50 protein-coding genes and 1 pseudogene (1 of these 51 only partly in view) are annotated in these 56,040 nt (G+C 65.3%); 25 read left to right on the top strand and 26 right to left on the bottom strand.

The annotated features are described in order from the left end of the window. Window positions 1–46, top strand: partial view of a MarR family winged helix-turn-helix transcriptional regulator gene (locus JHD59_RS10810; RefSeq protein ID WP_304491476.1) — the 3' end only. It extends 374 nt beyond the left edge of the window; 46 of the gene's 420 nt are visible here — the last part of the coding sequence; its start codon lies off the left edge, out of view; it ends in the stop codon at window positions 44–46. Between the two features lie 86 nt (window positions 47–132). Then, window positions 133–561 carry an organic hydroperoxide resistance protein gene (locus JHD59_RS10805; protein ID WP_304491475.1) on the top strand — a complete coding sequence of 143 codons (429 nt, stop codon included), beginning with the start codon at window positions 133–135 and terminating at the stop codon, window positions 559–561. Between the two features lie 67 nt (window positions 562–628). Here the strand turns inward: JHD59_RS10805 and JHD59_RS10800 are convergent, their stop codons facing one another. From JHD59_RS10800 to JHD59_RS10780, 5 genes are all read right to left on the bottom strand, one after another. Beyond that, window positions 629–2,101: a sensor domain-containing diguanylate cyclase gene (locus tag JHD59_RS10800; RefSeq protein ID WP_199154235.1), complete on the bottom strand. Its 1,473-nt coding sequence runs from the start codon at window positions 2,099–2,101 to the stop codon at window positions 629–631. 132 nt (window positions 2,102–2,233) lie between these two features. After that, window positions 2,234–2,971: a LytTR family DNA-binding domain-containing protein gene (locus JHD59_RS10795; protein ID WP_103320983.1), complete on the bottom strand. Its 738-nt coding sequence runs from the start codon at window positions 2,969–2,971 to the stop codon at window positions 2,234–2,236. Next, a complete protein-coding gene (locus JHD59_RS10790) occupies window positions 2,959–4,668 on the bottom strand; it encodes a response regulator (protein ID WP_103320984.1) in 1,710 nt (569 codons plus the stop codon). The genes JHD59_RS10795 and JHD59_RS10790 overlap by 13 nt, the downstream gene beginning before the upstream one ends. 139 nt (window positions 4,669–4,807) lie before the next feature. Further along, entirely contained in the window at window positions 4,808–6,937 is a 2,130-nt protein-coding gene (locus tag JHD59_RS10785; RefSeq protein ID WP_199154234.1) for a UvrD-helicase domain-containing protein, read from the bottom strand. Window positions 6,938–7,001: 64 nt separating this feature from the next. Continuing rightward, complete coding sequence (locus tag JHD59_RS10780) at window positions 7,002–7,757, bottom strand: ABC transporter substrate-binding protein (RefSeq protein WP_199154233.1); 756 nt, start codon at window positions 7,755–7,757, stop codon at window positions 7,002–7,004. 174 nt (window positions 7,758–7,931) lie between these two features. On the opposite strand from JHD59_RS10780, the gene metH reads away from it, so the two are divergent. Together metH and JHD59_RS10770 are read left to right on the top strand one after the other, a co-directional pair. Continuing rightward, entirely contained in the window at window positions 7,932–11,645 is a 3,714-nt protein-coding gene (metH, locus tag JHD59_RS10775) for a methionine synthase (protein WP_199154232.1), read from the top strand. Next, window positions 11,635–12,147, top strand: a complete 513-nt coding sequence (locus JHD59_RS10770; protein ID WP_199154231.1) for a DUF2878 family protein — start codon at window positions 11,635–11,637, stop codon at window positions 12,145–12,147. Before metH ends, JHD59_RS10770 begins: the two co-directional genes overlap by 11 nt. Before the next feature lie 52 nt (window positions 12,148–12,199). On the opposite strand, the gene JHD59_RS10765 is transcribed toward JHD59_RS10770, so the two are convergent. The 3 genes from JHD59_RS10765 to JHD59_RS10755 form a co-directional block, all read right to left on the bottom strand. Next, the gene (locus tag JHD59_RS10765) at window positions 12,200–13,462 is read right to left on the bottom strand and encodes a DUF4010 domain-containing protein (RefSeq protein WP_199154230.1); all 1,263 of its coding nucleotides are present in this window, start codon (window positions 13,460–13,462) and stop codon (window positions 12,200–12,202) included. Between the two features lie 220 nt (window positions 13,463–13,682). Beyond that, entirely contained in the window at window positions 13,683–15,071 is a 1,389-nt protein-coding gene (locus tag JHD59_RS10760; RefSeq protein ID WP_199154229.1) for an aminopeptidase P family protein, read from the bottom strand. A 98-nt stretch (window positions 15,072–15,169) separates the two neighbouring features. Continuing rightward, on the bottom strand, window positions 15,170–16,387 hold the full coding sequence (locus JHD59_RS10755) for a benzoate/H(+) symporter BenE family transporter (RefSeq protein WP_199154228.1): 1,218 nt from the start codon (window positions 16,385–16,387) through the stop codon (window positions 15,170–15,172). Window positions 16,388–16,506: 119 nt separating this feature from the next. Here JHD59_RS10755 and JHD59_RS10750 point away from each other — a divergent pair, with 119 nt between their 5' ends. The 5 genes from JHD59_RS10750 (at window position 16,507) to JHD59_RS10730 (ending at window position 21,188) form a co-directional block, all read left to right on the top strand. After that, window positions 16,507–17,934, top strand: a complete 1,428-nt coding sequence (locus tag JHD59_RS10750; RefSeq protein WP_199154227.1) for a PLP-dependent aminotransferase family protein — start codon at window positions 16,507–16,509, stop codon at window positions 17,932–17,934. Next, window positions 17,928–18,440, top strand: coding sequence for a GNAT family N-acetyltransferase (locus JHD59_RS10745; protein ID WP_199154226.1), 513 nt, complete (start codon window positions 17,928–17,930; stop codon window positions 18,438–18,440). Before JHD59_RS10750 ends, JHD59_RS10745 begins: the two co-directional genes overlap by 7 nt. A 9-nt stretch (window positions 18,441–18,449) precedes the next feature. Beyond that, window positions 18,450–19,541 carry an NAD(P)/FAD-dependent oxidoreductase gene (locus JHD59_RS10740; RefSeq protein WP_199154225.1) on the top strand — a complete coding sequence of 364 codons (1,092 nt, stop codon included), beginning with the start codon at window positions 18,450–18,452 and terminating at the stop codon, window positions 19,539–19,541. A gap of 47 nt (window positions 19,542–19,588) precedes the next feature. After that, window positions 19,589–20,350, top strand: coding sequence for a DeoR family transcriptional regulator (locus JHD59_RS10735; RefSeq protein WP_199154245.1), 762 nt, complete (start codon window positions 19,589–19,591; stop codon window positions 20,348–20,350). Between the two features lie 61 nt (window positions 20,351–20,411). Further along, entirely contained in the window at window positions 20,412–21,188 is a 777-nt protein-coding gene (locus tag JHD59_RS10730; RefSeq protein WP_199154224.1) for an EAL domain-containing protein, read from the top strand. A 165-nt stretch (window positions 21,189–21,353) separates the two neighbouring features. Here JHD59_RS10730 and JHD59_RS10725 read toward each other — a convergent pair whose 3' ends face one another. Beyond that, the gene (locus JHD59_RS10725; protein ID WP_199154223.1) at window positions 21,354–22,526 is read right to left on the bottom strand and encodes an MFS transporter; all 1,173 of its coding nucleotides are present in this window, start codon (window positions 22,524–22,526) and stop codon (window positions 21,354–21,356) included. Next, the gene (locus JHD59_RS10720; RefSeq protein WP_199154222.1) at window positions 22,526–23,701 is read right to left on the bottom strand and encodes a serine hydrolase; all 1,176 of its coding nucleotides are present in this window, start codon (window positions 23,699–23,701) and stop codon (window positions 22,526–22,528) included. The genes JHD59_RS10725 and JHD59_RS10720 overlap by 1 nt, the downstream gene beginning before the upstream one ends. A gap of 110 nt (window positions 23,702–23,811) precedes the next feature. Between JHD59_RS10720 and JHD59_RS10715 the strand changes: the two genes are divergently transcribed. Next, complete coding sequence (locus JHD59_RS10715) at window positions 23,812–24,696, top strand: LysR family transcriptional regulator (RefSeq protein ID WP_199154221.1); 885 nt, start codon at window positions 23,812–23,814, stop codon at window positions 24,694–24,696. A gap of 71 nt (window positions 24,697–24,767) precedes the next feature. Here the strand turns inward: JHD59_RS10715 and JHD59_RS10710 are convergent, their stop codons facing one another. Further along, entirely contained in the window at window positions 24,768–25,535 is a 768-nt protein-coding gene (locus JHD59_RS10710; RefSeq protein WP_043613317.1) for a DeoR/GlpR family DNA-binding transcription regulator, read from the bottom strand. Between the two features lie 197 nt (window positions 25,536–25,732). Further along, window positions 25,733–26,743: an NAD(P)-dependent alcohol dehydrogenase gene (locus tag JHD59_RS10705; protein ID WP_199154220.1), complete on the bottom strand. Its 1,011-nt coding sequence runs from the start codon at window positions 26,741–26,743 to the stop codon at window positions 25,733–25,735. 103 nt (window positions 26,744–26,846) lie between these two features. On the opposite strand from JHD59_RS10705, the gene JHD59_RS10700 reads away from it, so the two are divergent. Continuing rightward, complete coding sequence (locus tag JHD59_RS10700; RefSeq protein WP_199154219.1) at window positions 26,847–27,755, top strand: AraC family transcriptional regulator; 909 nt, start codon at window positions 26,847–26,849, stop codon at window positions 27,753–27,755. On the opposite strand, the gene JHD59_RS10695 is transcribed toward JHD59_RS10700, so the two are convergent. The 4 genes from JHD59_RS10695 to JHD59_RS10680 form a co-directional block, all read right to left on the bottom strand. Next, window positions 27,752–28,447 carry an aspartate/glutamate racemase family protein gene (locus JHD59_RS10695; RefSeq protein WP_199154218.1) on the bottom strand — a complete coding sequence of 232 codons (696 nt, stop codon included), beginning with the start codon at window positions 28,445–28,447 and terminating at the stop codon, window positions 27,752–27,754. The two genes, JHD59_RS10700 and JHD59_RS10695, sit on opposite strands and share 4 nt — an antisense overlap. 62 nt (window positions 28,448–28,509) lie before the next feature. After that, window positions 28,510–30,072, bottom strand: a complete 1,563-nt coding sequence (locus JHD59_RS10690) for a cyclic diguanylate phosphodiesterase (protein ID WP_103317159.1) — start codon at window positions 30,070–30,072, stop codon at window positions 28,510–28,512. A gap of 133 nt (window positions 30,073–30,205) precedes the next feature. After that, window positions 30,206–31,585 (bottom strand): argininosuccinate lyase, encoded by a 1,380-nt coding sequence (gene argH, locus JHD59_RS10685; RefSeq protein WP_199154217.1) that lies wholly within the window; start codon window positions 31,583–31,585, stop codon window positions 30,206–30,208. 79 nt (window positions 31,586–31,664) lie between these two features. After that, window positions 31,665–32,423 (bottom strand): transporter substrate-binding domain-containing protein, encoded by a 759-nt coding sequence (locus JHD59_RS10680; protein WP_199154216.1) that lies wholly within the window; start codon window positions 32,421–32,423, stop codon window positions 31,665–31,667. A gap of 230 nt (window positions 32,424–32,653) precedes the next feature. Here JHD59_RS10680 and JHD59_RS10675 point away from each other — a divergent pair, with 230 nt between their 5' ends. Further along, a complete protein-coding gene (locus JHD59_RS10675; RefSeq protein WP_199154215.1) occupies window positions 32,654–33,598 on the top strand; it encodes a hypothetical protein in 945 nt (314 codons plus the stop codon). 69 nt (window positions 33,599–33,667) lie between these two features. On the opposite strand, the gene JHD59_RS10670 is transcribed toward JHD59_RS10675, so the two are convergent. The 6 genes from JHD59_RS10670 to JHD59_RS10645 form a co-directional block, all read right to left on the bottom strand. Next, window positions 33,668–34,402, bottom strand: a complete 735-nt coding sequence (locus tag JHD59_RS10670; protein ID WP_199154244.1) for an amino acid ABC transporter ATP-binding protein — start codon at window positions 34,400–34,402, stop codon at window positions 33,668–33,670. A 5-nt stretch (window positions 34,403–34,407) separates the two neighbouring features. Continuing rightward, window positions 34,408–35,076 carry an amino acid ABC transporter permease gene (locus JHD59_RS10665; RefSeq protein WP_199154214.1) on the bottom strand — a complete coding sequence of 223 codons (669 nt, stop codon included), beginning with the start codon at window positions 35,074–35,076 and terminating at the stop codon, window positions 34,408–34,410. After that, on the bottom strand, window positions 35,073–35,813 hold the full coding sequence (locus JHD59_RS10660; RefSeq protein ID WP_103317166.1) for an amino acid ABC transporter permease: 741 nt from the start codon (window positions 35,811–35,813) through the stop codon (window positions 35,073–35,075). The genes JHD59_RS10665 and JHD59_RS10660 overlap by 4 nt, the downstream gene beginning before the upstream one ends. A gap of 156 nt (window positions 35,814–35,969) precedes the next feature. Then, entirely contained in the window at window positions 35,970–36,869 is a 900-nt protein-coding gene (locus JHD59_RS10655) for a glutamate/aspartate ABC transporter substrate-binding protein (protein ID WP_199154213.1), read from the bottom strand. A gap of 110 nt (window positions 36,870–36,979) precedes the next feature. Continuing rightward, a complete protein-coding gene (rsmA, locus tag JHD59_RS10650) occupies window positions 36,980–37,768 on the bottom strand; it encodes a 16S rRNA (adenine(1518)-N(6)/adenine(1519)-N(6))-dimethyltransferase RsmA (RefSeq protein WP_103317169.1) in 789 nt (262 codons plus the stop codon). A 117-nt stretch (window positions 37,769–37,885) separates the two neighbouring features. Further along, window positions 37,886–39,064 carry a multidrug effflux MFS transporter gene (locus JHD59_RS10645; RefSeq protein ID WP_199154212.1) on the bottom strand — a complete coding sequence of 393 codons (1,179 nt, stop codon included), beginning with the start codon at window positions 39,062–39,064 and terminating at the stop codon, window positions 37,886–37,888. A gap of 545 nt (window positions 39,065–39,609) precedes the next feature. Between JHD59_RS10645 and JHD59_RS10640 the strand changes: the two genes are divergently transcribed. After that, a complete protein-coding gene (locus JHD59_RS10640; RefSeq protein ID WP_199154211.1) occupies window positions 39,610–40,206 on the top strand; it encodes a nucleoside triphosphate pyrophosphatase in 597 nt (198 codons plus the stop codon). Between the two features lie 16 nt (window positions 40,207–40,222). Beyond that, window positions 40,223–41,719 carry a ribonuclease G gene (gene rng, locus JHD59_RS10635; protein ID WP_043627741.1) on the top strand — a complete coding sequence of 499 codons (1,497 nt, stop codon included), beginning with the start codon at window positions 40,223–40,225 and terminating at the stop codon, window positions 41,717–41,719. Between the two features lie 214 nt (window positions 41,720–41,933). Here the strand turns inward: rng and JHD59_RS10630 are convergent, their stop codons facing one another. After that, window positions 41,934–43,166 carry a M23 family metallopeptidase gene (locus JHD59_RS10630; RefSeq protein ID WP_199154210.1) on the bottom strand — a complete coding sequence of 411 codons (1,233 nt, stop codon included), beginning with the start codon at window positions 43,164–43,166 and terminating at the stop codon, window positions 41,934–41,936. A 233-nt stretch (window positions 43,167–43,399) separates the two neighbouring features. Here JHD59_RS10630 and JHD59_RS10625 point away from each other — a divergent pair, with 233 nt between their 5' ends. The 3 genes from JHD59_RS10625 to JHD59_RS10615 all read left to right on the top strand — a co-directional run bounded on the left by JHD59_RS10625 (window position 43,400) and on the right by JHD59_RS10615 (window position 45,231). Next, window positions 43,400–43,669, top strand: a complete 270-nt coding sequence (locus JHD59_RS10625) for a hypothetical protein (protein ID WP_103317176.1) — start codon at window positions 43,400–43,402, stop codon at window positions 43,667–43,669. 211 nt (window positions 43,670–43,880) lie between these two features. Further along, entirely contained in the window at window positions 43,881–44,498 is a 618-nt protein-coding gene (locus tag JHD59_RS10620; RefSeq protein ID WP_199154209.1) for a glutathione S-transferase family protein, read from the top strand. Between the two features lie 64 nt (window positions 44,499–44,562). Next, window positions 44,563–45,231 carry an O-methyltransferase gene (locus tag JHD59_RS10615; protein ID WP_103317179.1) on the top strand — a complete coding sequence of 223 codons (669 nt, stop codon included), beginning with the start codon at window positions 44,563–44,565 and terminating at the stop codon, window positions 45,229–45,231. Between the two features lie 61 nt (window positions 45,232–45,292). On the opposite strand, the gene JHD59_RS10610 is transcribed toward JHD59_RS10615, so the two are convergent. Continuing rightward, window positions 45,293–46,045: a BPSS1780 family membrane protein gene (locus JHD59_RS10610; RefSeq protein ID WP_199154208.1), complete on the bottom strand. Its 753-nt coding sequence runs from the start codon at window positions 46,043–46,045 to the stop codon at window positions 45,293–45,295. 241 nt (window positions 46,046–46,286) lie between these two features. On the opposite strand from JHD59_RS10610, the gene tkt reads away from it, so the two are divergent. From tkt to moaE, 8 genes are all read left to right on the top strand, one after another. Continuing rightward, window positions 46,287–48,275, top strand: a complete 1,989-nt coding sequence (gene tkt, locus JHD59_RS10605) for a transketolase (RefSeq protein ID WP_199154207.1) — start codon at window positions 46,287–46,289, stop codon at window positions 48,273–48,275. A gap of 94 nt (window positions 48,276–48,369) precedes the next feature. Next, the gene (gene gap / locus JHD59_RS10600; RefSeq protein WP_199154206.1) at window positions 48,370–49,380 is read left to right on the top strand and encodes a type I glyceraldehyde-3-phosphate dehydrogenase; all 1,011 of its coding nucleotides are present in this window, start codon (window positions 48,370–48,372) and stop codon (window positions 49,378–49,380) included. A gap of 395 nt (window positions 49,381–49,775) precedes the next feature. After that, the gene (locus JHD59_RS10595) at window positions 49,776–50,951 is read left to right on the top strand and encodes a phosphoglycerate kinase (RefSeq protein WP_199154205.1); all 1,176 of its coding nucleotides are present in this window, start codon (window positions 49,776–49,778) and stop codon (window positions 50,949–50,951) included. Window positions 50,952–50,997: 46 nt separating this feature from the next. After that, window positions 50,998–51,396 (top strand): GFA family protein, encoded by a 399-nt coding sequence (locus tag JHD59_RS10590; RefSeq protein WP_199154204.1) that lies wholly within the window; start codon window positions 50,998–51,000, stop codon window positions 51,394–51,396. A gap of 61 nt (window positions 51,397–51,457) precedes the next feature. After that, the gene (locus tag JHD59_RS10585; protein WP_199154203.1) at window positions 51,458–52,087 is read left to right on the top strand and encodes a LysE family translocator; all 630 of its coding nucleotides are present in this window, start codon (window positions 51,458–51,460) and stop codon (window positions 52,085–52,087) included. A gap of 82 nt (window positions 52,088–52,169) precedes the next feature. Then, window positions 52,170–53,234 (top strand): class II fructose-bisphosphate aldolase, encoded by a 1,065-nt coding sequence (gene fba / locus JHD59_RS10580; protein WP_043627725.1) that lies wholly within the window; start codon window positions 52,170–52,172, stop codon window positions 53,232–53,234. A 410-nt stretch (window positions 53,235–53,644) separates the two neighbouring features. After that, window positions 53,645–53,896: a molybdopterin converting factor subunit 1 gene (gene moaD, locus JHD59_RS10575; protein WP_199154202.1), complete on the top strand. Its 252-nt coding sequence runs from the start codon at window positions 53,645–53,647 to the stop codon at window positions 53,894–53,896. A 1-nt stretch (window position 53,897) separates the two neighbouring features. Continuing rightward, complete coding sequence (gene moaE / locus JHD59_RS10570; protein ID WP_199154201.1) at window positions 53,898–54,395, top strand: molybdopterin synthase catalytic subunit MoaE; 498 nt, start codon at window positions 53,898–53,900, stop codon at window positions 54,393–54,395. Between the two features lie 428 nt (window positions 54,396–54,823). On the opposite strand, the gene JHD59_RS10565 is transcribed toward moaE, so the two are convergent. Beyond that, window positions 54,824–55,177: a 2'-5' RNA ligase family protein gene (locus JHD59_RS10565; RefSeq protein ID WP_199154200.1), complete on the bottom strand. Its 354-nt coding sequence runs from the start codon at window positions 55,175–55,177 to the stop codon at window positions 54,824–54,826. After that, a pseudogene (locus JHD59_RS10560) lies at window positions 55,174–56,040 on the bottom strand (response regulator); the annotation flags it as partial. The pseudogene JHD59_RS10560 and the gene JHD59_RS10565, both read right to left, overlap by 4 nt.

Genomic DNA, 56,040 nt, shown 5'->3' with positions numbered 1-56,040 from the left:
TTTGCGGCAGGCCTTGTGCGGTTTGCGCGATCAGTTGCTGCAGTAAACCCGTCAGGGTTTTGATAATTAAATAGTGCACTATCTAATAGTGAACATTCTCGCCGGAACGGCGATAGCCATAGGAGCAGTCTCATGAATCTTCTGCAAAAAGTGCTGTACACCGCTGAAGCCACCGCCACGGGCGGCCGCGATGGCCGGGCCGAATCGAACGACGGCGCGCTGCAAGTGAAGCTGAGCACGCCGCGCGAACTGGGCGGGGCTGGCGGCGACGGCACCAATCCCGAGCAATTGTTTGCGGCCGGTTATTCCGCCTGCTTCATCGGCGCGCTGAAGGTAGCGGCGCAACAGGCAGGCGTGCGCCTGCCGGCGGAGGTGTCGGTGACCGGCAAGGTATCGATCGGACCCATTGCCCATGGCTTCGGCATCGCCGCCAAGCTGGCGGTGTCGCTGTCCGGCATCGAGCGCGAGGCTGGGGAGAAACTGATCGAGGCTGCGCATGGCATCTGCCCGTATTCCAACGCCACGCGCGGCAATATCGAAGTCGAGCTGACCCTGGTGTAAGGTCGTTTGCGCCCATCCAAACCAAGACGCCGCCCGGCATGCCGGGCGGCGTCTTATTGTGCGGCGATCACTCTATGGTTTCGGATTCGCGGCTCAAGGATTGTTTGTTGCCGTACATCTTGCGGTCGGCCACCGCCAGCAATTCGTCAATCAGCAGGCCGTCTTCCGGGTAGTACGCGGTGCCGATGCTGACGCCGACCAGGACGCGATGCTGCTCAACCTGATAGGGAAGCTGGATGGATTGTTTCAGCCGAGTGGTCACCTTGTCGGCCTCGCGGTTGGATTCGACGTCTTCCATGAGGATCACGAACTCGTCGCCGCCGATGCGGGCGACAGTATCCTCGTCGCGCACCACATCCTGGATGCGGGCCGCGATCAATTGCAAAACCCGGTCGCCTACCACATGGCCGAAGGTGTCGTTGACCGGCTTGAAACGGTCCAAGTCGAGAAACAGCAGCGCCAGCCGCTTGCCGTTGCGGTCGACGCGGCTGATGGCGTGCTGCAGCCGGTCGTAGAACAAATTGCGGTTGGCCAGGCCCGTCAGCCGGTCGTGATTGGCCAGATGGAACAGCTGGCTTTCCCGCTGGCGCCGCAAATTGCTGCTGCGGACAAAGCTGTAACTGGCCAAGGCTAGCCCTGCGGCGAGCAGCAGGCTCAATAGCAGCCAGACCGACCATTCAAACAGGCCGATTTGCGCCCAACCCTGCTGCCAGCGCAAGGTGAGGCGCAGCGGCTGATTGCCGCCGCCCAGCATCTGAGTGGCCTCCAGGCGCGGAAACAGCAGTTGCTCCAACTGGCTGGACCCGGCGCTGCCCAGCCGCAGCGCGTGGCCATCTGGCGGTTGCGGCGGATCATCGCGATGGCGGATGCTGAGCTCCATGCCGGTGGGCAGGGACAAGTCGGCGGGCAGCAGAGAATCGGCGCGGATGAACAGCATGGCGAAATGCTTGGGTTGCAGATCGAGCATCCTGGGGGACTGTTGAGTGTCGATGTCCCGCAGCAGCGCGTAGCCGGTTTCGCCTTGCGGGAGAGTCAATTGGCGCGACAACGTGGTGCGGCCGCTGTTCAGGCTCTCTTGCAGGGCGTCGCGCAATTGCGGCTGTTGCCAGGCGTCGCGGCCTACCAGCTGTAGATTCGTTTGCGACTGCGGTTCGGCAAACATCAGCGGAAAGTATTCATCTTGTCCGGCGGGCGGTGTTGCGTCGCTGGAGAAGCCGCGCAGGCGATAGCCTTTGCCATACTCGTGTTGCAGTTTCTGTTTGAAATCAGCCAGTTGAACGGATGGGATGCGCTCAATGTGAGCCAGCGCGGAGATCTGCGGGTAGCGCCGCAGCAGCTGCAGGACAAATGGATGTTTTTGCCGAGTTTCGCTGCGATGGTCCAGCGCGCTGAAGGTGGCATAGCTGTCGAGCACGGTCTCGTTGGTCAGCAGGCGCTGTTTCAATTGCTCGGTCAACTGCTGCATCTGGTTGTTGAATTGCTGCTCCGCGCCCAACAGCGAGCGGCTGGCGATGGACAGCGCGGCCAGTGCGCTGAGCATCAGCCAAAGAGCTATGCATACAACATAAACCAGTCTTGCTTGCATGTTAAAACCATCGACATAAATTCGGCAATGACTGATTCTATAAGAATGGGGGGTTATTTTTTAGCAATAAATCGGAGAAACAGCGAATTAAGTAATAGTACGTAACGCATGGCGAGAGGCCAGCGCGGACTTGATTGCGGGGATTTGGCGGCGGCTGACCGACAGCGGCTGAGCGATGTCGCGCAGCTTGATTTGCCATTGATCGACGGCGGTTTGATTCAGCTCCTGAACCGTGTCCCGCATGACCAGGCAGCTGCGGTGGATGCGCAGCACGGCGTCGCCCAGGCGCTGCTCCAGCGCCACCAGCGCCTCGTCCAACAGGTATTCCGCGCTGCGGGTGACCAAGGTGACGTATTTCAACTCGGCCTTCAGATAGCGAACCTCGCTGAACGGCACGTTCAGCAGCCGGCCGCGCTGACGCACCACGAAGCAGGGCGGCGCGTCAGGATTGCCGCAGCGCGCCTCGGCGCGGCGCAGACCTTCGGCCAGCCGCTCGCGGCGCACCGGCTTCAGCAGGTAATCGGCGGCGTTAAGTTCAAACGCCTCCACCGCGTAATGGTCATGAGCGGTGCTGAAGATCAACTGCGGCGGCAACGGTTGCTGCCGCAGATGGCGCGCCAGGGCCATGCCGTCGCGGCCGGGCATGCCGATATCGAGCAGCACGACGTCGACCGGGTGGCGCGCCAGCCAGTCCTGGGCGGACTGGCTGTCTGCCTGACAGTGCACCTGCGTCACGCCCAGATCGCCGAGCAGCTGGCGCAGCCGCTCGCGCGCCAGCATTTCGTCGTCCACCACCAGGACGCGCAGACGGCTCAAATCACCCATTGCGGCTTGTCCATCTTGCTGACCAGCAGCCGCCACGACTGCAGGATCTTCTGGAATTTGTTGTTGGTCGGCGCCAGATCGCGCACCTTGCCCAGCAGCTCGTAGGCGCGGCGCATATGGCTTTCGTGCCAGCCGCTCTGGCTGACATAAGCCATCACGGAGTTGATCAGGTTCAGCATGATCTGCACATTCTGCGGCAACTCTTCCAAGGCCTTGATGAAGTGTTCGATCGCCGCTTCGTATTGGCCCGATTGGGCCAGCAACACCGCCTGGTTGTTCAGCTCGGACACCGATTTGACGTTGCTGGAGATCAATTGGCGGCCAACGGCGCCCAGGCCGATTTCTTCGAACATCTCGCCGAAACGAGTCAGGGCATCCTCTTCGTCGTGATGATTGCGGATCAGGTATTCCATCACCTCATTGCCGCGGCCTTCCCGGCCTTGCTGGTAGCAGGCGCGTGCGTATTCCATCTGCGCGTCCTGGTCCAGTTTGGGCAAGAGCTGGCGGAAGCGCTCGTCGGCCGTGTCCAGCAGCTCGCCCGCCTTGCCGTCTTCGCCGTTCTTGGCCTGCAGCCGGCTGTCTACCACGCCGGCCAGCCATTCCGCCTCCTCGTTGTAACGGTAGTCGTGGCGCAGATTGCCCAGGGTGCGGCTGGCGTTGGCGGTGTCGCCGCGCGCCAGCTGGATGCGGGCCAAGGTGGCGTAGTGGGTGGGGCTGCGGTGCCAGGTGTATTTGGCGATGTCCAGCGCTTGCTGATAAGCGGTCTCGGCGGTGGCGAGATCGTTGTTCATCACCGCCGCTTCCGCCAGACGCTGCTGGCGGCTGAACACCACCGGCGAAAGTTCGGCGGCCTGTTGCAAGACATGCTGCGCGCGTTTCAGATCGCCGTTGCCGCGATACAGCTTGGCCAGCCAGTCATAGGCTTCCATCACCTGGTTGTTGTCGGCCAGCACGGCCTCGAACAGCAGCCTGGCCTCATCCAGCGACTTGAGGCCGACCAGCGCCTTGGCCAGACCCATCTTGGCCCAGGTGGTGGGTTTGATGCGCAGCACCTGCATATAGGCGTCGCGCGCGGTGTCGAAGTCCTGAATCTTCAGCGCCAGCGAGCCTTTCAGGCGCATGAAGTCGAAGGCGAATTCACCGTTCTCTTCTATCTTGCGGTTGCAGGTGTCGATGGCGCTCAGGTATTCATGGTGCAGGATGCTTTCGTCCACCAGCCGGAACGCCTCGCGCTTGCGCATCGCCCTCTCCAGCCGCGCCCGCAGTACTTCGCCGGTGAACGGCTTGAGCAGGTAGTCGTCCGGCACCAGCTCGGCGGCGGAAACCACGCGTTGCGAACGGCGTTCGCCGGTGACGATCATGAAGACGCAGGATTGTTTCAGCAGATTGCGCGCGCGGATTTCCTCGAACAGATACAGGCCGTCGTAGCCGTTGCCCAGATCGTAGTCGCACAGCACCACGTCGAACTCGTACTTGGCCATCTTGGCCAGCGCGTCGCTGGGCTTGGTGGCGTATTCGACGCTGTTGGCGCCGAAGGACGACAGGGTCATCGCCATCGCCCGCTGCATCTGCGGCAGGCTGTCTATGATCAGAAACAGCCGTTTGGCGTAGGGATTGTCATAGCTGCGCTGCGCGGCGGGCCGCGCGCGTTGCGCCGGTTCCGTCGCGACGGCCGGGCTGGAGGGAGAGTCGCTCATCGCACCTGGGTCTGGCATGGTTATGGCTCAGTCGGATTGTTTTTGCGGCGGGCATGCTCCACTTCGGCCCGGTTTGTCGATCCGCCGCCCCCTGCTGTTGTCTTGCCGCGGCGCGCCGCGGCTCAGGGGGCAGCGTTTCTTAGGCTGGCGTCAGTTTGGCGTAGCGCAAGTCCAGCCACTTTACTCCATGTTCGGCGAAGTTGATCTGCAAGCGCACATCCTCCCCGTTGCCTTCGGCGTCTATCACCACGCCGATTCCGAACTTGGCGTGGCTGACCGCCTGGCCGATGGACAGGCCGTAGGCGTTGTCGGCCTGGCGGCGCGGCATAGCGGCGCGCCGCGGCGCAACGGGTGTTTTCACTGTAGCAGACAGCGAGTGAATCAGTTCGCCTGGAATCTCGTCGATGAAGCGCGACGGGATCGGATACCGGCTCTGGCCATGCAGCATGCGGCTTTGCGCGCTGGACAGATACAGCCGCTTGCGGGCGCGGGTGATGGCCACATACATCAACCGGCGCTCTTCCTGCAGGCCCTTGCCGTCCATGATGCTGTTTTCGTGCGGGAACAGGCCTTCTTCCAGACCGCTGACGAACACCGCGTCGAACTCCAGGCCCTTGGCGGCATGCACCGTCATCAGCTGCAAGGCGTCGCTGCCGGCGTCGGCCTGGTGTTCGCCGGCCTCCAGGCTGGCGGCGGACAGGAATTCGGTCAGCGCCTGCTCGGGCTGGTCGGGCAGGAAGCTGGCGGCGGCGTTGACCAGTTCGTCCAGGTTGGCCAGCCGTTCCTCGCCGTCTTTCTTGTCCTGCTCGTACATGTCGCGCAGGCCGCTGCGGTCTATGGCCAGGCTGATGGTTTCGGCCAGGCTGAAGTCGCGGCTCTGCTCGCGCAGCCGTTCGATCAGCAGCACGAATTCGCCGATCTTGGCGGCGGTGCGGCCGCTGCCGGCGCCGCAGGCGGCTTGCCACAGCGAGACGCCCTGCTCGCGGCCTATGGCCTGCAGGTTTTCCACGCTGCGCGCGCCGATGCCGCGCGCCGGCACATTGATCACGCGCAGCAGCGCGTTGTCGTCGTCCGGGTTGGCGATCAGCCGCAGATAGGCCAGCGCGTGCTTGATTTCCTGGCGCTCGAAGAAGCGCAGGCCGCCGTAGATGCGGTAGGGAATCTGGGCGTTGACCAGCACATGCTCCAGCAAACGCGATTGGGCGTTGGAGCGATACAGCACGGCCATGTCGGACAGGGCCAGGCCTTCGCGGTGCAGGCTTTTCACCTCGTCGATGATGAATTCGGCCTCGTCGCCGTCGCTGCCGGCCTGGTAGAAGCGGATTTTTTCGCCTTCGCCGGCGTCGGTCCACAGATTCTTGCCCAATCTGCCGTCGTTCTGTTCGATCAGCGCGTTGGCGGCGTTCAGGATATTGCCCATGGAGCGGTAGTTCTGCTCCAGCCGCACCGGCTCGGCGACGTGGAAATCGGACAGCAGGGCGCGCATATTGCCCACCTCGGCGCCGCGGAAGCCGTAGATGCTCTGGTCGTCGTCGCCGACGGCGAACAGCGCGCCGCGCTCGCCGGCCAACAGCTTCAGCCAAGCGTACTGCAGGCGGTTGGTATCCTGGAACTCGTCCACCAGGATGTGGCTGAAGCGGCTGCTGTAGTGCGAGCGCAGCGCTTCGTTGCGCGACAGCAGCTCGTAGCTTCTGAGCAGCAGCTCGGCGAAATCCACCACGCCTTCGCGGCGGCATTGCGCGTCGTAGGCGGCGTACAGCTCCACCAGCTTGGCTTCGTACGGGTTCAGCGCCGGCGGCAGGGCCTCGGCGCGCAGGCCGGCTTCCTTGTTGCCGTTGATATAGCTCTGCACCGCGCGCGGCGGATATTTCTCGTCCGACAGCTCCAGGCTTTTCAACAGGCGCTTGATCGCGGCTTGCTGGTCGGCGGAGTCGAGGATCTGGAAGGTTTGCGGCAGGCCGGCGTCGCGGTAGTGGATGCGCAGGAAGCGATTGCACAGGCCGTGGAAGGTGCCTATCCACATATTGCGGACATTGACCGGCACCAGCGCCGACAGCCGGGTCTGCATCTCGCGCGCGGCCTTGTTGGTGAAGGTGACCGCCAGCACGCCGGCCGGCGAGGTCTGCCCGGTGGACAACAGCCAGGCGATGCGGGTGGTCAGTACCCGCGTCTTGCCGCTGCCGGCGCCGGCCAGCACCAGCGCGCTCTTGGCGGGCCAGGTGACGGCGCGCAGTTGTTCGGGATTCAGGCCGGCTAACAGATCGCTCATGACGGGACGTTTTCGCTGCAAAAACGCCATTTTAGCATGCGTCCCCGTCAGCTCATGGCCGGCGTCACTCCTGGGCCTGATAGCGGGTCAGCATCGCCTTCAGCTTGCCGTTCTTGTGCAGCCGCTCGATGGCGCGGTTCAACTGCTCCAGCTTCAGCGGCGATTGCGGCGACAGGGCGCACATCGTCGGATGCGAGGACACCACCAGCGGGTGCAGTCTGAACGCGGCGGCTTCCTGGGCGTGGCCGCGCGCCCACCACGCATAGATGAACTCAGTGACGATGGCGACATCGCTCAACTGTTTTTCCAGCGATTTGAACAGCAATTCAAAACGCACCTCGGTTTCACGGCTGCTGCGATTGCTGGTCCACAGGTATTCCAGCTCCGGGTAGTGGTAGCCGTGCTGGGTGCCGATGCGCTTGCCGGCCAGATCGTCGAACTGGCGGATGGTCGGCAGGCCTTTCAGCGACAGCACCCGTTCGGTCAACGGGTAGATTTCCCGGCTCCAGTTCAAGCGGGCGGAATTGCCGTACCAATCAGGATTGGCGTTGCAGATGATGTCCACCTTGCCGGTTTCTATCGCCGGCTCCACCCGGCGCCGCGCCAGGATGACGAATTGCGGCTGCATGTTGAGCTCTTCGGCCAATAGTTGGCCGATATCGAGCGACAGTCCGCCTGTCAGTTTGGCGCCATCGGGCGACAGTACCGCCATGGGCGGCGCGTCGGTATCGGCGACGCCAATGCGCAAGGGTGCGGCCGAGGCGGCGGACGCGATCAGCAGCAGGCAGGAAAACCACCATTTCTTATTCGTGCTGGCCATATCGATGCGTTCTCTTAATTCTAATGAGGGCTGTCAGAAGCGGTGAAAGCCGATGTTATGATGACCGTAGCAGGCCCGGTGGCCACCAGGGGCTGTTGACGCTTGCTGAGCGATCCACGCAGCAAGCATCAACAGCCCCTAGATACCGTTTTAGACAAACACGCTGCAATTGATATGACAAAACCATTACCTCATCCAGTTTTTCAGCACCTGTCGCAACGCATTCTGATCCTGGATGGGGGCATGGGCACCATGATCCAGCGCCACCAGTTGTCCGAGGCCGACTACCGAGGCGAGCGTTTCGCCGACTGGCCCTGCGACGTCAAGGGCAATAACGACCTGCTGGTCTTGACCCGGGCCGACGTGATCGCCGGCATCCACCAAGCCTATCTGGACGCCGGCGCCGACATCGTCGAGACCAATACCTTCAACGCCACCTCCATCGCCATGGCCGACTACCGGATGGAGAGCCTGGTGTGGGAGATCAACCGCGAGGCGGCAAGGCTGGTCAAGGAACTGTGCGTGGCGGCAACCGCCCGCAACCCAGCCAAGCCCCGATTCTGCGCCGGTGTGCTCGGCCCCACCAACCGCACCTGTTCTATCAGCCCGGACGTCAACGATCCCGGCTATCGAAATGTCACTTTTGACCAACTGGTGGCAAGCTATACCGAGGCGATAGACGGCTTGGTGGCCGGCGGCGCGGATCTGCTGCTGGTGGAAACCATCTTCGACACGCTGAACGCCAAGGCGGCCGTGTTCGCCATTCATCAATACTTCGACGAGCGTCCGGATACGCCGCGCTTGCCGATCATGATTTCCGGCACCATTACCGACCAGTCCGGCCGCACGCTGACCGGCCAGACCACCGAGGCCTTCTATAACTCGCTGTCGCACGCCAATGCCGCGAGCTTCGGCCTTAACTGCGCCTTGGGCCCGGACCTGCTGCGGCCCTATGTCGAGGAATTGGCTCGGGTGTCGGCCACCTATGTGTCCGTGCACGCCAACGCCGGCCTGCCCAACGCCTTCGGCGGCTACGACCTGGAGCCGCAGGCGATGGGCGAGTATGTGCGGGAATGGGCCGAGAGCGGCTTGATCAATATCGTCGGCGGCTGTTGCGGCACCACGCCGGAACACATCGCCGCCATCGCCCAGGCGGTGGACGGCCTCGCGCCGCGGCCCTTGCCGCAGATCGAGCCCAAGTGCCGCCTGTCCGGCTTGGAGCCGTTCAACATCGGCGACGAGGATTTGTTCGTCAACGTCGGCGAGCGCACCAACGTCACCGGCAGCCGCGCTTTCGCCAAGCTGATTCTGAACGGCGACTACGCCACCGCGTTGGACGTGGCGCGGCAGCAGGTGGAGAACGGCGCCCAGGTCATCGACATCAATATGGATGAGGGCATGCTGGACGCCCACGCCGCCATGGTGCGCTTTTTGAACCTGATCGCCAGCGAGCCGGACATCGCCCGCGTGCCCATCATGATCGACTCCTCCAAGTGGGAGGTGATCGAGGCCGGCCTGAAGTGCATCCAGGGCAAGGGCATCGTCAATTCCATCTCCATGAAGGAAGGCCGCGACAAGTTCGTCGAACAGGCGCGCTTGCTGCGCCGCTACGGCGCGGCGGTGATCGTGATGGCGTTTGATGAGCAGGGCCAGGCCGATACCTACGCGCGCAAGATCGAGATCTGCGACAAGAGCTACCGCATCCTGGTGGACGAGGTGGGTTTCCCGCCGGAAGACATCATCTTCGATCCGAACATCTTCGCCGTCGCCACCGGCATCGACGAGCATGCCCGCTACGGCCTGGACTTCATCGAGGCCACCGGCTGGATCAAGCAGCACCTGCCGCACGCCAAGATATCCGGCGGCGTGTCCAATGTGTCGTTCAGTTTCCGCGGCAACAACAAGGTGCGCGAGGCCATCCACGCAGTGTTCCTGTATCACGCCATCCAGCGCGGCATGACCATGGGCATCGTCAACGCCGGCGCGCTGGAGGTGTATGACGAGGTCGATCCGGAACTGCGCGCGCGCATCGAGGACGTGGTGCTGATGCGGCAGCCCAAGGACGGCGGCGACGCGACCGAACGCCTGATCGAGCTGGCCGAGAAATTCAAGGGCGAGGCAGCCGGCGAGAAAAAGGGCGAAGACCTGGCCTGGCGTTCCTGGCCGGTGGAAAAGCGGCTGGAGCACGCGCTGGTCAAGGGCATCACCACCTTCATCGTCGAGGATACCGAGGAAGTGCGGCTGAAGTGCGCGCGGCCGATCCACGTGATCGAAGGCCCGTTGATGGACGGCATGAACGTGGTCGGCGATCTGTTCGGCGCCGGCAAGATGTTTTTGCCGCAGGTGGTGAAATCGGCCCGCGTGATGAAGGCGGCCGTCGCGCATCTGGAGCCGTTCATCGAGGAGGAAAAGATCGCGCTGGGCTTGTCCGACGCGCCGGCCAAGGGCGTGATCATCATGGCCACGGTCAAGGGCGACGTGCACGATATCGGCAAAAATATCGTCGGCGTGGTGTTGCGCTGCAATAACTACAAGGTGATAGACCTGGGCGTGATGGTGCCGTGCCAGGCCATACTCGACGCCGCGCGCGAGCATAAAGCCGACATCATCGGCCTGTCCGGCCTGATCACCCCCAGCCTGGAAGAAATGAGCCACGTGGCCAAGGAGATGCAGCGCCAGGGCTTCAGCATTCCGCTGTTGATAGGCGGGGCGACCACGTCCAAGGTGCACACGGCGGTCAAGATCGCGCCGCATTACCAACATCCGGTGGTCTACGTGCCGGACGCCAGCCGCGCGGTGGGCGTCTGCTCCAATCTGCTGTCCGACACCTTGAAGGACGCCTTCGTGCTGGAAAACGCCGCCGAGCAGCAGCGCGCTCGCGACGGCCACGCCAACAAGGCCAACCGCAGGGTGGTTTCCTTGGAGCAGGCGCGCGCCAACAAAGAGAAAATCGACTGGGCCGGCTATACGCCGCCCAAGCCGCAATGGCTGGGCGTGCGCCGTTTCGAGCACTACCCGCTCTCTGAGATTGCCGCCTATATCGACTGGACGCCGTTCTTCCAGAGCTGGGAGCTGGCCGGCCGCTTCCCGCGCATTCTCGACGACGAGATCGTCGGCGAATCGGCCCGAGCCTTGTACGCCGATGCGCAGGCCATGCTGAAGCAGATCATCGACGAGAACTGGCTCGCCGCCAACGCGGTGATCGGCCTGTTTCCGGCCAATAGCGTCAATCACGACGACATCGAAATCCGCAACCCGGACAACAGCGCCAGCCTGATGACCTGGGTGGGCCTGCGCCAGCAACTGCCCAAGATGGACGGCAAGGCCAACTGGGCGCTGGCCGATTACATCGCGCCCAAGGACAGCGGCGTGCAGGACTATATCGGCGCCTTCGCCGTGACCGCCGGCATCGGCATTGAGCCGCATGTGAAGCGCTTTGAAGACGCCAATGACGACTACTCCGCCATTCTGCTGAAGGCCCTGGCCGACCGCCTGGCCGAGGCTTTCGCCGAGCTGATGCACGCCCGCGTGCGGCGCGAGTTCTGGGGCTACGCCGCCGACGAGCATATCGACAACGAAGGCTTGATCGACGAACTCTATCGCGGCATCCGCCCGGCCCCCGGCTATCCGGCCTGCCCGGACCATACGGTGAAGACCGGCTTGTTTGAGCTGTTGGACGCGCCGGCCATCGGCATGACCTTGACCGAAGGCTACGCCATGTTGCCGACGGCGGCGGTGTCCGGCTTCTACTTCAGCCACCCGCAATCGCGCTACTTTGGCGTCGGCAAGGTGGAGAGGGACCAGGTGCAAAGCTACGCCGAACGCCGCGGCGTCAGCATCGAACAGGCCGAGCGCGATCTGGCGCCGAATCTGGGCTATGACGCCTGAACCTGCCGCGCCGCCCTGGCGCCGGCTGATCGCGGCCGGCCTGGCCTTCAACGGCTGGTGGCTGCTGCTGGTGTATTTCCGCGACCATCTGGCCGTGCTGACCCTGGCCGGCGCCCTGCTGGCCTGGGAGGCGTTGCCGTCCGGGCTGAGAAAGCCCGCCCTGCTGCTGGCGGCTGCCGGCAGCGCGCTGGATTTTGCCTTGGCCGCCAGCGGACTGCTGCGTTTCGTCGGCGTCGGCACCCTGCCCTTGTGGATGATGACGTTGTGGCTCAGCTTCGCCTGCTGGTGGGTCTGGCTGCTGCGGGCCTGGCGGCCGTCGCCGCGGCTCCTGGCCGCCCTGGGCGCGCTGGCGGGCCCGGCCGCCTATTACGCCGGCTTCCAGCTGCAGGCGCTGCAGCCGGGCCTGCCCTGGTGGGGATTGATGCCGATCTTGGCCTTGCTATGGGGCGTCGGTTTGCCGCAGACCTTGCGCCTGACGCTGCAAGGCCGCGCGGCGCAATGAACGAAACGGTGGATAAGTTTCAGCGTGTTGCATGGTTGTGGGTAAGCGGACTTCACGCCCATAAAACAGACGCGAGCCCCAGCCCCAGCGCCGCCAGCGCCAGCAACATCAACAGGGCCTGCCGCCCGGCTTCGCGCGACCCCAGCGACAGCGCGTAACACCCCTTGGCCACGTTATTGGCCGAGGCGGCGATCAAAATGGCCGCGGCCGCCACCGGCAGCGGCGTCAGCTGCGGCGTGGACTGGGTGATGCCCATGATGAACGGGTCCACGTCGCTGACGCCCATCACCGCCGCCAGCGTGTAGACGCCGGCCGCGCCCAGGTATTGCGCCGCCAGCCGGGTGGCTACCAGCATGGCGATGAACAGCACCGCAAACAGCAGGGCAGTGCTGATTTCCAGCGGGTTTTTCGGCTGATAGGCTTCGTTGGCCACGGCGGCGTCCGATCCGCTCTTGGACCACAGCCAGCCGCCCAGCAGCGCCAGCGCCGCCAATAGCGAAAACAGCGGCCACAGCCGCAATAGCAGCGCGAAATTGAACAGCGCCAGGAAGGCCATCAGCCGCAGATACATCATGCCGGAAGCCATCACGATGGCCCCGGCGTACACGCGCGGCGCGGCGGCGCCGGCGGAACGCCGCGCCAGCACCACCGTGGTGACGGTGGACGAATAGGCGCCGCCGGCCAGCGCCGCCAGCAACAGACCGCCGCGCCCCTGGCGCAGCCGCTGCAGCAAATAACTGCCATAAGAAATGGCGCTGACCGCCACCACCACCAGCCAGGTGTTGAACGGATTGATCTGGAAGCGGCTCATGGCCTGGTTGGGCAGCAGTGGCAGAATCACCGCGGCCAGCAGCAGAAACTGGGTGAAGATGAGGATGTCCGTCGGGTCGATGCGTTGGGCCAGGGTTTCCAGCCGCGTCTTGAATTCCAGCAGCAGCAGGCTGGCCACAGTCAGCGTGGCGGCCAGCCAGTACAGCTCGCGGCAGACCAGCACGCCGATCAGATAGGTGGCCAGGCCGGTCATCTCGGTGGTGACGCTGGAATAGCCGGAGCCGCTGAGCTTGTGCCAGTACGACATCAGCAGGAAAGCCGCCACCACCGCGAAGCCCAGCGCCACCGGCATCCATTCGCCGTGCGCCAGCGTGGCGATGACATAGCCGATCAGCCCGATCAGCGGATAGGTGCGCACGCCGCCGAAGGCGTATTTATCGCCGCCGGCCTTGCGCTCTTCCCGCTCCAAGCCAATCAGGAAGGCCAGGAACAGCACCAGGGTGATTTGCGTCGCTTCGGGCGGCAGCCAGTCCAGATAGCGCATGGGGAGGGGTTTCCGTTTGAAACGGTACTGTCTTCAAGATATCCCGTATGGATGGCGGTGTACACCCGCGATGTCGTCGCGCGCAGGATAGTTGATTCGGGTCAGGCGCGCGGGCTGTGGATCAATCGGCTATTGGGCTGGAGTTGTGGATAAGTCGGCGCCGGGCCAACAAAAAACCCGCGTCTGGCGACGCGGGTTGCGGGATGGCTACGGCAGGCGCTTATACCGCCATCACCGCTTCGATCTCGTCCACCGTTTTCGGAATCGGCTCGCCCAGCACGCGGCTGCCCTCTGCCGTCACCAGCACGTTGTCTTCGATGCGGATGCCGCCGAAGTCGGCGTATTCGCGGAACTTGGCGTAGTTGATGAAGGCGCTGTGGCGTTCTTCCTTCTCCCAGGCTTCGATCAGCGCCGGAATGAAGTAAACGCCCGGCTCCACCGTCACCACCATGCCAGCCTTCAGCGGCTTGCCCAGCCGCAGATAACCCAGGCCGAACAGCGGGCTGCGCTCGGCGCCGTCGCCGTAACCGACCAGGTCTTCGCCCAATGCTTCCATATCATGCACGTCCATGCCGATCTGGTGGCCCAGGCCATGCGGGAAGGCGATGGCATAAGCGCCGGATTCGACGATGGCGTCGACGTCGCCGCGGAAGAAGCCCAGCTCGGCCATGCGCTCCACCATCACGGCGGCGGACAGCTTGTGGATGTCCTGGTATTTGACGCCGGGTTTGATGGCGGCGATGGCGGCCTCCTGCATCTCCAGCACGATGTCGTACAGCTCGCGCTGGCGGGTGGAGAACTTGCCGCCCACCGGGAAGGTGCGGGTGATGTCGCTGGCGTAGCCGCCGCCGCTGGCGCAGCCGGTGTCGTTCAGCACCAGGTCGCCTTGCTGCAGTACATTGCCGTGGCCATGGTTGTGCAGCACTTCGCCGCGCTTGGAGAAGATGGACGGGTAGGCCAGGTGCCAGTCATGGCGGCGCATGATGCCTTCCATGATGCCCACCACTTGGTATTCCAGCACGCCCGGCTTGGCGTTTTGCATGGCCGCGATATGCATGGCGTGAGTCACGCCCAGCGCGTTTTCCATCTCGGCGATCTCTTCCTCGCCCTTGATTTCGCGCAGCGCCACCACGGCGCGGGTCAGCGCCGGACAGAAGCCGGCCTTCACCTCGGCCGGATGCACGTCCAGCAGACGGCCCATTTCGATCAGCGTCTCGCCGCGGTACGGTGCCAGGTAGCGCACGGGGCGGCCGGCGGCGCGGGCCTCGGCCAGCAGTTGCGCCAGCTCGGCGTACGGGCGGCTGCGGCCCACGGCAGCCTTGGCGGCGCGTTCGGACAAGCTGGGCAGCGGGCCGGTCCAGACGATGTCGGACACGTCCGGATCATTGCCGAACAGGGTGGCTTCGCCGCTGTCGGCGTCGATCACGCCGGCCAGGCCCGGCTCGTTCAGGCCGAAGAAGTAGCGGAAGCTGGAGTCCTGCACAAAAGGCAGGGTGTTGTCGTGGTAGTTCATCGGCGAGTCGACATTGCCGACGAACAGCAGCAGGCCGGACAGGCCAGCCTGTTGCAGGCGGGCGCGGCGCGCGGCGAAGACGGAAGGGGCGAACATGCTTTTCTCCTTTTGCCGCAGGGCGGCTAAGCATGCCGCTGCGGATAGATTTAGCCGTCTAACTTATCACGCGCCGGCCCGGGCGGCCAGCCGCCGGCTCAAGGGGCGGCCGCGGTTTCGGCCTGGGAAGGCGCAGGCTTGGCGGGTTGCAACAGCCGGCGCAGCAGGCCGCCGGCCAGCATGGCCCACAAGGGCGCGCCCAGGCCGGCGATGCTGATGCCGGAGGCCGCCACCACGAAGGTCAGCAGCGCCGCTTCGCGGTGTTCGCCATCGGCCAGCGCCGCGCCCAAGGACGAAGCCAGGGTGCCGAACAGCGCCAGCCCGGCGGCGGTCACCACCAGCGCCTTGGGCAGCAACAGCACCAGGGCGGCCAGCGCGCCGCCGGCCAGGCCCAAGACGATGTAGAACAGGCCGCAGAACAGTCCGGCCACGTAGCGGCGGCTGCGGTCCGCATGCGCTTCCGGGCCGGTGCAGATGGCGGCGATGATGGCGGCCAGCGTCACGCCGTGGCCGCCGAACGGCGCGGTCAATATGGACGCGATGCCCAGCGCGGTGACTGGGGAGCGAGCGGGAACGCTATAGCCAAAGGTGCGCAGCACCGCCATGCCGGGCAGAAACTGGCTGGTCAAGGCCAGCAGGGCCAGCGGCAAGGCCAGATTGATGAAAGCGGACCACGACCAGGCCGGCATGGTGAAGGCCGGGCCGGCGATGCCGGAGAGCGCGCCGGCCGGCGGCGTGTGGAGCTGTCCTTGGCCCGCGCACAGCGCCACGCCCAGCGCGATGGCCGCCAGCAGCGCCCAGCGCGGAAACCAGCGGCGGCCCGCAAAAAACAGCGCCGCCATCGGCAGCACCAACGCCAGCTGTTGCGCGGCCTCGGTCACCACCTCGCCGACAAAATGGAACAGGATGCCGGCCAGCAGCGCCGCCGCCAGCGCCGGCGGAAACAGCGCCATCAACCTATCGAACAGGCCGCTGATGCCCACCAGCGTCACGATGGCCGCCGCGGCCAGGAAGGCGCCGATAGCCTCCGGGTAAGGCACGCCGGGCAAGGCCGTCAGCAGCAGCGCCGCGCCGGGCGTGCTCCAGGCGGTGATCACCGGGGCCTTCCAGCGCCAGCTCAGCCACAGGCCGGCCACGCCGGAGCCGATGGACACCGCCCACACCCAGGAGCCGAGCTGGCCGGCGCTGAGGCCGGCCGATTGCGCGGCATGGACGATGATCAGAAACGGGCCGGAATAACCGACCAGCAAGGCCAGCGCGGCGGCCAGGGCCGAGGACGGCGCGGCGTCGCGCCGCAGGGTGTGCCAAAACTTCATGAGCGGGCTTTCTTGAATCAAGACGAATAGCGGCAGCGTGCCATGCCGGCCGCCTGCTTCCTCCCACAAGCCGGGTAAACAGTTTGTATGCGGCGCAATCTGTTTGATATAACAGTTGGATGGAAGCGATCTACCAAGACATAGCCCGCCAATTGGCGGCCAGAATGGACGCCGGCGAATTTCCGCCCGGCAGCCGCTTGCCGTCGGTGCGACAGCTGGCGGCAAGCCACGGCGTCAACAGCCTGACCGCGCTGGCCGCCTACCGCTGGCTGGAACAGAAGCAGCGGGTGGTGGCGCGGCCGCGCGCCGGTTTCTTCGCCGCCTTGCCGGCTGCGTCGGCAGCAGCAGCCCTCCACCGCGCGCTGCCCTCGCCCGCCACGCTGGTGGAAGTGGACAGCCGCATGTCGCAGCTGGTGGCGCTGTCGGCCTCGGACGTGGCGGTGCAGCTGCACATGGCCGAGGCCCACCACAGTCTGTACCCGTCGGCCGAGCTGGCGCGGCGGCTGCAGACCGCTTTGCTGCAGCGGCCGGAGCTGATCGGCGCCTATCTGCCGGCAGCCCAGCATGAGCGGCTGTGCGGCTTGCTCAAGCAGATGGCGGCCGGCTGGCAGATGGAGGTCAAGGCGGACGAGATCCTGTTCTGCAACGGCATCACCGAGGGCATCAGCCTGGCCTTGCGCCATTTGACCCGTCCCGGCGACACGGTGGCGGTGGAAACGCCGGTCTATTTCGGCCTGCTGCAAACGCTGGCGGCGCTGGGGCTGAAGGCGCTGGAGATTCCCTGCACGCCGGACGCCGGCCTATCGCTGGAGGCCTTGGAATTTGCGCTGCAATACGGCCCGCCGGTGCGCTGCCTGGTGACGGTGACCAACTACCAGAACCCCACCGGCGCGCGCATGCCGGATGACAACAAGAAACGGCTGCTGGCGCTGTCGCGCCGCCATGGCGTCACCCTCATCGAGGACGACGTGTTCGGCGAGCTGTATTTCGGCGAGGCGCGGCCGACGCCGCTGAAAGCCTGGGACCGCGACGGCGACGTGATCTACTGCGCCTCGTTCACCAAGAGCCTGGCGCCGTCGTTCCGCCTGGGTTGGCTGTCCGGCGGCCGTCACCACGCGGCCTTGGAGCGGCTGCGCGCCAGCAGCAGCCTGGTCAGCCCGGCCTTGCTGCTGGGCACGCTGACCGATCTCTTGGCCAGCGGCGACTATGCCCGCATCAGCCAGCGGCTGCGCCGACAGCTGGCGCGGCAGATGGAGCAGGTAGCCGACGCGGTGCTGGCGGCCTTCCCGCGCGGCACCACGCTCAGGCGGCCGCAGGGCGGGCTGTTGCTGTGGGTGGAAGGACCGGAAGGATTGGACAGCGGACGGCTGCTGGAAGCGGCGCTGCGCGAGTCGATCAGCTTCGCGCCGGGCATGCTGTTCTCGGCGGAACCGCGTTTCCGCCATTGCCTGCGCTTGAACTTCGGCCAGCCTTGGGATGAGGCGCAGCGGCAAGCCATCGTCCGGCTGGGAGAGCTGGCCGCCGAGCAACTGAGGACGACATGCTAGACACCCGCATCGCCATCCGGCCGGCCCGTTTGGCCGACCTGCCCTTGCTGGCCGACATCGAGCGCCGCGCCGCCGCGCTGTTTCCGGAATCCGATCTGCCGCCGGCTTTGCGCGGCGCGGTGCTGCCGGTCGAAGCGCTGGCCGGCGCGCAGCTTGAAGGCCTGTTGTGGGTGGCGGAGGACGAAGGACGCGTGGCCGGCTTCGCCCTGGCGGAGATCGTCGACGGCCATCTGCATCTGGCCGAGATGGACGTGGACCCGGACCACGCGCGGCGCGGATTGGGCGCGGCGCTGCTGCGGCGGCTCGTCGTCGAGGCCGCGATGCGCGGCCACGTCGCCCTGACGCTGACCACCTTCGCCCATTTGCCGTGGAATGCGCCATTCTATCGCCGCCATGGCTTTCAGGATTTCGCGCCCGCCGCCGACAGCCAACTCGCGGCGCGGTTGCGCGCCGAGGCGGCGGCCGGTTTCCGCAATCGCGTCGCCTTGCGGCGCGTCATCGACTGAGGCAGCACGATGGACAGAATCGATAGCGTGGTCATCGGTGCCGGGGTGGTCGGGCTGGCGGCGGCGCGCGCGCTGGCCGAGGCCGGGCGCGAGGTGGTGATCGTGGAGGCGGAGCGGGCCATCGGCCAGCACGCCTCCAGCCGCAACAGCGAGGTGATCCACGCCGGCCTGTATTATCCGGCCGGCAGCCTGAAGGCCAGGCTGTGCGTGGCCGGACGCGACCTGCTCTACCGTTACTGCGCCGAACGCGCCATTCCGCATGCGCGACTGGGCAAGCTGATCGTCGCCAGCCGCGACGGGCAGCTGGCCAAGCTGGCGGCGCTGGAACAACAGGCGCGCGCCAATGGCGTCGCCGATATCCAGCGGCTGTCCGCCAGAGAGGCCCGCGCGCTGGAGCCGGCGCTGGATTGCGCCGCCGCCCTGCTGTCGCCGTCCACCGGCATCATAGACAGCCACGCCCTGATGCTGTCGCTGCTGGGCGATGCCGAAGCGGCCGGCGCGCAACTGGCGCTGGAATCGCCGGTCACCGGCGGCGAGGCGACAAGGGGCGGCATCGTGCTGCGCGTGGCCGGCATGGAGCTGTTGGCCGAGCGCGTGGTCAATGCCGCCGGGCTGTTCGCGCCCAGCGTCGCACTCTCCCTCGCCGGCCTGCCCGCCGCGGCGATTCCGCAGGCCCATTACGCGCGCGGCGTGTATTTCTCGCTTCAGGGCCGCGCGCCGTTTTCGCGGCTGATCTACCCGCTGCCGGAAGCCGGCGGCCTGGGCAGCCACCTGACCTTGGACCTCGCCGGCCAGGCGCGTTTCGGCCCGGACGTGGAATGGGTGGACCAGGTGGACTACCGGGTGGACCCGGCGCGCGCCGACGCCTTCTACCGCGCGGTGCGCGCCTGGTGGCCGCGGCTGCCGGACGGCGCGCTGTCGCCCGCCTACGCCGGCATCCGCGCCAAGATCGCCGGGCCGGGACAGCCGGACGCGGACTTTGTCATTCAGGGGCCTGCGGTCCACGGCGTGAAGGGCCTGGTCAACCTGTTCGGCATCGAGTCGCCGGGCCTCACCAGCTGCCTGGCCATCGCCGATGCCGTGGCCGCGCTGCTGGATTAGAGCAAATCGCTTACAATCGCCGGCAAAGGGGAGAAACCACAAGCATGCTGATCCTGAATCAACGACAACAAGAGCTGCTGGACATGGTCAGGCGCGAAAGCTATGTCAGCGTGGAGAAGCTGGCCGAACATTTTGAAGTCACCCGGCAGACCATACGCCGCGACATCACCCTGCTGGCCGAACATCAGCAGCTGCAGCGCTACCACGGCGGCGCCAGCGTATTGTCCAGCGTAGAGAATGTGGCCTACCAGGCGCGGCAGGTACTGTGCATAGAGGAAAAGCGCCGCATCGCGCGTTGTCTGGCGCGGCACATCCCGGACAACGCCTCGCTGTTCATCAATCTGGGCACCACGACGGAGGAAGTGGCCAAGGCGCTGCACCGCCATCGCGGGCTGAGGGTCATCACCAACAATCTGCACGTGGCGGAGCAGATGTGCGACTACCCGGACTGCGAGGTCATCGTGCTGGGCGGCTCGCTGAGGAAGCGCGACCGCGGCCTGACCGGCGAGGCGACGGTGCAGATGATCCGCCAGTTCCGCGTCGACTACGGCATCATCGGCGTGTCCAGCATCGAATCCGACGGCACGCTGCGCGATTACGACTACCGCGAAGTGCGCACCACCGAAGCCATCATCCAGCAGTCGCGCCAGGTGTTTCTGGCCGCGGACCACAGCAAGTTCGACCGCCCGGCGCTGGTGGAGCTGGGGCGGCTCTCCCAGATCGCCGCGTTGTTCACCGACAAGCCGGTGCCGCCGGGCATCGCCCGCCTGATGCAGGAAGGCGGCACCCAATTGCACATCGCCGAATAGCACTGATAAGTATTTTCGGCATTGCTATGCTGAAGCATCGTGTCCAAGTGGAGGGTACGGCATGGAACCCTCTTTTTCCGCCCAAAGCGGCACGCTGTTCCGCGATGCCTCGGGCCGCTATTGCGCCAGCCTGGATGGCTGTCGATTTCTCAGCGTGTTTCAGCCGATTTTCTACAAGGGCGGCAGCCTGTTCGGCTATGAGGCGCTGCTGCGGGTGGTGGACGAAGGCGGCGAATGGCAGGCGCCGGACCGTTTCCTGGCCAGCCTGTCCCCGGAGCGGGCGCAACTGGCCGACACCCTGGCCCGGCTGATCCATGTGCGCAATTTTGCCCAGAGCCGGCAGGAAAGCTGCCTGACCTTGAACCTGCTGACCGCCACCGTGCAGGAAGACCACCGCGGCCTCACCCATCTGCCCCTGCTGAAAAATCTGCTGCAAAGCGTGGAGCTGGATTGCGGCGGGGTGATTTTCGAAGTGCCGGCGCGCGAGGTGGAGCACCACGGCCAAGCCCTGCTGGACGGCTTGCGCCATGCCGCGGAAATGGGTTTCGGCACGGCGGTTGATGACTTCGGCGCGGCGGAGGCCCCGCACAGCAAGGTGACCGAGTTATCGCCTGACATCATCAAGCTCCATCCCAGCCTGCTGCACGAGTACATGGCGGGCGAAACCAAAAAGCTGCCGGCGCTGCTGGAATCGGGTTGGCAGATCGGCAGCCGCATGCTGGTAGAAGGCGTGGAAACCGCCGAGCAGCTGGAAGCGATGCGCGCGCTCGGCGTCGAACTGTACCAGGGCTATTATCTTGGCAGGCCGGGCGAGCTGGCGGTGGCCTGCCAGCTGTAGCTGCGGCTAACCACCTCGTACCCGGATATTGTCAAGATGGGCGTGGCTTGGCGGAACTCCCGGCTTTGCCGGGATTCCGCCCTACGGTTGATGGTTTCGCGTAGGGCGGATGCCCCGTTCACGGGGTGATCCGCCGCTCACGGCGTACCCATTAACCAACTCCAATCAAACCGACACGTCCGCCGGTCGGGCCTTGGCTTGCCAGCTGTCGCCGCGTCTATCCAGGCTCAAACTGAGCCAAGCCAGCAAGGCCAGCGCCGCGCCCAGCCACACGGGCGCGCGCAAGCCCCAGCCTGCGTCCAGGCACAGGCCGCCGGCCCAGGCGCCGAACATCAGGCCCAGATTGATCACCGCCATGTGCAGGCTGTTCACCATCGCCCCGCTTCCCCCCGCCCGCACTACCCGCGCCACCATGGCCGGGTTCATCGGCAGGCCAGCCAGGCCCAGCAGGAACAATGCCGTCACCGTCAGCGCCTGCCATTGCGCGCCCAGCGCCAAGGCAGTCATCGCCACTAGCAGCGTCAGGATGCCGCCCTGCAGCACGCGGCGGGTGTGGCGGTCGGCCAGCCGGCTGGTAAGCAGATTGCCCAGCACCGTGGCTGCGCCGTATGCGCCAAACAATATGGGCACCATGGCGGCGGAAAAACCGCTGACCTGTAGGAAGATAGGGGCGAGATAGGTGAAGACGGCGAACACTGAGCCTATGATCAGGCCGCTGGACGCATAAGCCGCCCACAAGGCCGGTCTGGCCAGCGCGCGCATTTCCTCACCCGCCTCCTGGCGCGCCGGCGCGGAGCCGGCGGGCGTCAAGGCTGCGATGCCCAGCATGGCCAAACCTACCAGACCCGCTACCAGCCAGAAAGACACGCGCCAGCCCCAGCGCTGGTCCAGCAGCGCGGCCATGGGCAAGCCCGCCACCGAGGCCAGCATCAGGCCGTTCAGCACCAGGCCGGCGGCGCGGGCGATGCGGCCCGGACCCACCAGCTCCCCGGCCAGGGCCAAGGCCACGCCGAAGAAGGCGGACTGCGCCACGCCGCAGACGATGCGCGAGGCCAGCATCAGTGGATAGCCGTCTGCGCTCGCGCCCAGCAGCTGGCCCAGCAGGAATAGCGCCAGCAGGCTCAGCAAGGCCGGTTTGCGCCGGACCGAACGCAGCCACAGCGTCAATGCTGGGCCGCCCACCACCACGCTGGCGGCGTAGGCGGACACCAGATTGCCCACCTCGGGCAGCGAAACCTGGAAGGCCGCAGCCAGCGACGGCATCATGCCGGCCACCATGAATTCCGAGGTGGCCATGGCGAAAATGCACAGGCTCAGCAGATAGATGGCGGCGGGCATCAGGCGGCACTCCCATCTAGCGCGGCGTAGACAGCTTGCAGCCATTCGCCGCTGAACGCGCCCACCGAGCCTTCCAGGGCTGTGTTGGTGCAGACGACGAAACTGACGCCGCGCGCCGGGTCCACCAGCCAGCTATGGCCGTAAGCGCCCAGCCAGCGCCAGCTGCCGCGGCTTGCCGGCAGGCCCGCGGTTTCCGGATCGCGCAGCACGGCGCCGGCCAGGCAGTGGCCCCAGCCGGGCCAGCCTTCCATCTCGATGCCGATTATCTGGTCGCGCATCATTTCATCGCGCCACTCGCGCGGCAGCCAGTCTTCGCGTCCGACGCGCAGCGCCTCCAGCAGCGCGAGGAAATCCGCTGCCGTGCCCACCATGCCGGCGCCGCCGGACGGAAAGGCTTGTTGGTCCAGCGCTCGCGCAGGGGCGTAAGCGATGCCGACGAATTCCGGCTGCAGGATCAGCCGATGCGCCTGCTCCATGCGTTGCGGCCCGCCCTCGGTTTCGGCATAAGCCGCGCCCAGCCGGGCCGGATCGACGGCGTGGAAGGCGGTATCGGCCAAACCCAACGGAGCCGTCACCTCGCGTCGCATCACCTCAGGCAGCGGCAAACCGGTGGCGGCTTCCAGCACCCCGCCGATGACGTCCGTTGCCAGCGAATAGATCCAGCCTTGGCCCGGCGCTTGCCACAGCGTCTGCGCCGCGAGCCGGCGCAGATTCTCCTCCAGGCTGATGGCGGCATGGTCCAGCCCGTCGGACACGCCGGCGGCATGATAGGCGCCGCCGCCGGCCGGCTCCAGAAAGCCGTAGCCCAGCCCCGCGGTGTGGGTCAGCAACTGGCGCAGGGTGATGACGGGTTGGCTACCATCGGCCAGGCGCGGCGCGAAATACGGCAGGTAGTCGCTGACCGCGGCGTCCAGCCGCAACACGCCGCGTGCGGCCAGCCGGATCGCCGCGCAGCTGGTGTACAGCTTGCTGAGCGAGGCCAGGCGGAACAAGCCGTTTGGGCGCATGGCGACGCCAGCCTCGCGGTCGGCCCAGCCGGCGGCGCGGTGGTAGACGGGCTGGCCGTTGACGGCGAGCCAGGCCTCGGCGCCGATCAGCCGTCCTTCGCTCAGCGCGGCGTCCAGCAAGCGATCCAGGGCGGCAGTGTCCAAAGAGTGTGTCGCTTCGATATGCATGATCCAGGTCCGAAACAAGAAGGTGGACCGATGCTAAAAGCCCTTGCATGACGAATAAATGGGTTAGCATTCCGTTCAAAACGGAATTTCATTCTGTAATGGGTATCACCATGGAAAAAATGAGCGGAATCGAGCTGTTCGCGCAGGTGGCTCGCCAGGGTAGCCTGGTGGCGGCGGGACGGCAGCTGGGCCTGTCGGCGTCGGCGGTGGGCAAGGGCTTGCAGCGGCTGGAGCAAAGATTGGGCGTGCGGCTGGTTCACCGCAGCACCCGCCGGCTGGCGCTGACGGCCGAGGGGCAGCAGTATCTGGCGCGCTGTCAGACCATTCTGGACGAGGTGGACGCCGCCGAGCGCGAGTTGCAGCAAGGCCTGGCTGCGCCCAGAGGCCGGCTGAAAGTGGGCCTGCCGCATGAAAGCGGCTTGCTGACGCCGCATCTGGCCGGCTTCATGCGCGCCTACCCGCAAGTGGCGCTGGATTTGGATTACAACGATCGGCTGGTGGACGTGATAGGAGAAGGTTTCGACGTGGTGGTGCGCGGCGGCGAACCGGGCGATTCTCGGCTGGCCGGACGGCGCTTGGGCGGCTACCGCATGCTGCTGGTCGCCTCGCCGGGTTATCTGGCGGCATCCGGCGCGCCGCAGTCGGCGCACGATCTGGCGCGGCACCGCTGCCTGCATTACCGCTTTCCCAGCAGCGGCAAGCTGCTGCCGTGGCCGTTGGCGCCGGATGATGAGGCGGAAGCGCGGCTGCCGATCAGCGCCAGCTGCAATACCGGCGAGGCGCTGATCGAGCTGGCGGTACGGGACTTGGGCATCGCCTGCCTGCCCGATTTTACCGTGAAGGGCGAGCTGGCTTGCGGCGCCTTGGTGGCGTTGGACACGCCCAGGGTGGCGCGCAGCGGCAATATGTATCTGCTATGGCCGGCCACGCCGGCGATGCCGCCGCGGCTGCGCGTGTTCATCGACTATATGGCCGCGCATGTGTTCGCGGAATGAGCCGGCCGACAGTCAAAACGAGCAGACCCGGTTGCAATGCCGGGTCTGGCGGGGACGGGTGCAGCGTGTGATCAGGCTTCGGACAGCACCAGCCTGACGTTGTGTTCTTCCAGCAGCTTGGTGACCGGCTCCGGCGGCGCGGCATCGGTGAACACGGTGTGGAATTCGCTGATGTGGCCCATGCGCACCAGCGCGTTGCGGCCGAACTTGCTGTGGTCGGCGGCCAGGTAGCGGTGGCGGGCGTTGTTCATCATCGCCTGCGCCACGCGCACCTCGCGGTAGTCGAAGTCCAGCAGCGAGCCGTCCGGCTCGATGCCGGAGACGCCGATGATGGCGTAGTCCACCTTGAACTGGTTGATGAAGTCCAGCGTCGCCACGCCGGTGATGCCGCCGTCGGACGCGCGCACGGTGCCGGAGGTGATCATCGCGGTGAAGTCCGGGTTGGTGGACATGATGGAGGCGACGTGGATGTTGTTGGTGATGACGCGCAGCCCCTTGTGCGTGGCCGTCAGCGCCTGCGCCACCGCTTCAATGGTGGTGCCTATGCTCATGAACAGCGAGGCGTGGTCCGGGATGCTGCGGGCGATCATGTCCGCGATATGGGCTTTTTCGCTCTGGAACTTTCCTTTGCGAGCAAAGTAGTCCTCATTCTCCACGCTGTTGCCCAGCGCGGCGCCGCCGTGATAGCGGCGCAGCAGATTGGCCTCGCACAGCTGGTTGATGTCGCGGCGTATCGTTTGCGGCGTGACATCGAGCAGACGGGCCAGCTCTTCGATCGGCATGAAGCCGTTTTCGCGGACCAGTTGCAGAATCTTGTCGTGACGTGGAGAGCGGCTCATAACTATTCGGAATCGAAAATCACGTTACTTTAGTAACATATTTGTCCCCGCAATAGCAAATGCAGGATGCAAAAAAGCCGCATGTGCGCCTTGGCGCAAGACTGGCTACTCGCGCTTGGGCAAGGGGCTTGGCGTGATTCCCGGCGCAGATTCCGGCTGGCGCACAGGCGGCAGGCCCTACGCGCCAGTGTGCGCGGCTAGTGCGTGATCACCACCTTGCCGAAGTGGCGGCGCGCGTCGAAATGCTCAAACGCCGCGCGCGCCTGGTCGAAGGCGAAGGCCCGGTCTATCACCGGGCGCAGCCGATGCTGGCCGATGGCGCGCAGCATCGCCTCCAAGCCGTCGCGGTGGCCGACCGCGATGCGCCTGAGCGTGGCGCCGCTCATGAAGTAGCGCATGAAGTCCAGCGCCGCGCCGCCCTGGTCCAGAAAGCCGATCACCGCGATTTCGCCGCCCGCCGCGATGGCGGCCAGCGATTGTTCCAGCGTGCCCTGGCCGCCCACTTCGATGACCCAGTCCACGCCTTGTCCGCCGGTCAGCGCCCGCGCCCGCGCGCCCCAGTCCGGCGTGGCCTGGTAGTCGATGACTTCGTCGGCGCCCAGCGCCCGCAGCCGCTGCGCCTTGTCCGCGCTGGAGGTGGTGGCGATCACGCGCGCGCCCATCAGCTTGGCCAATTGCAGCGCGAACAGCGACACGCCGCCGGTGCCTTGCACCAGCACCGTGTCGCCGGCCTGCAGCGGCTTGGGTCCTGTCAGGGCGGTCCAGGCAGTCAGCGCGGCGCAGGGCAGCGCGGCGGCCTCGGCGTAGCTCAGATGATCCGGCACCCGGACCAGCGCCTCCTCGCGCACCGTCTTGTACTGGCACAGCCAGCCGTCCAGATTGCTGCCGTACTGGCGCGCGGCCTGCGGCAGCGGGAACGGCCCGCCAAACCATTCCGGGAAGAAGGCGTTGCAGACGCGGTCGCCGACGGCGAAGCGGCGGCAGTCCTCGCCCAGCGCGACGATGTCGCCGGCGCCGTCGGACAGCGGAATCAACCCATCTTGCCAGCTCATCGGATAGTGGCCGTGCAGCAGCGCCAGGTCGCGGTAGTTCAACGAACTGGTGCGCACCCTGACCAGCACTTCGCCGCGGCCCGGTTGCGGCATGGCTTCGTCGTGTCTTTGCAAATGGTCGAGGGCGCCGAAGCGCGAAAAACGGTAACTTTGCATCGTAATGGTCCTGTTGAGAAACAACGCTGCCATCTTGCCGCGGGCAAGCGGTATGATGAATGACTTGCCGTGCCGGCTTATTCACCATTCGTCTCAAACTGCCATGGACCTGCTGGAAAACCTGTTCACCGCCATGCGGGTGGAAAGCGCGCTGTACGCGCGACTGGAGGCGCGCGCGCCTTGGGGCATCGATTTTGCGCATCAAGTGTCCGCCCGTTTCGGCATCGTCGGCCATGGCCGTTGCTGGCTCAGCGGCGCCGGGCTGGACCAGCCGCTGGCGTTGGCGGCCGGCGATCTGTTCATCGTCAGCGGCGGCCAGCGCTTCAGCCTGCTGGACGCGCCGCAGCGCCCGGCCATTCCCTGCGAAGCGGTCTTCGCCGGTCGCACCGAGGGCCTGATCCGCTTTGGCGGCGAGGGCGATAAAACCGATGTCGTGTCCGGCCGTTTCGTATTCGATGCTGCCGCCGGCGCGCCGCTGATGGCGCTGTTGCCGCCGGTGCTGCATGTGCCGCTGGACGCCGAGCGGGCGCGCTTGCTGCAGGCCGCGCTGGAGATGATTGCGCGCGAGAATGCCGAGCCGGGGCTGGGCTCGCGGCTGGTGGTGCAGAAGCTAGTGGATGTGCTGCTGATCGAGGCGTTGCGGATTTATTGCCTGTCAGGCCGCGGCCAAGGCTGGCTGGGCGCGCTGTCGGACCCGCGCTTGTCGCCGCTGTTGCGCGCCCTGCATGCCGATCTGGCCGCGCCGTGGACGCTGCAGGCGATGGCCGCGCGCGCCGGCATGTCGCGTTCCGCCTTCGCCCGCTATTTCCGCCAGCGGGTGGGCGACACGCCGCTGAATCATCTGACGGCCTGGCGCATCGACCGCGCGCGCGGCTTGCTGCGCGAGAGCCGGCTGCCGCTGGCTGAAGTGGCGGCGCGCGTCGGCTACGACAGCGACGCCGCCTTCCAGCGCGCGTTCAAGCGGCTGACGGGGATGCCGCCGGGCGAATACCGGCGGGCGGCGGCAGATTAGCCGCAGGCGGCGGCCAGCGCCGCCGCGGCCAGCGTCAGCGTGGTGTCGATGGCCGGCATGCCGCAATTGGCGTCGTTCAGCACCAAGGGCAGTTCGGTGCAGGCCAGCGCCACGCCATCGCACCCTTGGGCCTGCATGGACTGCACCACTTGCAGCAGCGCGGCCAGCGTTTCGTCGCTGGCGCGGCCGGTGGGCACCAGTTCGGAGAAAATCGCGCGCTGGATGATGGCCTGCTGCGCTTCGTCGGGGATCACTTCCGCTATGCCGCGGGCGGCGAGCGGCGCCTGGTACAGCCGGCGCGCCATGGTCCAGCGCGTGCCGAGTATCGCCACTCGTTTCAGGCCGCGCGCCGCGCAGGCGTCGGCCACCACGTCTAGCATGCTGATCAGCGGGATGGGCGAGCGGGCGCGGATATCGTCCACCACCAAGTGCACGGTGTTGGCCGGGATCACCGCCAGTTCGGCGCCGGCGCCGGCCAGGCGTTGCAGCGAGCCGACGATGGAGTCGGCTACCTTGTCCCAGCGGTCGTCGTCCTGGGCCTGGTGCACGATGCCGAAGTCCGGCTGGTCCAGCACAAAGCGCGGGTGGTGATGGGTGGGGAAGCGGTCTGCGCACAGACGATGGATCTTGGAGAGGCAATCGACGGCGCCGGGCACGGTCACGCCGGCGATGCCTATGGTTTTTGCTGTCATGATTTGGTCAGTTAAGCGGCGCCGCATGCCGGCGCCGATCGGCGCAGTCTACGCATCAGTCATTAAAATGACAATGTCTCATACCCGTCCCAGGTGTCGCCAGCGCGCAGCCGGCGGATGAAGGCATTCAGCGGCATCGGTTTGGCGATGTAGTAGCCCTGCAGCCAGCCGACGCCGAGTTGGCACAGGTAGTCGAACTGCTCGGCGGTTTCCACTCCTTCCGCCACCGTATCCAGGCCCAGTTTGGCCGCCAGTTCGGCCACGCTGTCCACGATGTGGGCCGACAGCCCGTCGCTGCCGATGCCGGCGACGAAGCTTTGATCTATCTTCAGTCCGTCCACCGCCAACTGGTGCAGATAAACCAGGCTGGAGTGGCCGGTGCCGAAATCGTCCAGCGCGATGGTGATGCCCAGCGCATGCAGCTGGCGGAACAAGGCCTCCACTTCCGGCGTGATGGCGATGATTTCGCGTTCGGTCAGCTCCAGCGTCAGCGTCGCGCCGCAGCCGGCCAGCGCGCGCTGCCAGCTCTCGCAGTCGCTATAGAAACGCGGATCGTCCAGATGGGCGCGGCTGATGTTCAGCCCCAGATGGAAACCGTCCGGCAGCCGCAGCGCGGCCAGTTGCCGCAGCAGCCGGTTCATCATGCTGCGCGTCATCGGCACGATCATCCCGCTCTCCTCCGCGCGCGGGATGAACAGATCGGGACGGATCAAGCCCTCGCGCGGATGGCGCCAGCGCATCAATACCTCCGCCCCCTGCCAGCCGGCCTGCCTGGGCCTGACGATGGGCTGCAGGAAGCCTTCGAATTCTTCGTTGTCCAGCGCGCGCAGCAGCTCCTCGGTTGGCGAGGCCGGCCGCCCCAGCAGGGCGTACAGCGTGGCGCCGGCCAACAGGCTCAGTGCGGCCACGACCAGCAGCAGCGCGGCATGGTGCTGCCACAGCACCCAGTGGCCGGCGGGCAGCGCGTAGCCGGTGGAAACCGAATACGGATAGCGCGCGGACTGCCGCTGCGCCTGAATCTGGGTGGGATGCGGCGGCTTGCCCTCGCCGGTTTTATGCGGGCCTAGCCAGCGCGTGCCCACGATCAGGTAGACCGGGCCTTCGTCGCTGGCGTCCTGCAACGCCAGCTGCAGGTAGCGGCCATCCACTGCCGACAGCGCATCGCCATGTTCGCCGCGCAGCCGGAAATGCAGCACCGGCACATCCGGCGTGGTGCGGTTGCCGGGCAGCAGCCGCAAGACGCCGGCGACGAATGGCGTGCTATAGGGCTTGGGGTCGGGAATAGGACCCGATAGCGAGGTGCAATAGATCGCGTCGTCGCGCAGCAGCGCGGTGCTGCGCACGAAGGGCACGATGGTGGCCTGGCGGCGCAGCTCCTGTTCGGCGTCTTCGCAGCGGCTGCCGGCCAGCGGCAGGATGGCGCGGCTCGCCAGCTGGGCCTGATCGAGGATCTCGTCCAGCTGGATCTGGGCCTGTGTCACCTGTTGTTCGGCTTGGCGCCGCAGGTCCTGCTTTTCTTGCCATATCAGGGTGGGAATGATGGCCAGCAAGGGCAGCGCGCCGACCAGCAGGCTGGCCAGCAGATGCGACACGCGGTGTTGGCGGCGTGGATGCAAGGGATTCATCGCGTCTCCGCGACAGGACCTCCCGCGTCCTCAAGGCTGATCCGCCGCAATTTGGTTTTAAATAAACGTTTTATATTAAACCAGAAATGCAAAAACCCTCCGGGCGGAGGGTTGTGGCGGACGCGGGGCGGGCTTATGCCAGCCGTGCGCGGTGGCGTTCGATCTGCGCCCTTACCTGGGTCGGCGCGGTCCCGCCGACGTGGTCGCGCTGCGCCAGGCTGCCTTCCGGTGTCAGTACGGTATAGACATCCTCGGCGATCAGCGCACTGAAGCCCTGCAGCACCGGCAGCGCCAGCTCGGACAGATCGACGCCCTGCTGTTCGGCATGGCGCACCGCCAGCGCCACCACTTCGTGGCTGTCGCGGAAGGGAAGGCCCTTTTTCACCAGGTAGTCGGCCAGATCGGTGGCGGTGGCGTAACCCTGCAGCACGGCGGCGCGCATCGCCTCCGGCTTCACCGTCACGCCGCGCATCATGTCGGCGTAGATGCGCAAGGTGGTCTGCAGCGTGTCCACGGTGTCGAACAAGGGTTCCTTGTCTTCCTGATTGTCCTTGTTGTAAGCCAAGGGCTGCGCCTTCATCAGCGTGATCAGCGCGATCAGGTGGCCCACCACGCGGCCGGACTTGCCGCGCACCAGCTCCGGCACGTCCGGGTTCTTCTTCTGCGGCATGATGGACGAGCCGGTGCAGAAGCGGTCGGCGATGTCGATGAAGCCGACGCGCGGGCTCATCCACAGGATCAGTTCTTCCGACAGCCGCGACAGGTGGAGCATCGCCAGGCTGGCGGCGGCGGTGAATTCGATGGCGAAGTCGCGGTCGGACACGGCGTCCAGCGAGTTGTGGCACACGTCGTCGAAGCCCAGCAGGCCGGCGGTGTAGTGGCGGTCTATCGGATAGGTGGTGCCGGCCAATGCCGCCGCGCCCAGCGGCAGGCGATTGACGCGTTTGCGGCAGTCCTGCATCCGCTCGGCGTCGCGCGCCAGCATCTCCACGTAAGCCAGCAGATGGTGGCCGAAGGTCACCGGCTGCGCCACCTGCAGGTGGGTGAAGCCCGGCATCACAGTGGCGGCGTGCTGCTCGGCCAGATCCAGCAAGCTCAGCTGCAGCTCGGCCAGCAGGCCGACGGTGGCGTCGATCTCGCCGCGCAGCCACAGCCGGATGTCGGTGGCGACTTGGTCGTTGCGGCTGCGGCCGGTATGCAGCCGCTTGCCGGCGTCGCCGATGCGGTCGGTCAGCCGGCGTTCGATATTCATGTGCACGTCTTCCAGATCGACGCTCCACTCCAGCTGGCCGGCGCGGATCTCGGCGCGGATTTCGGCCATGCCTCGTCGGATCGCTTCCAGATCGGCGTCGCTGAGCACGCCGGATCGGTTCAGCATCGCGGCGTGCGCCAGCGAGCCTTCGATGTCCACCTCGGCCAGTCGGTAGTCGAAGCCGATGGAGGCGGTGTAGTGCTTGACGAGTTCGGAAACCGGCTCGGAAAAGCGGCCGGACCAGGCGTGTTGGTCTTGCATGGCGTTGCGTCCCACTGGTGATCGTGCAAAGACCCCTACTATGCCAGCCGCCACCGCGCGCGGCCAGCATGGATTTTTCCTAGCGAGTCCGCGCTTGCCCCACCGTCAGCAGGCGCGTGACGGTGCCGTCGGCCAACATGGCGCGCAAGGTTTGCTCAAATTCGGCTTTTTCCGGCTGCAATGGCGAATGGCGCGCCAGGGCCAGACGGTTGGGATGGGGATTGTCCAGCGTCAGCCGCGCGCGCTGCACCCGGCCGGCGAATTCGTCGTTGGACGCCAGCAGCGCGCTTTGTTGTTCGTTGTCTATCAGCACATCGATGCGGCCGGCCACCAGCTTGCGAAAGCTCGATTCCGCCGTCGGCCCAGCGTCGCGGCGGATGCGGCCATCGGCATCGAATTGCGGCTGGTACTGCACGCCTTCCACCACGCCCACCGTCAACGGCAGCAGGTCGGAATAATGGCTGATGTCGCGGCTGTCGCCGCTGCGCTGATACAACGCCAGCCGGTTGTCGTTGGCGAACGGCGGATCCAGGAAATCCAGATAGCGCGCCCGTTGCGGCGTGTTCTGCACGCCTATCATCAGGTCGGCCTTGCCATTCTGCATGGCGGCCAGACAGCGCGACAGCGGGCAGGGCAGGAAACGCAGCGAGAGATGCATGCGCCGCGCCAGCTCGCGCACGATATCGGTGTACGGACCGGTCGGCCGGCCTTGGCTGTCGAATGTTTTCCAGGGCGCAAACGCGTTGTAGGCGAAAACCAGCGTTTGCGGGGCGGCCGGCGCGGCTGCCAGTGCCGATGCAGACAGAACGAACAGCAACAGGGCGGTCAGTTTCTTCACGGTGGTTTTGCTTGGAAATGTTTTCAGCAATCCTATCCGTTAATCATCAGCAGCATCGACTTTGTCAGCGCATACCGCATCGGTATGTTGTAAAAATGTCGCGCGCGATTGAAATGCTGCGACAAGGAAGAGGCATGTAAATAATTGATATTTATAAAATTTAAAAAAGGTGTCAGTATGTAAACAAATTGTTTAAGGAGGAGCTTTCCTCCTGTCCATGGAGATGATGCATGTATCGCAAAGCAAAAATATTGTTGCTAACTTCCTTGCTGGCCGGTCAGGCCATGGCGGCGCAATTCGTGGTGTCGGAAAGCCGGGTGTTTCCTCAGGCTCCGGCAGTAGGCAAGCCCTCTCCAGGGCTGGTGACGATCAATTTGCTGAACATCGGTGCGGCCGGCAATCTGCTGTCGCCGGTGCTGGGCGGCAACAATCCTGGTGACTTCTCCGTGGCGGCAAACAGCTGCGCCAATATCGCAGTGAACGGTTCCTGCCAGATCAGTTTCAGCTTCACGCCGTCAGCGGCGGGTGGTCGTAGCGCTACTGTGTTGTTGGGCTCTACTCTCATTACCTTGTATGGCAGCGGCAATAGCGGTATCGGCAATGGCGTGTCGCGTAATGGCGCTTGCGCCGTTGGCGCCGCCAGCGGCTGTGCCGCCTTCCCCGGCGGTTCGCTGCAAGTGACTGCCAGCGGCAGCACTGCCGTGGCGGCCAATGTCTGTAAGAGCAGTGGCAAGTGGTATTTTGAAATGACGCCGACCCAGCTGTCTGGCAATGCCGTGTCCCGTGCGCTGTTGGCCGGTTGGGCGACTAATCCGCCTGGACCTCAGTTGACTGGCAACGGCATCACCGGCAACGGTACTTATGCAGTGGAAAACGACCAGGCCTGGGGCATTGGTGCCACGCGTAACGCTGAAACGCTGATCAATAAGACAGCCATCGCCAAGCTGGCTCCTATCGGCTATGCCTTCGATGCGGATAACGGCACGTTGAGTGTGTACAACGGCGGCGGCAAGCCTTATGCAGTGATCTATACCGGCATGTCACAAGCAACTTATTGCCCGGCGGCGCTGGCCACCGGCGCGCTGAACAACAATACCTCTTCCGGCGCCTTCAATTTTGGCGGCAGCACCTTCGCCTATCCAGTGCCGACCGGTTACCACGCAGGCGTGTGGTAAGCCGTTAGCAGCGTTTTACGCAAAAAGCCCGCGCTTTGGCGCGGGCTTTTGTTTGGCTGTCGCACAAGATCAGTGCTGCAGGATCTTGGACAGGAAGTGGCGCGCGCGCTCGCTGCGGGCGTCCAGATTGCCGAAGAACTCTTCCTTGGCGCAGTCTTCGACGATGCGGCCCTGATCCATGAAGATCACGCGATCGGCCACGCGGCGGGCGAAGCCCATCTCGTGCGTCACGCACATCATGGTCATGCCTTCGTGCGCCAGGCCGGTCATCACGTCCAGCACCTCGTTGATCATTTCCGGGTCCAGCGCGGAGGTCGGCTCGTCGAACAGCATGGCGATCGGGTCCATGGCCAGCGCGCGGGCGATGGCCACCCGCTGCTGCTGGCCGCCGGACAGCTGGCCGGGGTGCTTGTCGGCTTGCTCCTTCAGGCCGACGCGGTCCAGCAGCTTCAGGCCCTTGTCCACCGCCTCGTCGCGGCTGCGGCCCAGCACCTTGATCTGGGCGATGGCAAGGTTTTCGGTAATGGTGAGGTGCGGGAACAGCTCGAAGTGCTGGAACACCATGCCGACGCGGCTGCGCAGCTTGGGCAGGTCGGTTTTCGGATCGCCCACCGAGATGCCGTCGACGACGATCTCGCCCTGCTGGAACGCCTCCAGCCCGTTGACGCACTTGATCAGGGTGGACTTGCCGGAGCCGGACGGCCCGCATACGACCACCACCTCGCCCTTGGCGACCTCGGTGGTGCAGTCGGTCAGCACCTGGAAGTCGCCATACCATTTGCTGACCTTGTTCAGCGAAATCATTGCAGTCATACAGCCAACCTTTGTTGCAGGCGCTTCACCAAACGCGAAGCGCTAAAACTGATTACGAAGTAGACCACGCCGGCGAATATCAGGAATTCGTGCGGCAGGCCGACGATGTCGCCCTTGGAGCGGGCGGTATTCAGAAAATCCATCAGTCCGACAGCGTATACCAGAGACGTGTCCTGGAACAGGATGATGGACTGCTGCAAGAGCAGCGGCAGCATCTTGCGCAGCGCCTGCGGCAGCACGATCAGCCCCATCACTTGGTGATAGCGCATGCCCAGCGCGTAGGCGGCATTGGGCTGGCCTTTCGGTATCGCCTGGATGCCGGCGCGGACGATCTCGGCGAAATACGCCGCCTCGAACATCACGAATGCGGTGAGGCAGGAGGTGAAGGCGCCCACCGGCTCCAGGCTGCCGGTGATACGGTTCAGCAGCAGCGGCACCGCCAGGTAGAACCAGGAGATCACCAGCAAGAGCGGAATGGAGCGGAAATAATAGATGTAGGCCGTGGCCAGCGCCGACAGCGGCTTGAAGTCGGACAAGCGCGCCAGCGCCAGCAGGATGCCGAGCAGCACGCCGCCTGCCACGCCGCCGGCCAGCATCTTCAGTGTCAGCAGCATGCCTTGGCTCAGGCCGGGCAGGGCGGGGAGGATTTGGCTGAAATCCATCATTTGCCTCCCATCATGCCGGGCACCCTGAGCTTTTTCTCCAGCCCGTTCATCAGCAGCATCAGGCTCATATTGAGCACGAAGTAGATGACGGTGGCCAGGGTGAAAGCCTCGAAGATATTCGCGGAATACTCGGCGGTCTGCCGGGTTTGCGCCAGCAACTCCATCAGCCCGATCAGCGACGCCACCGACGAGTTCTTGATGATGTTCAGGAACTCGCTGGTCAAGGGCGGGATGATGACGCGCAGCGCCTGCGGCAGCAGCACATGGCGGTAGGTTTGCGCCTGCGAGAAGCCCATCGCCATCGCCGCGTTGCGCTGGCCGCGCGGCAACGCCTCGATGCCGGTGCGCACTTGCTCCGCCACGCGGGCGGCGGTGAACAGGCCCAGGCACACCACCACCGACAGGAACTGCGAGGTGGTCGGCGACAGATCCTGCTTGTACCAGATCTGCGCGCCCTCCGGCAGCAGGTCCGGCACCAGGAAGTACCAGATGAACAGCTGCACCAGCAGCGGCACATTGCGGAACAAATCGATATAAGCGGCGGCGAGCGCGGCCGGCCAGCGCTTGGGCAGCGTGCGCGCCACGCCGACCGCCGTGCCGATGGCGAGCGCGATGATCCAGCCGCTCAGCGCCACCGCCAGCGTCCAGTACAGTCCGCTGGCAAACCAATTGAGATAGATTTCGCTACCGACGCCGGTAGGCTTGAAGAAGATTCCCCAGTCCCAGTGATAATTCATGGCAACCACTCCCAGCCGCGCGGTCGGTAGACGGCGCGGCGATTGATGCCCCTGCCGGCCTAAGACGGCCGCGCAGGGTGAAACCGCCGCCTGCTTGGGCAGGCGGCTTGGCGTTCAAAGCTTCAGGGCGAAGGCCGCAAGCGCGGCCGGGCCGGCTTACTCGGCAGGCTTGTCGGTCGGTTTATCCAGCAGCGCTTTGAGCTCGTCGGACATCGGGAAGTTGAGGTTCAGGCCTTTCGGCGGCACCGGGCTGGTAAACCACTTGGCGTAGATCTTGTTGATCTCGCCGGACTTGAAGGTCTTCTCCAGCGCGGTGTCCACCACCTTCTTGAACGCCGGATCATCCTTGCGCAGCATGCAGCCGTAGATCTCGTAGGACTGCGACTTGCCGGTGACGACCCAGTTGGCCGGGTTCTTGGCCTTGGCCATTTCGCCGTACAACAGCGCGTCGTCCATCATGAAGGCGACGGCGCGGCCAGACTCCAGCATCAGGAACGATTCGCCGTGGTCCTTGGCGGAGATGACGTTCATGCCCAGGTTCTTGCTGGCGTTCATCGCCTTGATCAGGCGTTCGGACGTGGTGCCGGCGGTGGTGACCACGTTTTTGCCCTTCAGGTCCGGGAAGTCCTTGATGCCGGAGGTCTTGGCCGTCAGCAAGCGGGTGCCGATCTCGAAGATGCCGACCGAGAACGCCACCTGCTTGCCGCGTTCGGCGTTATTGGTGGTGGAGCCGCACTCCAGGTCCACCGTGCCGTTCTGCACCAGCGGGATGCGGGTCTGCGAGGTCACCAGGTTGTAGCGCACCTGCAGGTTCGGCATCTTCAGTTCTTTCTTGACCTCGTCCACCACTTTATTGGCGAGGTCCACCGAATAGCCGATCGGCTTCTGGTTGTTGTCGTAGTACGAGAACGGGATGGACGAATCGCGGTTGCCCAGCACGATCACGCCGGATTCCTTGATCTTCTTCAGCGTGCCGGTCAGCTCGGCCGCGCTTGCAGGCAGGGAGGCCAGTGCGGCCAGGGTACATCCGGCGATGACGGAGGTGCGGATATGCATGGAGTTTCTCCTTATAGACTCTCTTTGCGGGGAGGTTGGCGCCGCTGGGGCGGCGCCTTGATCTTCTTTTTAGTGATTGTCTGACAGTATGCTGATATTTTTTGTTTGTGTCAGGACTGAATGCCTTTGTCAGACAAATGGTTGGCCAGGCGGACATAGTCCTCCACCGGCAGATTCTCCGGACGCAGGCCCGGATCAATGCCCAGCGCGTCCAGATCGGCCACGTCGACCAGGCCCTTGAGATTGTTGCGCAGCGTTTTGCGGCGCTGGGCAAAGGCCTGGATCACCAGTTTTTCCAGCATCGCCTCATCGCGCGCCACGCCGCAGCGGCCCGGCGCCGGAATCATCCGCACCACGGCGGAATCGACCTTCGGCGGCGGCCAGAATGCTTCCGGCGGCACGAACAGGATGTTTTCCATATAGAAGCGGTATTGCAGCATGACGGACAGCCGGCCGTAATCGGCCGTGGACGGCTCGGCCACCATGCGCTCGATCACTTCCTTCTGCAGCATGAAGTGCATGTCCAGCACGCGGTTGCCGTAGCTGGCCAGGTGGAACAGCAGCGGCGTGGAGATGTTGTACGGCAGGTTGCCGACGATCTTCAGCGGCTGCTGGCTGACCGAGGCGAAATCGAAGGCCAGCGCGTCGCCGGCGTGGATGGTCAGCTTGTCGGCAGGATGCTCGGCCTTGAGCCGCTCGATGATGTCGCGGTCGATTTCCACCACATGCAGGTGCTTGAGGCGGGCCAGCAGCGGTTTGGTGATGGCGCCCAGGCCGGGGCCGATTTCGATGACGATGTCGTCCGGTTGCGGATTGACCGCGTGGACGATGCCTGCGATGACGCTGGCGTCCTGCAGGAAGTTCTGCCCGAAACGCTTGCGCGGGATGTGATTGCTCATGAATTTGCCAAATCTTGGAACAGCCGCGATTGTACTCGCGCCGCGGCAAATGTCCCAAGCGATTCAGGCAGTTGGCCTGATTTTCCGCGGCGTGGCCGGAAAATCAGGAACCGGCGCTCAGGCGCCCGCCGGCGCCGGCACCCCTGGTTGGCGCAGGGCCAGAGCGCAGCCGGCGGACAGCAGCAGCGCCGCGCCGGCCAGCGCCCACTCGCCCGGCACGGGCAAGGCGGCCAGTCCGGCGGACAGCGCGGCGGCGAACAGCATCTGGCTGCAGCCCAACAGCGCGGCGGCGCGGCCGGCGGCATGGCTGAACGGCGCCATCGCCAGGCTGCTGGCCGGCCCCAAGGTGAAGGCGAAGCCCACGCTCAACACCGCCACCGGCCCCATGTAATGCCAGGCTTCGCCGCGGCCGGAAAGCGCCAGCAGCAGCAAGCCGGCCAAGGCCATCAGGCTGAGCCCGCAGTGCAGCAGCGTCTGCAGCGAAAAACGGCCGATCAGCCGCAGGCTGGCGAAGCTGGCGGCCATGATCAGCAAGGCATTGGCGCCGAACAACAGACCAAAGGTGGCGGCGTCCATCCCGCCGCGGGCGATCAGCACGCCGGGGGCCAGCGTGACGTAGCTCAGGATCATGCCCAGCGCGGCGCAGCTGCAGGCGCCGTATCGCAGCAGTTCCGGGTGGCGCAGCAAATCGGCGCTGCCGATGCGCTCGGCCCGCGGCGGCGCGGCGGGACGCGTCTCCGGCATGCGCCAGGCCAGGACGGCGAAGGCGGCCAAGGCCAGCGCCGCCAGCAGCTGGAAACAGGACGGCCAGCCGTACTGCCGGATCAACAAGCCGCCCAGTGTCGGCGCCAGCGCCGGCACGATGCTGAGCGTGCCGTTGAGCAGGCTATAGCGGCGGGCAGCCGCGTGGCCGGAGTAGCAGTCGCGGATCAGGGTGAAGGCGCATACCGCGCTGGCGCTGGCGCCCAGGCCCTGCAGCATGCGCGCCAGCATGAAACTGGACAAGGCGCCGCTGCGGCTGGCCAGCACGGAGGCGGCGGCATAGACCAGCAGGCCGCCCAGCGCGACCGGCCGGCGGCCGATGCGGTCCGCCAGCGGCCCGAACAGCAGCTGGCCCAAACCCAGGCTGAACACGAAGGCGCCGATGCTGGCCGAGGCGTCGGCATGGAATTGGCTGTGCAGCTGGGGCAGCGCCGGCAGGTAGAGATCAATGCCCAGCGGGTTGAACAGGATCAGCAAAATGGCGACGGCAGTGGCCAAATTGGCGTGACGGGCGTTGAGGCGGACGTGCGGCATGGCGCGAGACGGCTGGCGTAAAATAGCCATGATACCAAAACAGTCTATTTATGCTCAATTTGCATAAAATAAATCATTGGTAAGATTGATGGCATGAACGCGCACTAGGGGCTGTTGACGTTTGGTGGGCGGTCGCGCCGGGATGCGTTTTGCGGCGAATCGAGGCGTTTCGCGCGCCGCATAGTCATTCTCTGCCAGAGCGGAACAACGAAGAGTCGGCGCGAAAGGCGCCCGGCCCTGCGGGTTTGGCCGCTTTGGGCCGGAAGCCACGTTGCCCAGCCCTTGCATAGAATGACTATGCGGCGGACTGTGCGCCTTGCTTCCGGCCCAAATCGGCTCAAACGCGATCCACTCACCAAACGTCAACAGCCCCTAGCCTGCCCCGCGTGGCTTACAAACGTTTACCAATCCGCGTCCTGCGTCAAGTGCTTGAATCCACGGGCGCGTCACGGCGCAAGCACCGGGCTGTCACGGTGGAAAGATGGTTGGCCGCCTGCCGCTCTGGTAACCTAGGCGACAGCCAAAGAACAAACGAGCAGCCTGACATGATCGCCAATGACAATAGAATATATCTCGCTTCCGGCAGCCCGCGCCGGCGCGAGATCCTGGAGCAGCTTGGCCTGAATCTGGAGCGCATCCACGCCGACATCGACGAAACGGTGCGTCCGGGCGAGGACGCCGTCGCTTACACCGAGCGGCTGGCGCGCGAGAAGGCCGAGGCGGGCTGGCAGGTGGTGGCGTCCTGCGGCCTGCCGGAGCGCCCGCTGCTGGCTGCCGACACCACCGTGACCCAGGATGGCGAAATCTTCGGCAAGCCGGAAGACGCCGCCGACGCCCGCCGCATGCTGCTGGCCTTCTCCGGCCGCAGCCACCAGGCGATCACCAGCGTGGCGGTCAGGCGCGGCGACAAGCTGCTCATCCAGACTTCGGTCACCGACGTTTATTTCAAGAAGCTGTCCGACGCTGAAATCCAGCGCTACATCGACAGCGGCGAACCGTTCGACAAGGCCGGCGGCTATGGCATACAGGGCCGCGCCGGCGTGTTCATCGAGCGCATCGCGGGCAGCTACACCGGCGTGATGGGCCTGCCGGTGTATGAAACCGCCTTGCTGCTGGCCGAGTTCGGCTTCGATCTGCCGTAAGCCAAAGGACGCCATCATGCTGCATCAATCGATAGCCCTGCCGCGCGACCTGCCGCGCCCGCAGGAACAGATACTGGTCAATATCACGCCGCAGGAAACCCGCGTCGCCGTGCTGGAAGAAGGCGTGGTGCAGGAATTGCACGTGGAGCGCGCCGCCAGCCGCGGCATCGTCGGCAATATCTATCTGGGCCAGGTGAAACGCGTGCTGCCGGGCATGCAGAGCGCTTTCATCGAGATCGGCCTGGAGCGCGCCGCCTTCCTGCACATCGCCGACGTGCTGGAGCAGCGCCAGCATCCCACCGAGCCGCAGCGCATCGAGAAGATGCTGTTCGAGGGCCAGACCGTGCTGGTGCAGGTGATCAAGGACCCGATCGGCACCAAGGGCGCGCGGCTGTCGACGCAGATCTCGCTGGCCGGCCGCTTCCTGGTGCATCTGCCGCAGGAAGAACACATCGGCGTGTCGCAAAAGATAGAAAGCGACAGCGAGCGCCACAACCTGAAGGCGCGGCTGGAGAAGCTGCTGCCGGCCGGCAGCCCCAGGGGCTACATCATCCGCACCAGCGCCGAAACCGCGCGCGACGACGAGTTGGCGGCCGACGTCGAGTACCTGTCCAAGCTGTGGACCGATATCAAGCAGAAGTCGCAGACGCTGCCGGCGCAAAGCCTGCTGTACGACGATTTGCCGCTGGCGGTGCGGGTGCTGCGCGACATGGTCAGCGGCTACACCGAAAAAGTGCTGGTGGACTCCAACGAGAACTACAGCCGCATGGTGGAGTTCGCCGAACAATACGTGCAGATCGCCGTCGACAAGATCGAGCGCTACGCCGGCGAGCGGCCGCTGTTCGAGCTGCACGGCATCGAGGCCGAGATCGATAAGGCCTTGGCGCGCCGCGTCAACCTGAAGTTCGGCGGCTATCTGATCATCGACCAGACCGAGGCGATGACGACGATAGACGTCAACACTGGCGGCTTCGTCGGCAACCGCAACTTCGACGAGACCATCTTCAAGACCAATCTGGAAGCCACCCAGGTCATCGCCCGCCAGCTGCGGCTGCGCAATCTGGGCGGCATCGTCATCGTCGATTTCATCGACATGGACAGCGACGAGCACCAGGCGGCGGTGCTGTCCGAGCTGGCCAAGGCCATGGCGCGCGACCGCACCCGGGTGACGCTGAACGGCTTCACCAGCCTGGGGCTGGTGGAAATCACCCGCAAGCGCACCCGCGAAAGCCTGGCCCATGTGTTGTGCGAGCCCTGCCCCACCTGCCAGGGCCGCGGCGAGATCAAGACGGCGCAGACGGTGTGCTACGAGATCCAGCGCGAGATCGTGCGCGAGGCGCGGCAGTACGACGCCAAGAGCTATCGCATTTTGGCGGCGCAGTCGGTGATCGACATGTTCCTGGACGAGGAGTCGCAGAGCCTGGCGATGCTGGTGGACTTCATCGGCAAGCCGGTGTCGCTATCGGTGGAGTCGAGCTACACGCAGGAGCAGTTTGACGTGGTCTTGCTGTGAGGTAGGGCGGAAGCCCGGCATGGCCGGGCGTTCCGCCGGTTCCGCTGTCGCGGGACGGCCATTCAGCAACGGGCAAGCGCGGCATCGCGCTTGCCCGTTTTGCTTGGCGCGGCAGCTAGCCGCGGGCGCATTGTGGATAAAATATGATTTCGTGGCTTGGTGTGGATAAGTTTCCGACGCGCTGAGTCAGCGCGCGTCGCGCTCGCTCAAGCGCTTACCAGGGACGCTGCGACGCTGGGCAGAGCGGCGCCACCGCTTGATTGCTGCCGGTGTCGACAAAACCATCGCTGACCCATAGACCGGCCGAGGTCTGGTTCCAGATGTCGGTTCTGCCCCAGACGCCCTCCACCGGCTCGGCGCGGACATGGCAAACCAGCGCCACGCTCTCGCCGCGCTTGGCCTTGCCGCCGATCTGCGCGCTGAGGCTGGGCGAGGTGCGCAAGTTGACGTGGCTGTTTCCCGCTTTGGGCGTGGCCACGCCGCTCAAGCCAGCAGGCGGCGGCGAAGGCGGCGCGGGTTCCGCGCCGTCATGGTAATGCGCCAGCCGGCCGCCGACATTCACCCGGCTGCCATCGCGTTGCGCATAGCCCTGATAGGCGCGGTTGCCGGCAAAGAACTGCCAGCCGCCCAGGCGCTTGCGGTTGACCGGTTCCGCCTGTCCTTGGTAGATCAGCGAAAAATGGACATGCGGCCCGGTGGTGCTGCCGCCGCAGGGCAGGCCGTTGCCTATCGTCCCCAGATACGCGCCCTTGTCCAGCCGTTGGCCGTCGGGCGCGGAGGTCAGATTGATCATGTGGTAGTAGGTGGTGGAATAGCCATTGTCGTGCACCAGCTTCACCAGCGCGCTGCCGTTGCGCACGCAGCTTTTGTAGATCACGCCGGCTTGCGGCGCCAGCACCTTGCCATCGCCGCCGGCAAAGTCGATCGAGTCATAGGGCTGGCTTTCGCCGCTATAACCATGCGGCCCGCCCGTCATGTTCCAGGCTGCGCCCGCGCGCCAGGGCAAGCCGAGGCCGGTGTTTTCCGGCGCCAGCCGTTTGGATGCGGCCAGTTGGCTGCGCCAGGCGCGCTTTTCCGCGTCGCTCAGCCAGCCGGCTGGCGATTGCTCCAATAACTCGGCGAAACGCGGGTCGTCGTCCAGCGCCAGCTGCCAGCCTTCCGCTTGGCGCCGGGCCAGAAACAGGCGCGACACCGGCACCCGGTCTGCGCCGGTCATTTGCACCGGCAAGGGCTGGGTGGCCGAGCCGAGCACCCAGCGGCGGTCCGGCGTTTCGCGATGGGTTTCCACCAGCGTGTCCATCTGCGACCCGCTGGCTGGCAGCTGTGTTTGCCGCAGCGCCCGGCTGGCGGCCAGGCGCAGGCTGTCATCGTCCGTGGCTTGAGCCGCCATGGCGGCGCCGGCGGCGAGCAGGGAGATCAGGGAGACAATGGAAATGAACGGTTTCATTGCGGGCTCCTCATCGTTGTGAGCGTGCGGTGCAAGGCCGGATGGCCGTTTGCGACCATAGCCGGGAAACCATTGGGGGACAGCTGGCCTTACGTATGACGGGATGGCAGGAACTTTGGCAGGGATGGCGGTTTGGCGTGCGCTCGGCAAACGTCAACAGTCACTAGGCCCGGCAAACCCGCTACACTCAAAATGACAGTCTCGTGACGGTTATGCGACAGGAGGGGAAAGCCATGGACGCGCTCAGCCGTGAAAACCTGCTGTGCCTGATGGAGGACGTGGAGGCGGAGGACCCGATCGACTACGCCGACCTGCCGTTCGACGAACAAAACCTGCGCGAACTGATTGTCGATTCGCTGCTCGAACGCGAGCTGGTATTCCGCGCCGAGGAGCCGGACGAGGCCAAGCGCATGCTGGTGTATCTGGCCGCCACCGCCCGGCTGACGCTGGAAAACATGGTGCTGCACGCCCGCTTGCTGCGCGCCGGGCTGGAGGACGGTTAAGGCCGCTCGCCGCGGTTTTCGGCGAGGGGCCCTGGCCTTGATGGCTGTGGATTGTGCTCGTCAACCTGCCGGCTGAAGTCCCGTCCACGCATGACCGTGCGATTTGACAGGCTGTCGCGTTGAGCAGAACACACTGTCAAATGGCCAAAATAAACATTTGGCATGGCGGGTGGTATGCTGTTCATCCCACTTCTTCCTTCAGGATGACCCCATGCTCCGCCTGCTCGGCCGCGCCAACTCCATCAATGTCCGCAAGGTGCTGTGGACCTGTCATGAAATCGGCCTCGACTACCAACGCGAGGACTGGGGACGCGGCTTCCGGCCGGTGACCGATCCCGACTTCCTGGCGCTGAACCCCTTCGCGCAAATCCCGGCGCTGGTCGATGGCGACACCGCGCTGTCCGAATCGAACACCATCTGCCGCTACCTGGCCACCAAACATGGCCGCCATGATCTGTTGCCGCAGGAAGCCGCCCTGCGCGCCCAAGTCGAAAAATGGATGGATTGGCAGCTCAGCGAGCTGAACGGCAGCTGGATGTATGCCTTCCACGCGCTAAGCCGCAATAGTCCGGATCACCAGGACCCGGCGCGCATCGCCGAAAGCGTGGCCGCGTGGAAAAAGCAGATGGCGGTGCTGGAGTCGCAGCTGGGCGAACGCTGGATCCTGGGCGAAACCTTCACTTTGGCCGACATCGTGCTGGGCGTGTCCGTCCAGCGCTGGCTGCTCACCCCGTTCGACAAGCCGGCGCTGCCGAAGACCGAGGCTTATTTCGAGCGCTTGCGCCAGCGGCCGGCCTACCGCGCCCACGGCGGCGACGGCGTCGCCTGAGCGCTGTCCCTTTTCGGTTTGCAAGCCTGCTGCAAGCAGGCCGCCCCCCACCTAGGAGAATGAGATGCACGACGCACAATGGACCGTCCTGGATGACTACTACAGCGCGGCGCTGGTGAAGCAAGACGCCGCGCTGGAAGCGGCGCTGGCCGACAGCGCGGCCGCCGGTTTGCCGGCGATCAATGTGGCGCCGAATCAGGGCAAGTTCTTGAACTTGCTGGCCCGCATCCATGGCGCGAAGCGGATTCTGGAGATCGGCACCTTGGGCGGCTACAGCACCATCTGGCTGGCGCGCGCCTTGCCGGCGGATGGCAGGCTGGTGACGCTGGAGTTCGAGCCGCGCCATGTCGAGATCGCCGCCGCCAACCTCAAACGCGCCGGCGTGGCGGACAAGGTGGAAATTCTGCAAGGCGCGGCGGCGGATTCGCTGCAGCGGCTGATCGCGCAAGGCGCGGCGCCGTTTGACTTCATCTTCATCGACGCCGACAAGCCCAACAATCCGGTCTATCTGGAGCTGGCGCTGCAGCTGTCCCGCCCTGGCACGGTCATCGTCGGCGACAATGTGGCGCGCGGCGGCGCGGTGGCGGATGCAGGCAGCGCTGACCCCGCCATCCAGGGCATACGCCGCTTCATCGAACTGATGGGGGCCAATCCGAGACTGTCCGCCACCGCGGTGCAAACGGTGGGAGCCAAGGGTCATGACGGTTTCGCCTTGGCCATCGTCGAACGCTGATCAGGCAAGCAAAACGGGCAACGGTTCACGCCAGCTGCCCGTTTTTCTATGCGGCTCCCGCTTATAACTGGGCTGCCGGCTGCGGCTGGCCGAACACGTCCTTCCAACTGGTGTAAGCGGTGACGAAGGCGATGGGGCACCACAACAGCAGGCCCAGGCCCAGCGTCAGCATGGCCGGAATCAGCAGCAGGCCCAGCACCAGGCCGGCCACCAGCATCGGCAGCCAGTTGGACAGGCCGGCGCGCAGGCTGGCCAGAATGGCCTGCCACGGCGAGACATTTTCCAGCGTCACCAGCGACGGGGCGAACCAGTAGCTGAGGCTGACGACGAACATCACCAGCGACATCACCAGCAGCAGCAAGGCGACGAAGCCGCCGGCCGCCGCGGGCTTGGCATCGATGGCCAGATGGCCGCTCGCCATGCCGCTCATCATCCCGGTGGACACCCCGGCCATGCCGACGATCAGCATCGCCGCCGCCATCAGCGCGAAGAATATCGCGCCCACCTGCAGCAGCGGGCCGGGCATCTGGCGGAAGCCGGCGAACAGGTCGGCCAGCTCCAGCTCCTCGCCCCGTTCGGACTTGCGCGCGGCCATCACGAAAGCGCCGGCGAACACCGGGCCGATGATGGCGCCGATCAGGCCGCCGATGAACGGCACCAGGTTGATCACAAAATGGATCATCAAGTAGACCAGGGTCAGCAGCACCCAGGTCAGGGGCTGCTCGCGCACGATGTAAAACGCTTCCACGCACCAGCGCCAGCCGCGGCCGGCGCCCACTTTGCGGGCTGGGGGCGGGGTGTCGAATGACTGCATATTCGGTCTCCGTTGCGGCGCATGCTGCGCCGGATTTGGGGGAAAGAAGGCTAGACCATGCCGTCTGTACATGGTTCTGCTTGATTCTACTCAATTTGTGTGTGGGATGGCTGGTTGCCGGAAAGTGCCAAAATCGGCGATAATCCGGCGGTTTTGCGACGGTAGACCCATGTCGCCAGCAGCATAGAGCGGATGGAAGAACCGTCGTTCCGGTTCCCAATAGTCTTGAGGTTTTACCGAAATGGTTACCCGCACCGAGCTTGCCAACGCCATCCGCTTCCTGGCCATGGACGCCGTGGAAAAAGCCAAATCCGGCCATCCGGGCGCCCCGATGGGCATGGCAGACATCGCCGAAGTCCTGTGGCGCGATCATCTGAAGCACAATCCGGCCAACCCGTCCTGGGCCGACCGCGACCGCTTCGTTCTCTCCAACGGCCACGGCTCGATGCTGATCTACAGCTTGCTGCACCTGACCGGCTACGACCTTTCCATCGACGACCTCAAGAATTTCCGCCAACTGCATTCCAAGACGCCGGGCCACCCGGAGTACGGTTACGCGCCGGGCATCGAAACCACCACCGGTCCGCTGGGCCAGGGCATCACCAACGCCGTGGGCATGGCGATGGCAGAGAAGATGCTCGCCGCCCAGTTCAACCGCGACGGCCACGCCATCGTCGATCACCACACCTATGTGTTCATGGGCGATGGTTGCCTGATGGAAGGCATCAGCCACGAGGCTTGCTCGCTGGCCGGCACCTGGGGCCTGAACAAGCTGATCGCCTTCTGGGACGATAACGGCATCTCCATCGACGGCCATGTCGAAGGCTGGTTCAGCGACGATACCCCGGCCCGCTTCGAAGCCTACGGCTGGCAAGTGATCCGCAACGTCAACGGCCACGATCCGGTCGAGATCGCCACCGCCATCGCCACCGCCAAGCAAAGCGCCGACAAGCCGACGCTGATCTGCTGCAAGACTACCATCGGTTTTGGCGCCCCCACCAAGCAGGGTAGCCACGACTGCCACGGCTCGCCGCTGGGCGCGGCTGAAATCGCCGCCGCGCGCGAAGGCCTGAAGTGGCCGCACGCGCCGTTCGAGATTCCGGCCGAGATCTATGCCGAGTGGAGCGCCCGCGACAAGGGCGCCGTGGCCGAGATCGAATGGAACAAGCGCTTCGACGCTTACCGCGCCGCGCATCCGGAGCTGGCCGCCGAGTTCGAGCGCCGCATGAAGGGCGAGCTGCCGCAAGGTTGGGTGGAGGCTCAGGCCGCCGCCATCGCCAAGATCAACGACGCCGCCCAGACCGTGGCCACCCGCAAGGCCAGCCAGATCGCGCTGGAAGCGCTGTCGCCGCTGCTGCCGGAGTTCGTCGGCGGCTCCGCCGACCTGACCGGCTCCAACCTGACCAACTGGTCCGGCTCCAAGTGGATCAACCGCGAAGGCCAGGGCAACTACATCAGCTACGGCGTGCGCGAGTTCGGCATGGCCGCCATCATCAACGGCATGACCCTGCACGGCGGCCTGCGCCCGTACGGCGGCACCTTCCTGATGTTCAGCGAATACGCCCGCAACGCCCTGCGCATGGCCTCGCTGATGAAGGTCAATCCGATCTTCGTGTTCACCCACGATTCGATCGGCCTGGGCGAAGACGGCCCGACCCACCAGCCGGTGGAGCAGACCGCCACCCTGCGCTACATCCCCAACCACCACACCTGGCGTCCGTGCGACACCGTGGAAGCTGCGGTGGCCTGGGCGCACGCCATCGAGCAGAAGACCACCCCGACCAGCCTGGTGCTGAGCCGGCAGAACCTGCCGTTCGTGTCCCGCGACGCGGCGCAGATCGCCGCCATCCGCAAGGGCGGCTACGTGCTGCGCGACGCGGCCGGCGCCAAAGCCGTGCTGATCGCCACCGGTTCCGAAGTGGAACTGGCGTTGAAGGCGCAGGAAACGCTGGCGGCCGAAGGCGTGCCGGTGCGCGTGGTGTCCATGCCGTGCACCAATGTGTTCGACGTGCAGGACAAGGCCTGGCAACAGAGCGTGCTGCCGGCGGGCCTGCCGCGCGTGGCCATTGAAGCCGGCCATGGCGATTTCTGGCGCAAGTATGTCGGCCTGGAAGGCGAAGTGGTGGGCATCGACCACTTCGGCGAATCCGCCCCGGCCGGCCAGCTGTTCAAGGAATTCGGCTTCACCGTGGAGAACGTGGTCGCCAAGACCCGCTCCGTGTTGCGTTAAGCAGTCGACAGACCATCGCGGCGACGCGGTGGTCTTTTTTTGCCGTGTCATGTAGTCGCCGCACTACAAAAAAGCATCTGGAGAAGAGAGAAGCATGACCATCCGCCTCGCCATCAACGGTTACGGCCGCATTGGCCGCCAAGTTTTGCGCGCCATCTACGAAAACAAGTTGCACGACGATTTCAAGGTGGTGGCCGTGAACGCTTCCGGCGACCTCGCCATCAATGCCCACCTGACCCAGTTCGACACCGTGCATGGCCGCTTTCCCGGCACCGTGGAGCAGGACGGCGAACACCTGATCCTGAATGGCGACAAGATCCCGTTCTTCAGCACCCGCAACCCGGCCGAGCTGCCGTGGCGCGCGCTGGCGGTGGACCTGGTGCTGGAGTGCACCGGTGCCTTCACCAGCAAGGAAAAGTGCCAGGCCCATTTGAACGCCGGCGCCAAGAAGGTGCTGATTTCCGCGCCGGGCGGCGACGATGTGGACGCCACCATCGTGTATGGCGTGAACCATGACGTGCTGACGCCGGAGATGACCGTGGTGTCCAACGCCAGCTGCACCACCAACTGCCTGGCACCGGTGGCCAAGGCGCTGAACGACGCGCTGGGCATCAAGAAAGGCCTGATGACCACCATCCACGCCTTCACCAACGACCAGGTGCTGACCGACGTCAAGCACAAGGATCTGCGCCGCGCCCGCTCCGCCACCGATAATATGATCCCCACCAAGACCGGCGCGGCCAAGGCCGTCGGCCTGGTGCTGCCGGAGCTGAAGGGCAAGCTGGACGGCTTTGCCGTGCGCGTGCCCACCATCAATGTGTCGCTGGTGGATCTGACTTTCACCGCCATGCGCGACACTTGCAAGGACGAGGTCAACGAGATCCTGCAGGGCGCGGCCAATGGCGCGATGAAGGGCATCCTGAGCTTCAACACCCTGCCGCTGGTGTCCGGCGATTTCAACCACACCGAAGAAGCGTCGACCTTCGACGCCACGCTGACCAAGGTGACTGGTGGCAATCTGGTCAAGGTGCTGGCCTGGTACGACAACGAGTGGGGCTTCAGCTGCCAGATGCTGCGCACCGCGCGCGCGATGTTCGGCCGCTGATCCAGCCGTAGGGCGGATGCCCCGCGAGGGGCGATCCGCCATCTTGTTGCGGGGCCAGTTTGCTTCGATGCAAAGATGGCGCGGCGGAACGCCCGGGCATGCCGGGCTTCCGCCCTACCAAAACAGCGGTGCGCATGCCAAACGCACTGTTGTTTTGTTACATGGCGCGCGCAAGAAATTTGATTGGTGTTAAAGTGACGCCGCTGAATCGGCATACACTGCCGGATAGGGGCGAGCGCCGGGCGCGCCAGGTCCATCCGCTTGCGGCCTTGCGCCGCAGTGGGAAATTTTGCAACAGCGCGCCGGTGCATGCCCGCGGTTTCGCCTTATCCCGTTCCGCAAGCCACTGGCTGCTTGCCGGATCGTCCCGCATCCAAACCTGAGTGAGTGAAGCGATGAAATTCAACAAACTCTCCGAGCAGAATCTTTCCGGCAAGCGCGTACTGATCCGCGTCGACATGAACGTCCCGCTGAAAAACGGCGTGATCGGCGAAGACACCCGCATCCGCGCCAGCCTGCCCACCATCGAGCACTGCCTGAAGGCCGGCGCCGGCGTGATGCTGATGACCCACCTGGGCCGTCCGACCGAAGGCGAGCCGAAGCCGGAAGACAGCCTGGCGCCGGTGGTGGCCCGTCTGTCCGAACTCTTGGGCAAGCCGGTGCGCCTGCAAGCCGATTTCCAGAATGGCGTCGAACTCGCCCCGGGCGAAGTGGTGATGCTGGAAAACGTGCGCCTGAACAAGGGCGAGAAGAAGAACAACGAAGAACTGGGCCGCGCCTACGCTGCCCTGTGTGACGTGTTCGTGCACGACGCCTTCGGCACCGCGCACCGCGCCGAGGCCTCCACCCACGCCGTGGCCAAGTTCGCCCCGGTGGCCTGCGCCGGCCTGTTGCTGTCGGCCGAGCTGGACGCGCTGGGCAAGGCGCTGCAGGCGCCGGCCCGCCCGATGGTGGCCATCGTCGCCGGCTCCAAGGTGTCCACCAAGCTGACCATCCTGGAAGCGCTGGCCGACAAGGTGGACCAGTTGATTGTGGGCGGCGGCATCGCCAACACCTTCCTGTTGGCTGAAGGCAAGGCCATCGGCAAGAGCCTGGCCGAAGCCGAGCTGGTGGAAGACGCCAAGCGCGTGATCGCCAAGATCCGCGCCCGCGGCGGCGACGTGCCGCTGCCGTCCGACGTGGTGTGCGCCAAGGAATTCGCCGAAACCGCCGCCGCCGTCACCAAGCCGGTGGGCGAAGTGACTGCCGACGACATGATCCTGGACATCGGCCCCGATTCCGCCAAACAGCTGGCCGCCATCATCGCCCAGGCCGGCACCGTGGTGTGGAACGGTCCGGTCGGCGTGTTCGAGTTCGACCAGTTCGGCAACGGCACCAAGACTTTGGCCGAGGCTATCGCTAAGTCCAAGGCGTTCTCCATCGCCGGCGGCGGCGACACCCTGGCGGCCATCGCCAAGTACGGCATCACCGACGACATCAGCTACATCTCCACCGGCGGCGGCGCCTTCCTGGAATTCCTGGAAGGGAAGGAACTGCCGGCCGTGGCCATCCTGGCCGAACGCGCCAACTAAGGGAGAGACCGGCATGGCGGCGATGCCGCCGTGACGAATCTATATGATGGATACGCATCTATACGAGGGCAGCTGCTTGTGTGGCGGTATCCGCTACCGCGTCGGCGGCGCGATCAAGGCGGTGACGCATTGTCATTGCGCCATGTGCCGCAAGTCGCATGGCGCCGCTTTCGCCAGCTACGGCAGCGTGCGGCTTGAGCATTTGTGCGTGCTGGATGAAGAATCGCTATTGGCAGCGTATCCATCATCGCCCGGTGTGACGCGCGAGTTTTGCCGGCGCTGCGGCTCGTCGCTGTTCTGGCGCGCGTCCGAGAAATGGCCGGATTGGCTGAGCCTGGCTTTGGGCAGCCTGGATACGCCCTTGCGGACGGGGAAGCAAAAGCATGTTCATTTCGACGCCGCGCCGGCTTGGTGCCCCGCGGTGTTGAGGGGCGACGTGCGATGAGCCGCCGCCTGACCCGGCCGCTCCGTTATACTGGCGGGTATCCCCCCACCAGGAGAACATGATGTCTTTGCAAACCTGGCTGTTGTTCGTCACGACCGTCTTTTTCGTCTCCGCCACCCCCGGCCCCAATATGCTGCTGGCGATGACGCACGGCATCCATTACGGCGTGCGCCGCACGTTGATGACCTGTTTGGGCCTGATGACGGCACTGGGCCTGATCATGGCCGGCTCGGTGGCCGGCCTGGGCGCGCTGCTGGCCACGTCGGAGCTGCTGTTCTCCATCGTCAAGTACGCCGGCGCGCTGTATCTGGTGTATCTGGGCATCAAGACCTGGCGCAGCCTGCCGCAACCGGTGGCCGAGCTGCGCGAGGACGACAGCGGCAAGCACGGACCGTGGGCGCTGTTCCGCCGCGGCTTCCTGGTGGCGATGAGCAACCCCAAGGCCTTTATCTTCTTTACCGCGCTGTTCCCGCAGTTCATGAACGCGCATCAGCCGCAGGGGCCGCAGCTGGCCATCCTGGCGGCCACGTTTTACCTGATCGAGTCCTGCTGGCAGCTGACTTACGCCAGCAGCGGCGCCCGGCTGGCGCGCTGGTTGAACAGCGCGAGCCGGCTGCGGATGGTCAACCGCTTCAGCGGCGGCGCCTTCGTCGGCGCCGGTGTGCTGCTGACCGGCTTGTCCAGACAGTAACCATCACGGCTGCCGATTCGTCATCGCCAGCCGTTTTTTTCGAACTGGCCCCGCCGTGGCGGGGCTCACGAGGGAGAGATTCATGGCACTCGTTTCCATGCGCCAGCTGCTGGATCACGCGGCTGAATTCAGCTACGGCCTGCCGGCCTTCAACGTCAACAACCTGGAGCAGATGCGCGCCATCATGGAGGCCGCCGACAAGGTGAACGCCCCGGTGATCGTGCAGGCTTCCGCCGGCGCCCGCAAATACGCCGGCGCGCCCTTCCTGCGCCACATGATCCTGGCCGCGGTGGAAGAATTCCCGCACATCCCGGTGGTGATGCACCAGGACCACGGCGTGAGCCCGGACGTCTGTCAGCGTTCCATCCAGCTGGGCTTTTCCTCGGTGATGATGGACGGCTCGCTGAAGTCCGACGGCAAGACCCCGGCCGACTATGACTACAACGTCGGCGTGACCCGCACCGTGGTCAGCTTCGCCCACGCCTGCGGCGTGTCGGTGGAAGGCGAAATCGGCTGCCTGGGCAGCCTGGAAACCGGCATGGCCGGCGAGGAAGACGGCGTCGGCGCCGCTGGCGTGCTGGATCACAGCCAACTGCTGACCGATCCGGAAGAAGCGGCCCGCTTCGTCAAGGACACCGGCGTGGACGCCCTGGCCATCGCCATCGGCACCAGCCACGGCGCCTACAAGTTCACCAAGAAGCCCACTGGCGACGTGCTGCGCATCGACCGCATCAAGGAAATCCACGCCCGCATCCCCAATACCCACTTGGTGATGCACGGCTCCTCCAGCGTGCCGCAGGAATGGCTGCAGATCATCAACCAGTATGGCGGCGATCTGGGCGAAACCTACGGCGTGCCGGTTGAGGAAATCGTCGAAGGCATCAAGCATGGCGTGCGCAAGGTCAACATCGACACTGACCTGCGTCTGGCCTCCACCGGCGCCATCCGCCAGTTCATGGCCAAGAACCCGGCCGAATTCGACCCGCGCAAATACCTGGCCAAGACCATCGAAGCGATGCGCGATGTCTGCATCGCCCGCTACGAGGCGTTTGGCGCGGCCGGCATGGCCAGCAAGATCAAGCCGATCAGCCTGGACGCGATGGCCGACAAGTACCTGAAAGGCGAGCTGGCGCAAATCGTGCGCTGAGTCCTGTGACACGATGCGACAGCTGTTTGTAAGAACAGTGTAAAAGCTCTTGTCACCTGAAGTGATGATCTGCGATAATTCATTTGTCATTTCAGGAAAAGGGATTGTATGCAGCGCAGTCCGCCATGCGATTGTCCTGCCATACGGCTTACCCGACCCGCCCGCGAGGCGGGTTTTTTTTTGAGGAGACAGCATGGTTCTGCATTTGAGTTTCGCGCCATGGCGGCGGACGGCTGGAGAAGCCTAAGCAACAGCCATCAGCATTTTGCAACGGTTGCGCGAAGGACTAAGTTGATAGCGGAGAGGCCGCCATCCGCCTGGCCCTTGATCGTCGTCCTTTTCCGCACCCTGTGGTTTGCTTACACTGCTGCCATCACCAAAATGGTCCGCAGGGGCCGGGAGGAGGGGCAATGAAACTGAACATGCTGTATTTCGCCCGTCTGCGCGAGACGCTGGGCGTGGAGAGCGAGCAACTGGACAGCGATGCCGCCACCGTGGCGGAGCTGTTGACCGAATTGCGCCAGCGCGGCCATGTCTGGGCGCTGGAACTGGCCGCCGACAAGGTATTCCGCGTGGCGGTGAACCAGGAGATGGCCGGCCTGGACACGCCGTTGGCCGATGGCGACGAAGTGGCGGTGTTTCCGCCGGTCACCGGGGGCTGAGATGGCGGTCAACCACATCCGGGTGCAGGGCGAGGATTTCGACGTAGGGGCCGAGGTGAGGCGCTGGTCGGCCAATCCGGCTTGCGGCGCGGTGGTCAGCTTCTCCGGCCTGGTGCGCGACCATGGCGACCGCCAGGACGTGGTGGCGTTGGAGCTGGAACATTATCCGGGGATGACCGAAAAGGCCCTGGCCGACATCGTGCGCGAGGCACGCCAGCGCTGGTCGCTGAAGGGTGTGACGCTGATTCATCGCGTGGGCCGGCTGGCGCTGGGCGACAATATCGTGTTGGTGGTGACGGCCAGCAGCCACAGGCGCGATGCCTTTGAGGCCGCTTCGTTTCTGATGGATTACCTGAAACGGCAGGCGCCGTTCTGGAAGTGCGAAATCCTGGCCGATGGCAGTCGCCACTGGGTGGACGCCAAGACCAGCGACGAAACCGCCGCCGCGCGCTGGGATCAGGCGGCTGGCCCTAATCCCCCGCCGTTGAAGCCCGCGTGACGGACGCCGGCACCGGCCAGCCATCCAGCCGGTAATGGTGGGCGCCGCCGGGGCGCAGGACGGAGGCGAATAAGCTGACTTCGCGCAAGGGCATGACCAGCGGCGGCAGGGCCTGTTGCGGCAGCGGCCGCGCAATATGGCGAAGTAGGCTCAGGTGCGGCCGGTATGGCATAGGGGCTGTTGACGTTTGGTGAGCGGTCGCGCCGGGATGCGTTTTGCGGCGAATCGAGGCGTTTCGCGCGCCGCATAGTCATTCTCTGCCAGCGCGGAACAACGAGGAGTCGGCGTGAAAGGCGCCCGGCCCTGCGGGTTTGGCCGCTTTGGGCCGGAAGCCGCGTTGCCCAGCCCTTGCATAGAATGACTATGCATCGGACTGTGCGCCTTGCTTCCGGCCCAAATCGGCGCAAACGCGATCCACTCACCAAACGTCAACAGCCCCTAGCTTCCAGTGCGATGCCAGCCGCGCGCAATTCGTCTTTCAGCGCGTCCACCCATGCGCCCAGCTCCGGCGGCGGGTGGCGCGGTCCGCACCAGCCCACATCGTGCCAGCAGCCGCAAGCATCCAGCGTGATGGCGTCCGGCAAGCTGGGCGCGGCCCAAGCGGCGCAGTCTGCGGCCCTTTGCAATTGCAGCGGCGTCACCTCGCCCAGAAAGGCCAGCGTCAGATGCAGCTGGCGGGCAGGCAGGGGACGGCCGCCGCCCAGCCGCTGCAGCTGGCGCTGCCAGCCTTGCAGCGTGGCCAGGCACGCTTGCGGCGGCAGACAGGCGAGGAACGCTCTCAATCGCCCGGACTCAGCAGCGCCTGGCGCCGCTTGACGAAGCCGCGCGCCCGCTCGTTGTTCTGCGGCAGCCAGTCCAGCAGCTCGTCTAGCGACGCCATTTCCCAGCCCTTGGGCTGGCCGGCTTCGCGCCGGTTTTCCGCGATGCGCAGCAGCATGGCGCAGCCGTAGTGGCCCAGCCGGCTGTTCAGGGTGCGCATCGCTTCGCGGTGCAGCATGCGCGCCGCTTGCTCCAGCTCGCCCTGGTTGGCTTGCGCCAATGCGGCGCGGCTATGCTCTTGCAACTCGGCGTAGGCTTGGGCGATGGCCTCGCCGCAAGCCGGCTGCGCCTGGGCGATCTCCTGCAGCGTGCCCAGTTCGTGGCGGCCATCGGCAAAGCGCAGGCCGATCAGCCGCGCCCATTGCGGCGTCTGCTCGCCGCCTTCGCTCGGCGCCAGTTGGACCGCGGCGGACAGGAAGCGCTGCGCGCTGTTGAAGTCCACTTCCGGCGCCAGCAGCCATTGCGATGCCTCCCGCAGCTGCTCCAGCGCCTGGGCCGGCCGTTGCTGCGCCAGCGCTGCCAGCGCGCGGCATACCGCCATGGTCAGCGGACCGCCGGTCAATTCTTCCTGGCGGGCGGCGATGTCGCTCTGCAGCCGGTCCAGCTGCTGGGTCTGGCCGCTGACGCAGCGCGCCTGCAGCAGATCGACCATCGCCTCGGGGCCGAAGAAGCTGTTGTTGCGGCCGATATCCACCGCTTTTTGCAGCGGTTCCACCGCGCGGGTCGCTTCGCCGCTGCGCAGCAGCGCGGTGCCGAAGCAGTGCAGGCGCTGGAAATTGCGCGGCGACAAGGCCACGGCTTTTTCCAATACGGTGGAGGCTTGGGC

This window comes from Chromobacterium sp. ASV23 (assembly GCF_016428945.1).
GTDB lineage: Bacteria > Pseudomonadota > Gammaproteobacteria > Burkholderiales > Chromobacteriaceae > Chromobacterium > Chromobacterium sinusclupearum.
The sequence above is the reverse complement of the archived record's forward strand: the minus strand, read 5'-3'. Positions and strand labels throughout refer to the sequence as shown.

Excerpts from the sequence above, each read along its gene's own strand:
- JHD59_RS10805 (WP_304491475.1), top strand. The coding sequence starts at position 133 with ATGAATCTTCTGCAAAAAGTGCTGTACACCGCTGAAGCCACCGCCACG.
- JHD59_RS10800 (WP_199154235.1), bottom strand. The coding sequence starts at position 2,101 with ATGCTCAGCGCACTGGCCGCGCTGTCCATCGCCAGCCGCTCGCTGTTG.
- JHD59_RS10795 (WP_103320983.1), bottom strand. The coding sequence starts at position 2,971 with ATGGGTGATTTGAGCCGTCTGCGCGTCCTGGTGGTGGACGACGAAATG.
- JHD59_RS10790 (WP_103320984.1), bottom strand. The coding sequence starts at position 4,668 with ATGAGCGACTCTCCCTCCAGCCCGGCCGTCGCGACGGAACCGGCGCAA.
- JHD59_RS10785 (WP_199154234.1), bottom strand. The coding sequence starts at position 6,937 with ATGAGCGATCTGTTAGCCGGCCTGAATCCCGAACAACTGCGCGCCGTC.
- JHD59_RS10780 (WP_199154233.1), bottom strand. The coding sequence starts at position 7,757 with ATGGCCAGCACGAATAAGAAATGGTGGTTTTCCTGCCTGCTGCTGATC.
- metH (WP_199154232.1), top strand. The coding sequence starts at position 7,932 with ATGACAAAACCATTACCTCATCCAGTTTTTCAGCACCTGTCGCAACGC.
- JHD59_RS10770 (WP_199154231.1), top strand. The coding sequence starts at position 11,635 with ATGACGCCTGAACCTGCCGCGCCGCCCTGGCGCCGGCTGATCGCGGCC.
- JHD59_RS10765 (WP_199154230.1), bottom strand. The coding sequence starts at position 13,462 with ATGCGCTATCTGGACTGGCTGCCGCCCGAAGCGACGCAAATCACCCTG.
- JHD59_RS10760 (WP_199154229.1), bottom strand. The coding sequence starts at position 15,071 with ATGTTCGCCCCTTCCGTCTTCGCCGCGCGCCGCGCCCGCCTGCAACAG.
- JHD59_RS10755 (WP_199154228.1), bottom strand. The coding sequence starts at position 16,387 with ATGAAGTTTTGGCACACCCTGCGGCGCGACGCCGCGCCGTCCTCGGCC.
- JHD59_RS10750 (WP_199154227.1), top strand. The coding sequence starts at position 16,507 with ATGGAAGCGATCTACCAAGACATAGCCCGCCAATTGGCGGCCAGAATG.
- JHD59_RS10745 (WP_199154226.1), top strand. The coding sequence starts at position 17,928 with ATGCTAGACACCCGCATCGCCATCCGGCCGGCCCGTTTGGCCGACCTG.
- JHD59_RS10740 (WP_199154225.1), top strand. The coding sequence starts at position 18,450 with ATGGACAGAATCGATAGCGTGGTCATCGGTGCCGGGGTGGTCGGGCTG.
- JHD59_RS10730 (WP_199154224.1), top strand. The coding sequence starts at position 20,412 with ATGGAACCCTCTTTTTCCGCCCAAAGCGGCACGCTGTTCCGCGATGCC.
- JHD59_RS10725 (WP_199154223.1), bottom strand. The coding sequence starts at position 22,526 with ATGCCCGCCGCCATCTATCTGCTGAGCCTGTGCATTTTCGCCATGGCC.
- JHD59_RS10720 (WP_199154222.1), bottom strand. The coding sequence starts at position 23,701 with ATGCATATCGAAGCGACACACTCTTTGGACACTGCCGCCCTGGATCGC.
- JHD59_RS10715 (WP_199154221.1), top strand. The coding sequence starts at position 23,812 with ATGGAAAAAATGAGCGGAATCGAGCTGTTCGCGCAGGTGGCTCGCCAG.
- JHD59_RS10710 (WP_043613317.1), bottom strand. The coding sequence starts at position 25,535 with ATGAGCCGCTCTCCACGTCACGACAAGATTCTGCAACTGGTCCGCGAA.
- JHD59_RS10705 (WP_199154220.1), bottom strand. The coding sequence starts at position 26,743 with ATGCAAAGTTACCGTTTTTCGCGCTTCGGCGCCCTCGACCATTTGCAA.
- JHD59_RS10700 (WP_199154219.1), top strand. The coding sequence starts at position 26,847 with ATGGACCTGCTGGAAAACCTGTTCACCGCCATGCGGGTGGAAAGCGCG.
- JHD59_RS10695 (WP_199154218.1), bottom strand. The coding sequence starts at position 28,447 with ATGACAGCAAAAACCATAGGCATCGCCGGCGTGACCGTGCCCGGCGCC.
- JHD59_RS10690 (WP_103317159.1), bottom strand. The coding sequence starts at position 30,072 with ATGAATCCCTTGCATCCACGCCGCCAACACCGCGTGTCGCATCTGCTG.
- argH (WP_199154217.1), bottom strand. The coding sequence starts at position 31,585 with ATGCAAGACCAACACGCCTGGTCCGGCCGCTTTTCCGAGCCGGTTTCC.
- JHD59_RS10675 (WP_199154215.1), top strand. The coding sequence starts at position 32,654 with ATGTATCGCAAAGCAAAAATATTGTTGCTAACTTCCTTGCTGGCCGGT.
- JHD59_RS10670 (WP_199154244.1), bottom strand. The coding sequence starts at position 34,402 with ATGATTTCGCTGAACAAGGTCAGCAAATGGTATGGCGACTTCCAGGTG.
- JHD59_RS10665 (WP_199154214.1), bottom strand. The coding sequence starts at position 35,076 with ATGATGGATTTCAGCCAAATCCTCCCCGCCCTGCCCGGCCTGAGCCAA.
- JHD59_RS10660 (WP_103317166.1), bottom strand. The coding sequence starts at position 35,813 with ATGAATTATCACTGGGACTGGGGAATCTTCTTCAAGCCTACCGGCGTC.
- JHD59_RS10655 (WP_199154213.1), bottom strand. The coding sequence starts at position 36,869 with ATGCATATCCGCACCTCCGTCATCGCCGGATGTACCCTGGCCGCACTG.
- rsmA (WP_103317169.1), bottom strand. The coding sequence starts at position 37,768 with ATGAGCAATCACATCCCGCGCAAGCGTTTCGGGCAGAACTTCCTGCAG.
- JHD59_RS10645 (WP_199154212.1), bottom strand. The coding sequence starts at position 39,064 with ATGCCGCACGTCCGCCTCAACGCCCGTCACGCCAATTTGGCCACTGCC.
- JHD59_RS10640 (WP_199154211.1), top strand. The coding sequence starts at position 39,610 with ATGATCGCCAATGACAATAGAATATATCTCGCTTCCGGCAGCCCGCGC.
- rng (WP_043627741.1), top strand. The coding sequence starts at position 40,223 with ATGCTGCATCAATCGATAGCCCTGCCGCGCGACCTGCCGCGCCCGCAG.
- JHD59_RS10630 (WP_199154210.1), bottom strand. The coding sequence starts at position 43,166 with ATGAAACCGTTCATTTCCATTGTCTCCCTGATCTCCCTGCTCGCCGCC.
- JHD59_RS10625 (WP_103317176.1), top strand. The coding sequence starts at position 43,400 with ATGGACGCGCTCAGCCGTGAAAACCTGCTGTGCCTGATGGAGGACGTG.
- JHD59_RS10620 (WP_199154209.1), top strand. The coding sequence starts at position 43,881 with ATGCTCCGCCTGCTCGGCCGCGCCAACTCCATCAATGTCCGCAAGGTG.
- JHD59_RS10615 (WP_103317179.1), top strand. The coding sequence starts at position 44,563 with ATGCACGACGCACAATGGACCGTCCTGGATGACTACTACAGCGCGGCG.
- JHD59_RS10610 (WP_199154208.1), bottom strand. The coding sequence starts at position 46,045 with ATGCAGTCATTCGACACCCCGCCCCCAGCCCGCAAAGTGGGCGCCGGC.
- tkt (WP_199154207.1), top strand. The coding sequence starts at position 46,287 with ATGGTTACCCGCACCGAGCTTGCCAACGCCATCCGCTTCCTGGCCATG.
- gap (WP_199154206.1), top strand. The coding sequence starts at position 48,370 with ATGACCATCCGCCTCGCCATCAACGGTTACGGCCGCATTGGCCGCCAA.
- JHD59_RS10595 (WP_199154205.1), top strand. The coding sequence starts at position 49,776 with ATGAAATTCAACAAACTCTCCGAGCAGAATCTTTCCGGCAAGCGCGTA.
- JHD59_RS10590 (WP_199154204.1), top strand. The coding sequence starts at position 50,998 with ATGGATACGCATCTATACGAGGGCAGCTGCTTGTGTGGCGGTATCCGC.
- JHD59_RS10585 (WP_199154203.1), top strand. The coding sequence starts at position 51,458 with ATGTCTTTGCAAACCTGGCTGTTGTTCGTCACGACCGTCTTTTTCGTC.
- fba (WP_043627725.1), top strand. The coding sequence starts at position 52,170 with ATGGCACTCGTTTCCATGCGCCAGCTGCTGGATCACGCGGCTGAATTC.
- moaD (WP_199154202.1), top strand. The coding sequence starts at position 53,645 with ATGAAACTGAACATGCTGTATTTCGCCCGTCTGCGCGAGACGCTGGGC.
- moaE (WP_199154201.1), top strand. The coding sequence starts at position 53,898 with ATGGCGGTCAACCACATCCGGGTGCAGGGCGAGGATTTCGACGTAGGG.